General features: G+C 63.5%; 54 protein-coding genes (1 of these 54 cut by a window edge). 14 read left to right on the top strand and 40 right to left on the bottom strand.

Annotated features, from left to right (window positions below; all coding sequences use genetic code 11):
* Both VNT00_RS02120 and VNT00_RS02115 read right to left on the bottom strand, forming a co-directional pair.
* Positions 1–1378, bottom strand: the 5' portion of a protein-coding gene (locus tag VNT00_RS02120; protein WP_325584021.1) for an FAD-dependent monooxygenase. 347 nt of this gene lie to the left of the window's left edge; 1378 of the gene's 1725 nt are visible here — the first part of the coding sequence; the start codon lies at positions 1376–1378; the stop codon falls past the left edge of the window.
* A 57-nt stretch (positions 1379–1435) separates the two neighbouring features.
* Positions 1436–2584, bottom strand: coding sequence for an ABC transporter substrate-binding protein (locus tag VNT00_RS02115; RefSeq protein ID WP_325584019.1), 1149 nt, complete (start codon positions 2582–2584; stop codon positions 1436–1438).
* 173 nt (positions 2585–2757) lie between these two features.
* Here VNT00_RS02115 and VNT00_RS02110 point away from each other — a divergent pair, with 173 nt between their 5' ends.
* Positions 2758–3534 carry an IclR family transcriptional regulator gene (locus tag VNT00_RS02110; protein WP_325584017.1) on the top strand — a complete coding sequence of 259 codons (777 nt, stop codon included), beginning with the start codon at positions 2758–2760 and terminating at the stop codon, positions 3532–3534.
* Here the strand turns inward: VNT00_RS02110 and VNT00_RS02105 are convergent.
* Both VNT00_RS02105 and VNT00_RS02100 read right to left on the bottom strand, forming a co-directional pair.
* A complete protein-coding gene (locus tag VNT00_RS02105) occupies positions 3527–5026 on the bottom strand; it encodes an AMP nucleosidase (protein ID WP_325584015.1) in 1500 nt (499 codons plus the stop codon). The two genes, VNT00_RS02110 and VNT00_RS02105, sit on opposite strands and share 8 nt — an antisense overlap.
* A gap of 98 nt (positions 5027–5124) precedes the next feature.
* The gene (locus VNT00_RS02100) at positions 5125–5412 is read right to left on the bottom strand and encodes a 4a-hydroxytetrahydrobiopterin dehydratase (RefSeq protein WP_325584013.1); all 288 of its coding nucleotides are present in this window, start codon (positions 5410–5412) and stop codon (positions 5125–5127) included.
* 198 nt (positions 5413–5610) lie between these two features.
* Here VNT00_RS02100 and VNT00_RS02095 point away from each other — a divergent pair, with 198 nt between their 5' ends.
* Positions 5611–7773: a malate synthase G gene (locus VNT00_RS02095; RefSeq protein WP_325584011.1), complete on the top strand. Its 2163-nt coding sequence runs from the start codon at positions 5611–5613 to the stop codon at positions 7771–7773.
* A gap of 112 nt (positions 7774–7885) precedes the next feature.
* On the opposite strand, the gene VNT00_RS02090 is transcribed toward VNT00_RS02095, so the two are convergent.
* From VNT00_RS02090 to VNT00_RS02080, 3 genes are all read right to left on the bottom strand, one after another.
* A complete protein-coding gene (locus tag VNT00_RS02090; protein WP_325584009.1) occupies positions 7886–8509 on the bottom strand; it encodes a trimeric intracellular cation channel family protein in 624 nt (207 codons plus the stop codon).
* A gap of 7 nt (positions 8510–8516) precedes the next feature.
* Positions 8517–9776 (bottom strand): M20 family metallopeptidase, encoded by a 1260-nt coding sequence (locus tag VNT00_RS02085; protein ID WP_325584007.1) that lies wholly within the window; start codon positions 9774–9776, stop codon positions 8517–8519.
* A gap of 222 nt (positions 9777–9998) precedes the next feature.
* A complete protein-coding gene (locus tag VNT00_RS02080) occupies positions 9999–11156 on the bottom strand; it encodes a M20 aminoacylase family protein (RefSeq protein ID WP_325584005.1) in 1158 nt (385 codons plus the stop codon).
* A gap of 337 nt (positions 11157–11493) precedes the next feature.
* Here VNT00_RS02080 and VNT00_RS02075 point away from each other — a divergent pair, with 337 nt between their 5' ends.
* Positions 11494–12018 carry a MarR family winged helix-turn-helix transcriptional regulator gene (locus tag VNT00_RS02075; RefSeq protein WP_325584003.1) on the top strand — a complete coding sequence of 175 codons (525 nt, stop codon included), beginning with the start codon at positions 11494–11496 and terminating at the stop codon, positions 12016–12018.
* 87 nt (positions 12019–12105) lie between these two features.
* Here VNT00_RS02075 and VNT00_RS02070 read toward each other — a convergent pair whose 3' ends face one another.
* The 11 genes from VNT00_RS02070 to VNT00_RS02020 all read right to left on the bottom strand — a co-directional run bounded on the left by VNT00_RS02070 (position 12106) and on the right by VNT00_RS02020 (position 24912).
* A complete protein-coding gene (locus VNT00_RS02070; RefSeq protein ID WP_325584001.1) occupies positions 12106–13296 on the bottom strand; it encodes an acetylornithine transaminase in 1191 nt (396 codons plus the stop codon).
* 53 nt (positions 13297–13349) lie between these two features.
* Positions 13350–14231 (bottom strand): EamA family transporter, encoded by an 882-nt coding sequence (locus VNT00_RS02065; protein ID WP_325583999.1) that lies wholly within the window; start codon positions 14229–14231, stop codon positions 13350–13352.
* Between the two features lie 93 nt (positions 14232–14324).
* Entirely contained in the window at positions 14325–15989 is a 1665-nt protein-coding gene (locus tag VNT00_RS02060) for a TRAP transporter large permease (protein ID WP_325583997.1), read from the bottom strand.
* A 2-nt stretch (positions 15990–15991) separates the two neighbouring features.
* Entirely contained in the window at positions 15992–16603 is a 612-nt protein-coding gene (locus tag VNT00_RS02055; protein WP_325583995.1) for a TRAP transporter small permease subunit, read from the bottom strand.
* Between the two features lie 87 nt (positions 16604–16690).
* Complete coding sequence (locus tag VNT00_RS02050; protein ID WP_325583993.1) at positions 16691–17449, bottom strand: ABC transporter permease; 759 nt, start codon at positions 17447–17449, stop codon at positions 16691–16693.
* Between the two features lie 8 nt (positions 17450–17457).
* Positions 17458–18243 (bottom strand): ABC transporter ATP-binding protein, encoded by a 786-nt coding sequence (locus VNT00_RS02045; protein WP_325583991.1) that lies wholly within the window; start codon positions 18241–18243, stop codon positions 17458–17460.
* The gene (locus VNT00_RS02040) at positions 18240–19241 is read right to left on the bottom strand and encodes an ABC transporter substrate-binding protein (RefSeq protein ID WP_325584236.1); all 1002 of its coding nucleotides are present in this window, start codon (positions 19239–19241) and stop codon (positions 18240–18242) included. The genes VNT00_RS02045 and VNT00_RS02040 overlap by 4 nt, the downstream gene beginning before the upstream one ends.
* A gap of 76 nt (positions 19242–19317) precedes the next feature.
* Positions 19318–20526, bottom strand: coding sequence for a xanthine dehydrogenase family Fe-S subunit (locus tag VNT00_RS02035; RefSeq protein ID WP_414650866.1), 1209 nt, complete (start codon positions 20524–20526; stop codon positions 19318–19320).
* Between the two features lie 10 nt (positions 20527–20536).
* Positions 20537–21367, bottom strand: coding sequence for an FAD binding domain-containing protein (locus VNT00_RS02030; RefSeq protein ID WP_325583989.1), 831 nt, complete (start codon positions 21365–21367; stop codon positions 20537–20539).
* Complete coding sequence (locus tag VNT00_RS02025) at positions 21364–23760, bottom strand: xanthine dehydrogenase family protein molybdopterin-binding subunit (RefSeq protein WP_325583987.1); 2397 nt, start codon at positions 23758–23760, stop codon at positions 21364–21366. Before VNT00_RS02025 ends, VNT00_RS02030 begins: the two co-directional genes overlap by 4 nt.
* 57 nt (positions 23761–23817) lie before the next feature.
* Positions 23818–24912 (bottom strand): TRAP transporter substrate-binding protein, encoded by a 1095-nt coding sequence (locus VNT00_RS02020; RefSeq protein WP_325583985.1) that lies wholly within the window; start codon positions 24910–24912, stop codon positions 23818–23820.
* 449 nt (positions 24913–25361) lie between these two features.
* On the opposite strand from VNT00_RS02020, the gene VNT00_RS02015 reads away from it, so the two are divergent.
* From VNT00_RS02015 to VNT00_RS02000, 4 genes are read left to right on the top strand one after another with little or no spacing between them, the layout of a single operon-like run.
* Positions 25362–25670 (top strand): non-heme iron oxygenase ferredoxin subunit, encoded by a 309-nt coding sequence (locus VNT00_RS02015; protein WP_325583983.1) that lies wholly within the window; start codon positions 25362–25364, stop codon positions 25668–25670.
* A 22-nt stretch (positions 25671–25692) separates the two neighbouring features.
* On the top strand, positions 25693–26979 hold the full coding sequence (locus tag VNT00_RS02010) for an NAD(P)/FAD-dependent oxidoreductase (RefSeq protein WP_325583981.1): 1287 nt from the start codon (positions 25693–25695) through the stop codon (positions 26977–26979).
* 30 nt (positions 26980–27009) lie between these two features.
* A complete protein-coding gene (locus tag VNT00_RS02005; RefSeq protein WP_325583980.1) occupies positions 27010–28299 on the top strand; it encodes an aromatic ring-hydroxylating dioxygenase subunit alpha in 1290 nt (429 codons plus the stop codon).
* Between the two features lie 13 nt (positions 28300–28312).
* The gene (locus tag VNT00_RS02000) at positions 28313–28834 is read left to right on the top strand and encodes an aromatic-ring-hydroxylating dioxygenase subunit beta (RefSeq protein WP_325584232.1); all 522 of its coding nucleotides are present in this window, start codon (positions 28313–28315) and stop codon (positions 28832–28834) included.
* A 68-nt stretch (positions 28835–28902) separates the two neighbouring features.
* On the opposite strand, the gene VNT00_RS01995 is transcribed toward VNT00_RS02000, so the two are convergent.
* The 11 genes from VNT00_RS01995 to VNT00_RS01945 form a co-directional block, all read right to left on the bottom strand.
* Positions 28903–29532, bottom strand: a complete 630-nt coding sequence (locus VNT00_RS01995) for an N-carbamoylsarcosine amidohydrolase (RefSeq protein WP_325583978.1) — start codon at positions 29530–29532, stop codon at positions 28903–28905.
* On the bottom strand, positions 29529–30572 hold the full coding sequence (locus VNT00_RS01990; protein ID WP_325583976.1) for a 2,5-dihydroxypyridine 5,6-dioxygenase NicX family protein: 1044 nt from the start codon (positions 30570–30572) through the stop codon (positions 29529–29531). Before VNT00_RS01990 ends, VNT00_RS01995 begins: the two co-directional genes overlap by 4 nt.
* 48 nt (positions 30573–30620) lie before the next feature.
* Positions 30621–31442: an alpha/beta fold hydrolase gene (locus VNT00_RS01985; RefSeq protein WP_325583974.1), complete on the bottom strand. Its 822-nt coding sequence runs from the start codon at positions 31440–31442 to the stop codon at positions 30621–30623.
* Between the two features lie 15 nt (positions 31443–31457).
* A complete protein-coding gene (locus VNT00_RS01980; protein ID WP_325583972.1) occupies positions 31458–32420 on the bottom strand; it encodes an amidohydrolase family protein in 963 nt (320 codons plus the stop codon).
* Between the two features lie 290 nt (positions 32421–32710).
* Positions 32711–33286, bottom strand: coding sequence for a MarR family winged helix-turn-helix transcriptional regulator (locus VNT00_RS01975; RefSeq protein ID WP_325584230.1), 576 nt, complete (start codon positions 33284–33286; stop codon positions 32711–32713).
* A 149-nt stretch (positions 33287–33435) separates the two neighbouring features.
* Positions 33436–34623 (bottom strand): DNA polymerase IV, encoded by a 1188-nt coding sequence (gene dinB / locus VNT00_RS01970; protein WP_325583970.1) that lies wholly within the window; start codon positions 34621–34623, stop codon positions 33436–33438.
* Positions 34624–34754: 131 nt separating this feature from the next.
* Positions 34755–35714 (bottom strand): helix-turn-helix domain-containing protein, encoded by a 960-nt coding sequence (locus VNT00_RS01965; protein WP_325583969.1) that lies wholly within the window; start codon positions 35712–35714, stop codon positions 34755–34757.
* Between the two features lie 221 nt (positions 35715–35935).
* Complete coding sequence (locus VNT00_RS01960; protein ID WP_325583967.1) at positions 35936–37090, bottom strand: ABC transporter substrate-binding protein; 1155 nt, start codon at positions 37088–37090, stop codon at positions 35936–35938.
* A gap of 104 nt (positions 37091–37194) precedes the next feature.
* Positions 37195–38163: a PDR/VanB family oxidoreductase gene (locus VNT00_RS01955; protein WP_325583965.1), complete on the bottom strand. Its 969-nt coding sequence runs from the start codon at positions 38161–38163 to the stop codon at positions 37195–37197.
* 22 nt (positions 38164–38185) lie between these two features.
* On the bottom strand, positions 38186–39271 hold the full coding sequence (locus VNT00_RS01950; RefSeq protein WP_325583963.1) for an aromatic ring-hydroxylating dioxygenase subunit alpha: 1086 nt from the start codon (positions 39269–39271) through the stop codon (positions 38186–38188).
* 378 nt (positions 39272–39649) lie between these two features.
* On the bottom strand, positions 39650–40354 hold the full coding sequence (locus VNT00_RS01945; protein ID WP_325583961.1) for a GntR family transcriptional regulator: 705 nt from the start codon (positions 40352–40354) through the stop codon (positions 39650–39652).
* Between the two features lie 263 nt (positions 40355–40617).
* On the opposite strand from VNT00_RS01945, the gene VNT00_RS01940 reads away from it, so the two are divergent.
* From VNT00_RS01940 to fdhA, 7 genes are all read left to right on the top strand, one after another.
* Positions 40618–41601 (top strand): PDR/VanB family oxidoreductase, encoded by a 984-nt coding sequence (locus tag VNT00_RS01940; RefSeq protein ID WP_325583959.1) that lies wholly within the window; start codon positions 40618–40620, stop codon positions 41599–41601.
* Between the two features lie 24 nt (positions 41602–41625).
* Positions 41626–42711, top strand: coding sequence for an aromatic ring-hydroxylating dioxygenase subunit alpha (locus VNT00_RS01935; RefSeq protein WP_325583957.1), 1086 nt, complete (start codon positions 41626–41628; stop codon positions 42709–42711).
* A gap of 35 nt (positions 42712–42746) precedes the next feature.
* Entirely contained in the window at positions 42747–43634 is an 888-nt protein-coding gene (locus VNT00_RS01930; RefSeq protein WP_325583955.1) for a gallate dioxygenase, read from the top strand.
* Between the two features lie 11 nt (positions 43635–43645).
* The gene (locus VNT00_RS01925; protein WP_325583953.1) at positions 43646–44005 is read left to right on the top strand and encodes a protocatechuate 3,4-dioxygenase; all 360 of its coding nucleotides are present in this window, start codon (positions 43646–43648) and stop codon (positions 44003–44005) included.
* Positions 44006–44114: 109 nt separating this feature from the next.
* Positions 44115–45197, top strand: coding sequence for an aromatic ring-hydroxylating dioxygenase subunit alpha (locus VNT00_RS01920; protein ID WP_325583951.1), 1083 nt, complete (start codon positions 44115–44117; stop codon positions 45195–45197).
* Complete coding sequence (locus VNT00_RS01915) at positions 45194–46195, top strand: PDR/VanB family oxidoreductase (protein ID WP_325583949.1); 1002 nt, start codon at positions 45194–45196, stop codon at positions 46193–46195. Before VNT00_RS01920 ends, VNT00_RS01915 begins: the two co-directional genes overlap by 4 nt.
* Before the next feature lie 143 nt (positions 46196–46338).
* On the top strand, positions 46339–47550 hold the full coding sequence (gene fdhA / locus VNT00_RS01910; protein WP_325583947.1) for a formaldehyde dehydrogenase, glutathione-independent: 1212 nt from the start codon (positions 46339–46341) through the stop codon (positions 47548–47550).
* Positions 47551–47707: 157 nt separating this feature from the next.
* Here fdhA and VNT00_RS01905 read toward each other — a convergent pair whose 3' ends face one another.
* From VNT00_RS01905 to VNT00_RS01855, 11 genes are all read right to left on the bottom strand, one after another.
* Positions 47708–48241, bottom strand: coding sequence for a 2,4'-dihydroxyacetophenone dioxygenase family protein (locus VNT00_RS01905; RefSeq protein ID WP_325583945.1), 534 nt, complete (start codon positions 48239–48241; stop codon positions 47708–47710).
* Between the two features lie 173 nt (positions 48242–48414).
* A complete protein-coding gene (locus VNT00_RS01900) occupies positions 48415–49194 on the bottom strand; it encodes a glutathione S-transferase family protein (RefSeq protein ID WP_325583943.1) in 780 nt (259 codons plus the stop codon).
* Positions 49195–49323: 129 nt separating this feature from the next.
* Positions 49324–50241: an NAD(P)-dependent oxidoreductase gene (locus tag VNT00_RS01895; RefSeq protein WP_325583941.1), complete on the bottom strand. Its 918-nt coding sequence runs from the start codon at positions 50239–50241 to the stop codon at positions 49324–49326.
* A 1-nt stretch (position 50242) separates the two neighbouring features.
* The gene (locus VNT00_RS01890) at positions 50243–50692 is read right to left on the bottom strand and encodes a nuclear transport factor 2 family protein (RefSeq protein ID WP_325583939.1); all 450 of its coding nucleotides are present in this window, start codon (positions 50690–50692) and stop codon (positions 50243–50245) included.
* A gap of 56 nt (positions 50693–50748) precedes the next feature.
* A complete protein-coding gene (locus VNT00_RS01885) occupies positions 50749–51468 on the bottom strand; it encodes an alpha/beta fold hydrolase (RefSeq protein WP_325583937.1) in 720 nt (239 codons plus the stop codon).
* A gap of 17 nt (positions 51469–51485) precedes the next feature.
* The gene (locus tag VNT00_RS01880) at positions 51486–52574 is read right to left on the bottom strand and encodes a 4-oxalomesaconate tautomerase (protein ID WP_325583935.1); all 1089 of its coding nucleotides are present in this window, start codon (positions 52572–52574) and stop codon (positions 51486–51488) included.
* A 19-nt stretch (positions 52575–52593) separates the two neighbouring features.
* Positions 52594–53289, bottom strand: a complete 696-nt coding sequence (locus tag VNT00_RS01875) for a 4-carboxy-4-hydroxy-2-oxoadipate aldolase/oxaloacetate decarboxylase (RefSeq protein WP_325583933.1) — start codon at positions 53287–53289, stop codon at positions 52594–52596.
* A complete protein-coding gene (locus VNT00_RS01870) occupies positions 53286–54029 on the bottom strand; it encodes a PIG-L deacetylase family protein (RefSeq protein ID WP_325583932.1) in 744 nt (247 codons plus the stop codon). Before VNT00_RS01870 ends, VNT00_RS01875 begins: the two co-directional genes overlap by 4 nt.
* 132 nt (positions 54030–54161) lie before the next feature.
* The gene (locus VNT00_RS01865) at positions 54162–54872 is read right to left on the bottom strand and encodes an ABC transporter ATP-binding protein (RefSeq protein ID WP_325583931.1); all 711 of its coding nucleotides are present in this window, start codon (positions 54870–54872) and stop codon (positions 54162–54164) included.
* Positions 54865–55617, bottom strand: coding sequence for an ABC transporter ATP-binding protein (locus VNT00_RS01860; RefSeq protein WP_325583929.1), 753 nt, complete (start codon positions 55615–55617; stop codon positions 54865–54867). The genes VNT00_RS01865 and VNT00_RS01860 overlap by 8 nt, the downstream gene beginning before the upstream one ends.
* Positions 55614–56203: branched-chain amino acid ABC transporter permease (locus tag VNT00_RS01855; protein ID WP_325583927.1), on the bottom strand; the 590-nt coding region annotated here is incomplete at its 5' end. The genes VNT00_RS01855 and VNT00_RS01860, both read right to left, overlap by 4 nt.

Genomic DNA, 56203 nt, shown 5'->3' with positions numbered 1-56203 from the left:
CGGTCGACTCGCGCCCCTGGGCATCCACATGCCGCAATGGCGCGCTTTGCAAAACTGCGCCGCGGCGCGGCCCCGCGGTGAACCGGGCGTCGTGGTCGCCGGCGGCGACGGCCGGGGAATCCTCGTAGTGGATGGCGCTGGTCTGGCGCGGATTGATCAGGGACCGGACGCCCGGGGTGTCCAGGGCCAGGTCGAGCACCGCCTCGCGCATCATCTGGAATGCGAACGTGGGCGGAGCCATGAATTCGGTGCTTTTCATGCCTTGCCTGAGGTTTTCACGCGCCGCGAAAACACGCTCGACCGAGTACGAATCGAGCAGGGAAGGATCCGCCCGCCCCTTCATGACGGCCGCCAGCTTCCAGGCCATGTTGTCGACGTCGTCGATGGCCGAGTTGGCGCCGCGCACGCCGAAGATCGGCACCAGGTGCGCCGCATCGCCGGCGAACAGCACGCGGCCGTGCCGATAGCTGTCCAGCGTGAGCGCATTGGCCTTGTACAGCGAGATCCACAGCGGCGACCATTCGGCGGTCTCGCCTATCATTTCGAGGTGCGCCTGGACCCGCGGCAGGACGTTCTCGGCCTTGACGGCTTCTTGAGGGTCTTCGTCGTCCCGGATCTGGTAGTCGATGCGCCAGATGTCGTCGGGCTGCTTGTGCATGAGTATGGTCGACCCCGGATTCGACGGAGGGTCGAACCAGGCCAGCCTTTCGGTGGGCAAGGCGCTTTTCAGCGCGATGTCCGCAATGATGTAGATGCCTTCGTAGGCGGTGCCCTGCAGGTGCAGGCCCAGGGCCTCGCGCACCTTGCTGCGGCCACCGTCGCAGGCCATGACCCAGTCGGCCTGGATGCGGTATGGCTGGCCGTCTTCTTGTTCGACGTCGAGCATGACGCCGCCGTCCTGCGGCGCAACGCCCGTTACCCGATTGGCCCAGCGTATGTCGGCCAGCTCGGAATAGGATTCGAGCGCATGCACGAGGTATTCCTCGATGTAGTACTGCTCGATGTTGATCATGGGAGGAAGATGCTGGTTGGCATCGTGCGGCATCGAAAAATGCAGCACCTCCTGGTTGCGGTAATACGAGCGGCCGCCCGTCCAGGGCAGGCCTTTTTCAAGAATCTCGCCAACGGCGCCCAGCCTTTCGAAGATTTCCAGGCTGCGCCGTGAAATGCAGATGGCGCGGCTGCCGAAGCAGACGGAATCGTCTGCCTCGATGACCACAGACGGGATACCCTGCACCGCCAGGGCCAGGGCGGCGGTAAGACCCGCCACCCCGCCGCCGACAATGACAACACCGTGATGCTCGGTTTCCGAACCCTTGCGCGGCCTGGCTTGCCGCTTGATGAACTCGAAGGGGTATGGCTTTAATTCTGTGGTCATGCCGCGCCTGCCTGCTTACTTGCTTGTTGCGTACTGCGGGTTATGGATGGACAGCGACTAATCGATGTACTTCCACTTGCCGTGTTCGATCTTGACCATCACCTGGCTGCGGGCATCCGCGCCGTTGTGATCCTTGACCGACATGGTGTAGACACCCTGCGTCAGCACCAGGTCCTTGACGTTTTCAAGCGCATCGCGCAGGGCCACGCGGAATTCGGGCGTACCCGGCTTGGCTTTCTTCATGGCGACGGGAATGACATTCTTCAGGAACAGGGTTACGTCCCAGATCTCGGCGCCGAACAAGGAACGCGAACCCGGGCCATGGATTTTCTCGAATGCCTTGATGTAGGGCACCGCTACGGCTTTGCTCGCGTTGCTGTCGGGCAACTGCTCGGCAACCAGCATGGGCGCCACGGTCATGAGCGTGCCCTCGATGGCCTTGCCGCCAATACGCAGGTAGTCGTTGTTGGCCACAGCCTGGGTTTGATACTGGGTGCCCTTGTAGCCGCGGTTCGTGAGTTCGATCTGCGGCATGGCTGCCGGCGTGCCGGACGCTGCGATGAACACGGCGTCGGGCTTGGCCGCGATGATCTTCAGAGCCTGGGAAACGAAGCTGGTGTCGGTGCTGCCGAAACGTTCGACGCTGACCACCTTGATGCCCGCCGCGGGCGCGTATTTCTCGACGTCATTGATGAACACCTGCCCATAGGCATCGTTCGCCCCCACGACGGACAGCGTTTTTTCGCCCCGCTTCTTCATGGTGTTGAAGATGTTGTCGAGCTGGATTTTTTCGGAGGGCGGCATCTTGAAGACCCAGGTGCGCGCGCCTTCCTGGGGATAGATAATGGCGCCGCCGCCCGACAGGGACAGCATAGGCGTTTTGGTTTCGCCGGCAACCTGCATGGCGGCCAGCGCGGTGGGTGTCACCGACGGCCCCACCAGAATATCCACCTTGTTCTCGCTGGTGAGCTTGCGGGCCGCCAAGGCTGCCTTGGTGGGGTCGGAGGCGTCGTCCAGCACGGTGACGTCGATTTTTTGCCCGGCGATTTCCTTGGGCCACATTTCCAGGGTTTGCTTCTCGGGGATGCCCAGCGAAGCGGCCGGCCCCGTCAGCGACAGAATCACTCCCACCTTGACGTCGGCATGAGCCGAGCCAAAAGCCGCGCATACCGCCAAGCCTACCAATAATTTACGAACATTTCGCATTGTTGTCTCCGGTCTTGTGAAAAGTGTTATTTTGAACTTTTTTATTATCTAATGATAAACAAGTCTAGATTTAAGAAATTAAATTGTCAACGCATTTATTTTTGTGAGACGATTCCTCCTAAGAAACAGCGCCTGTCAAGCGCCACGATTTTCACTACGGAAGCCTGTTTGTCATGTCATCTTCTCCCTCGGTCATCAACCGCGTCCTGGCCATTCTGAATCTATTCGGAAAGCACAAGCCGCTGGTCGCGATCGAAGAAATATCCACCGCGCTTGAAATCAGCGCCGCATCGGCTTACCGCTACGCCAGCGACCTGACCGAGGCCGGCATGCTGTCCAGAACCTCGGGACGCTACCGGCTGGGGCCGAAAATCATCGAGCTGGAATACCTGATTCGCTCGTACGACCCCATTATCCAGGCCGGACACGACCTGATGCACGGCCTGGCCGAGATGACGGGCTGCACCATAATGCTGTGCAACATCTACGACAAAACCATAGTGAACGTATTTCAGGTGCAAGGCAAGCAGCCCGTCGCGCCCCTTACGTACACCAAGGGCCTGCGGATGCCGCTGTTTCTCGGCGCCCAGGCGCATATCGTGCTCGCGTACATGAACCGGCGCAAGCTCAAGCGCTTCTACGAGGCGGCGCTGGAAGACCCCGCTACGGCCCAGTCGGCGCGCGCGATCGGTGACGACTGGCAGACCTTCACCAAGGCGCTCAAGCAAATCCGCCATCAGGGGTATTACATCTCGCACGGCCAGCTCGACGCGGGCGTGACCGGCATCGCCGCCCCCGTGGTCAGCGGCAAGGAAATCCTGGGCAGCCTGGTGCTTACCCTGGACACCGACAAGCCCGCCGCACTGAGCGAGGAAACCCTGGTGGGCCTGGTCGTGCAGACCGCCAGCGAAATCTCCAGGCGCATGGAGCCGGTTCCGGGGCTTACTTGAACGCCGTCTCGATGAAGCTGCGCAGCTTGCGTGAATGCAGGCGCTCGGGCGGCATGTCGCGCAGGCCTTCCAGCGCCCGGATGCCGATGTGCAGGTGCTGGCCCACCTGGCGCCGGTAGAAGTCGCTGGCCATGCCGGGCAGCTTCAGCTCGCCGTGCAGCGGCTTGTCGGACACGCACAGCAGGGTGCCGTAAGGCACGCGAAAGCGAAAGCCGTTGGCCGCAATGGTGGCCGATTCCATGTCCAGGGCGATGGCGCGCGACTGCGACAGGCGCTGCACGGGCTCGTGGTGGTCGCGCAGCTCCCAGTTGCGGTTGTCGATGGTGGCGACCGTTCCCGTGCGCATGATGCGCTTGAGCTCCCAGCCCGACAGTCCCGAGGCCTCGGCCACCGCGTCTTCGAGGGCGACCTGGATCTCGGCCAGGGGCGGAACCGGCACCCATAGCGGCAAGTCGTCATCCAGAACGTGGTCCTGCCGCACATAGCCGTGCGCCAGCACGTAGTCGCCCAGCCGCTGGGTAGTGCGCAGCCCGGCGCAATGGCCCAGCATGAGCCAGGCGTTGGGGCGCAGCACCGCCACGTGGTCGGTGATCGTCTTGGCGTTGGAGGGCCCGATGCCGATATTGATCAGCGTGATGCCGCTGTGATTCTCGCGCACCAGATGGTAGGAAGGCATTTGCGGCATGCGCGTAGGGGCCGGGCCGCTGGGAACGGCGCCGGCTCCGCGTTCGGTCACCACATTGCCCGGCTCGACCAGGGCGGTATAGCCGCCTTCTTCCTTGGCCAGGGTCTCGCGCGCCCACTGGCAGAACTCGTCGATGTAGAACTGGTAGTTGGTGAACAGCACGAAATTCTGGAAATGCCGGGGCGCCGTGGCCGTATAGTGCTGCAGGCGATGCAGCGAGTAGTCGACCCGGGGCGCCGTGAAAGGCGCCAGCGGCTGCGGCTCGCCGCCCCGCCCGCGCCAGGTGCCGTTGACGATGGCGTCGTCGGTGACCACCAGGTCGGGCACATCGAAATGGTCGCGCAGCGAATCGCCCAGCGCATCCGAATACTGCCCTTCGACGTACTGGCCGTCGGTAAATGCAAAATGCAGCGGTATCGGCATGTCGGATTCGCCGATCTCCACCGGCACGCCGTGGTTCTTCAGCAGCAGCCCGATCTGCTCGCGCAGGTAATCGGCGAACAGGGAAGGCTGGGTGATGGTGGTCATGTAGTTGCCCGGCTCGACCACATGGCCGTACGACAGGCGGCTGTCCACTTCCTGGTAGGTGCTGACCTTGATGCGTATGGCCGGGTAATAGGCCCGGGCGCGCTGGCCCGGCGTGAACCGGCCGGCCGCATAGTCGGCGAAGGCCGCGCGGATGAAAGCGGTATTGCGGTCGTAGATTTCGATCAGGCGGTCAACGGCGGCCTGGGCGTCGAGATACCCGGTAAACGGAATGAACTGCGGCAGCACGGCCGGGCCGGCATAGCCGGAAGACTCTTGCATGAACGACTCCACGATGCGGCATGATCAAAAACAGTAAGCGAAGTATATAGCTAGAGAAGGCGGCAAGCCGCACTAGCGGCGCAGCGTGGGGGCACTCATCAGACCAACTGATCCATGAAGGAGGCGAGGGCGATGTCGCGTTCGGTGACGCCCTTGGCATCGTGGGTCGTCAGGGTGACGCTTACCCGGTTGTATACATTGCTCCATTCGGGGTGATGGTCGAGCTTCTCGGCCTGCAGGGCGGCCCGCATCATGAAGCCGAAGGCTTCGTTGAAGTTCTTGAAGATATAGGTCTTGTGTATGGCATCGCGCGACTCGACCGCCGACCAGCCTTCCAGAAGCAGCAGCGCCGACGGAGCGCCGATGAGTTTGAGCTGAGCTTTCATGATTCCGGCTCCTTGATTGCGGATGAATGATGGAAACGCACGGCTGCCGGCCAGCCACCGATAATGAACTTTAAGTAGCAAGTCCTTGAACTTCGCTGATATTGAGTCCTTCTACTCTACAGTCCATACTAATAGTAATTGACAACTGTTGCCATACTATTACCTTCTTTTTGGCTATTTTTACCCAAGGATCCCGATATGTCACAACGAACCCAGCAGCATGGGCTGCAGATTGCCACCGTACTGCACGACTTCATCCAGAATGAAGCCCTGGCGGGCACCGGGATCTCCGCCGACGCCTTCTGGGCCGGGTTCGCCAAAATCATCAACGACCTGGCGCCCAAGAACCGCGCCTTGCTGGCCGAACGCGACCGCCTGCAGGCCGAAATCGACGCCTGGCACCACCAGAACCCCAACGGCTACAAAGACCTGCAGGCCTACCAGGCCTTCCTGAAGAAAATCGGCTATCTGCAGGACGCGCCCGACTCCGTCGCCGTCGACACGCAGAACATCGACGTCGAATTCACCAGCCAGGCCGGCCCGCAGCTGGTCGTCCCCATTACCAACGCACGCTACGCCCTGAATGCCGCCAACGCGCGCTGGGGCAGCCTGTACGACGCCCTGTACGGCACCGACGCCATTCCCGAAGACGACGGGGCCGGACATGCCGGCGGCTACAACCCCGTGCGCGGCGCCAAGGTCATCGAATTCGCCCGGCGCTTCCTGGATCAAAGCATTCCGCTGGCCAGCGGCTCGCACGCCGACGCCGCCCGCTATTCGGTGGCCGACGGCAAGCTCGAAGTCGAAATGCACGACCGTTCCAGCACCTCGCTGGCCCGGCCCGGCCTGTTCCTGGGCTACCGCGGCCAGGCCTCCTCCCCCGAGGCCCTGGTGTTCCGGCACAACGGCCTGCACTTCGAAATCCAGATCGACAAGAACAGTCCCATCGGCCAGCAGGACGGCGCCGGCATCAAAGACATCCTGCTCGAGGCCGCGCTGACCACCATCATGGACTGCGAGGACTCCATCGCGGCCGTCGATGCCGACGACAAGGTGCTCGCCTACCGCAACTGGCTGGGCCTCATGAACGGCACCCTTACCGAAGAAGTCGCCAAGGGCAGCAAAACCTTCACCCGCAAGCTCAACCCCAATCGCAGCTATACCGACCTGCAGGGCAACACCCAGACCCTGGCCGCGCGTTCGCTCATGCTCATCCGCAACGTGGGCCACCTCATGACCAACCCGGCCATCCTCGACGCCGACGGCCAGGAAGTGCCCGAGGGCATCATGGACGCCGTCGTTTCCTCGCTCATCGCCATGAGCGACCTGAAGCTGCGCGGCAACTCGCGCGCCGGCTCCATCTACATCGTGAAGCCCAAAATGCACGGCCCGGCCGAGGTCGCCTTCACCAGCGAGCTCTTCTCCCGCGTCGAGTCCCTGCTCGGCATCGCGCCCAACACCATCAAAATGGGCATCATGGACGAAGAGCGGCGCACCAGCGTCAACCTCAAGGCCTGCATCGCCCAGGCCACCGCCCGCGTCGCCTTCATCAACACCGGCTTCCTCGACCGCACCGGCGACGAAATCCATACCTCCATGGAGGCCGGCCCCATGGTGCGCAAGGGCGACATGAAGCGCAGCGTCTGGATCGACGCCTACGAACGCAACAATGTGCAGGTGGGCCTGCAGTGCGGCTTGCGCGGCCGCGCCCAGATCGGCAAGGGCATGTGGGCCATGCCCGACCTCATGGCCGACATGCTGGTGCAAAAAATCGGCCACCTCAAGGCCGGCGGCAACACCGCCTGGGTGCCGTCGCCCACCGCCGCCACCCTGCACGCCCTGCACTATCATCAAATCGACGTCCAGGAAGTACAGCGCGGCATGGAAGGCCAGAACGAACCCCTGCTCGAGAAAATCCTCACCATTCCCGTGGCGGCCGAGCCCAACTGGTCGGCCCAGGAAATCCAGCAAGAGCTGGACAACAATTCGCAAGGCATCCTGGGCTACGTCGTGCGCTGGATCGACCAGGGCATAGGCTGCTCCAAAGTGCCCGACATCCACGACATCGGCCTCATGGAAGACCGCGCCACGCTGCGCATTTCCAGCCAGCACATGGCAAACTGGCTGCGCCACGGCATCACCACCAAAGAGCAGATCCTCGAAACCATGAAGCGCATGGCGGCGGTGGTCGACAAGCAAAACCAGGGCGATCCGGCCTATCGGCCCATGGCGCCCAACTTCGACGACTCCATTGCCTTCAAGGCAGCGTGCGATCTGGTCTTCAAGGGCCTGGAACAACCCAACGGCTACACCGAGCCCCTGCTGCACCACTGGCGCCAGGTCGCCAAGGCGCGCGGGTAAGGCCTTGCATTGCCCACAGCCCCGGAATCCTCCCGGGGCCGGTTCGCAACCGCCAAGCAAAACGCCGCCTTCATGGCGGCGTTTGCGCAAAGCACGCCTCTTCGGGCGGCCGCTACCCTGGGCCGTCCGAAAAGCGCGGCAGATTCCAGCGATAGCTTAGCGACAGATAGCGCAACGCGAAGCATATGACGATGCCCACCCAGGGCACCCATTGCTGCGGCCAGGCGAACGTGTCTCCGAGCACCTGGATGACGGCGGCCACCAGCGCCGCCGATGCGTAGATTTCCTTGCGCAATATCAGGGGCGTGCGATTCAGCAGGACGTCGCGCAGCACGCCGCCGCCGACGGCCGCGGTAACGCCCAGCATGACCGCCACCTCGATGTTGTGACCGTAGACCAGAGATTTATGGGCGCCGAATACCGCAAAAAACCCCAGACCCAAGGCGTCAAAAAGCTGCACGGGATTGGTCATGCGCTTTACCAGCGGATAACATGCAATGGTCAACAAGGACGCCAGCACGGCAACCGCCAGATAGCGCCAATCGGACAAACCCGCCGGGGGGATGGCGCCGATGGCGACGTCACGCATGATCCCACCACCGCAAGCCACGATATAGGCGATCGACAAGACACCGAACAAATCGAGCCGTTTCTGCCGGGCCGCCACCGCACCACTGATGGCGAACGCGAACGTGCCCAGCATGTCGAGCGCCGTAAAAAACATATGCTCGTTCATGCCTGCATCAACCCTTGCACAGCCACGCCGACGCAGCGGTCAGCATGGACTGCAGCCCCGTTTTCAACGTGGGGTCGAGCACCGGTGCGAACTTGGGCGAATGGTTGCTGGGAATGGCGTTGAGCTGGCCGCTTGCGACCGCGTCGTCGTAGGTTGCGGCATCGGTGCCGCCCACGAACCAGAACACATAGGGAACCCTCCAGGCGCGCCCGAAGATGCTGAAGTCCTCGCTGGCCGCAGCCGGCGGGGTTTCGTAGGCGCAGTCGCCGAACTGAGCCTTGAACGCGCCGGCCACCTTCGCGGTCGCCTCGACATCGTTGCGCGTCAGCGGATAGCTGCTCAGCGGCGTGAACTCGGGCTCCCGAGGCGAATTGGACGCCGCGCATTCGGCGCAACATATGCGCCGGATCGCCCCCAGCACGTGTTTGCGCACGTTTTCGTCGTAGGTGCGCACATTGAGCTTGAGCGTCGCCTCGTCGGGGATGATGTTTTCTTTCGTGCCCGCCTGCAGCGCGCCTATGGTCAGTACGGCGCTGTCGGCAGGCGCGATCTCGCGCGACACCACGGTTTGCAGCCGCATGACGGTGGAAGCGGCCATGACGACCGGGTCGATGGCGGTTTGCGGCTGGGAGCCATGGGATCCGCGCCCGAAAAGCCGAACCTTCAGGCTGTCGCCCGCCGACAGGATGGTTCCGTCGCGATACCCCACCGTGCCAGCCTTGCCCACCATGACATGCTGGCCAAGAATGATGTCCGGCTTGGGGAAGCGCTGCATCATGCCATCGTCGATCATGCTTTGCGCACCGCGGCCAACCTCTTCGCCCGGCTGGAACACCACCATCAGTGTCCCCGCCCACGCATCCGTATTCTGGGCAAGAAGCTGCGCCGCGCCAAGCAGCCAGGTTACGTGCAGGTCGTGGCCGCAACTGTGCGCCACGCCGGTATCGAAGCCGTCTTCATCCTTGGCCGTAACGGTGCTGGCATACGGCAGTCCGGTGGCTTCGGCCATGGGCAGCGCGTCCATGTCGGCGCGCAGCATGACGACGGGACCCTCGCCATTTTTCAGGACGCCGACAACCCCGGTCGCCCCGACTTCGCGCGTTACCGTGTAGCTGCCAAGGTTTTCCAGGAAATCGGCGACAATGCCGGCCGTACGCACCTCTTGCATGGAAAGTTCGGGGTTGCGGTGCAGGTCTTTGTAGATGGTTTCGAGCGCCGGCAGCATGGCTGCAGCGGATGCCTCAAGAGCCTGGGTCAGAGGATTCATGTTTTTTCCATTGCACGGTCGGCGCCAGCGGTCGATGCGCCAGGCGCCTTGAAAATGCGCATTCCAACAGCCGGATTGAGGCGGAACCCGCCGCAGCGCAAGCGGATGCGTCAACGCTGGAAATCAATGCTCGACAATTCGTATCATATACCTTCGAGTCCCGCGCCGGACACCGCCCTCCGGCCGCGGCGATAAGTACCTTCAGCGGCGGCCCCCGTCCCGTCAACCAAGCCGCTGGCGAATGATTTCAACGAATACGCCGGCCCCGATCGGCGAGGTGTCATCGTCGAAGTCGAACTGCGGATGGTGGCAGGTCAATCCATTGTGGCCCAGGTAGAAATACGACCCGGGCCGTTCTTCCAGCATGAACGCAAAATCCTCGGAAGCCATGAGCGGATCGGCGTCCTCGGCCACGTTTTCCTCGCCCACCACGCTTGCGGCCGCCCGCCGCACGACCTCGGTCTGCTCTTTGGTATTGATGGTGGGAGGCGAGGACTGCAGATGCTCGAACGTGACCGCGCAGCCGTGAGTCTGCGCCGCGCCGTCGCAAACCGCCCGCATGCGTTGCAGGATCAGCGCCTGCGCCTCTTTGGAAAGCGTGCGCACCGTGCCTTCCAACTGCGCGGTTTCGGGGATGACGTTGATGGCCGTTCCGGCGTGGAACTGGCACACGCTGAGCACGGCTGAATGAAACGGGTCGACGTTGCGGCTGACGATACTCTGCAGCGACTGCACGATCGACGCGCCGACCACGATAGGGTCTATCGATTTATGCGGGAATGCCGCGTGGCTGCCCACGCCCTTGATATGGATGCGGAACAAATCGCAGGCCGACAATATGGCCCCGACCCGCACGCCGATCTTGCCGGCCGGGATGCCGTTGTTGTTGTGCAGGGCATAGATTTCGTCGCAGGGAAACTGCGTGAACAGTCCCTGGCGCACCAGTTCAGAGCCGCCGCGCAATGTTTCTTCGGCCGGCTGGAAGATGAAGTGCACGGTGCCCTTGAAGTCGTCATGGGAAGACAGGTACTTGGCGACACCCAGCAATATGGACGTATGGCCGTCGTGGCCGCAGCCATGGAACACATTGTCGTGCACCGACTTGTGCGCGACATTGCCGGTTTCCTGCATCGGCAGGGCGTCCATGTCGGCGCGCAAGCCTATGGTCATGCCCGGCCCGCGGCGGCCGCGCAAGGTGCCGATGACGCCGGTCGTGCCGCCAAAGCCGGCAACCACCTCGATGCCCCAGCCCTGCAGCAGCGCCGCGACCTTTTCGGCGGTTCTGTGCTCTTTGAAACCCAGCTCCGGGTATCGGTGTATGTCGCGCCGCCAGTTCCTCATATCGGCGCCCAGCGCCTGTACTTCAGGATTCAAGCCCATTGTTCCAGCTCCTCGGATATTCAGGATTTGCGGCAAGGCGGGCCAGGGCGCCCTGGTCGGGCATACGGGTCCGCCAGGCGCGCGCCAGCTTCGGATTCCCGCCAGCATAGAATGAAGAATATCGTAAAAGTTGAAATTTTCAACTAATTTTATTATGCTGGATTTCCCTAGGAGCGTAGTCGGTAGAAACAGTCCGGGCTCCTGGAACCTGTTGACGCTCTGCCAGAAGATAGCGCCACGGCCGGATGCATCCGAGCCGATAGGCCCGGCCGCCCTTCGGCGCCGTTGAACCCTAAGCTAAAATGCTGGCTTGCATACCAAAAGAGGCTTAACGAGCGTGGCAAAAAAACCTGTGCAGGCCAAGCCCAGCAGCACCGGCTTCACCGACTACCTGAGCTTCAAGCTCGACCTGGTCAAGTGCGAGATGCTGCGCGAGGCCAATCTGGTTTACCGGCGCGAGTTCGGGCTGGACGTCCGTTCGTTGCGGGTGCTGCGCGCCATTTGCGACAACCCCGGCGTCACCGCCACCGGCCTGCGGGATCTCACCCTGGTCGAGAAAACCATACTCTCCAAGGAACTGGCGCAGCTCATCGGGCTCAAGCTGATCCGGCGCTCCATCCACCCGGTCGACGCCCGCAATCACCAGTTATGGGCGACAGCGCGCGGAAAAAGCCTGCGCGCCGCCAGCGACGACCTGGGGCACACCATGGAAGACGCCATGCTCGCCACCCTGCTTTCCTCCGACGAGCGCAGCACCCTGAACCACCTGCTCGACAAACTGGCCTATGGTTTTCTGGAAGGGGGCGAAGCCGGAAGCGTCATGGACGACGCCCACCAGAACTGGCAGGCGAGCAAAAGCTGATACCCAGCCTGGCCGAGGCCGGCCAACACCTAGAGGCCCGGGTTCACACTCCTGAAAGCAGGACGCCAGCCGGTGTGGCGCCTGACCCTAACCGCGCAGCTTGGCAATGACCTCGTCCAGCCGCGCCAGCATCAGGTCGATTTCATCCGCGCTCACGTTCAAGGCCGGCATGAAGCGCAGCAAGTCGGGACGCGGCGAATTAAGCAGCAGACCTTCGGGATTCCAGTCGCGCGCCGTCTCGACGATGCGCGCGCCATCGGTGCGATCCATCTTGAGGGCGCGCAGCAGTCCCACGCCGCGCTCGCCCTTCATGCCCCACTTCCGGGACAGGGCCAGCAGGCCCTGGGACAATTGATCGCCGCGCGCATTGACGGAGTCCAGGAAGCCGGGAGCCGTCACGGCGTCGAACACAGCTATGCCCACTGCCGTGGTCAGGGGATTGCCGTTGTACGTGCCGCCCTGGTCGCCAGGCTCGAAGCAGCAGACTTCCTCGCGCGCGCACAAGGCCGCCAGCGGCACGCCGCCGCCTATGCCCTTGGCCAGGGTCATGATGTCGGGCACGATGCCGGAGTGTTCGTAAGCGAACAGCTTGCCGGTGCGGCCCATGCCGGTCTGCACTTCATCGACGATCAGCAGCAGGCCGAGATCGCTGGTCAGCTTGCGCAAGGCCTGCATGAACTCGGGGCTGGCCGGAATGACGCCGCCCTCGCCCTGGACAGGCTCGAGCATGACGGCCACGGTCTTGTCGTCGACCAGCGCGCGCACGGAGTCCAGGTCGTTCAGGTCGGCCTTGGGAAAGCCGTCGACCTGGGGTGCGTAAATGGTGTCCCAGCCCGGCTTGCCCGACGCCGACATCGTGGCCAGCGTGCGTCCGTGGAAGCTATGGTCGAAAGTAATGATCTTGTAGGCGCCATTGCGGTGCAGACGGCCCCATTTGCGCGCCAGCTTGATGGCGCCTTCGTTGGCCTCGGCGCCGCTGTTGGCGAAGAACACCCGGTCGAAGCACGAAGCGCCCGTGATGCGCTTTGCCAAGTCCATGGACGGCTGGTTATAGAACGCCGGCGAAGGATTGATCAATTGGGCGGCCTGGCGGTTGATCGCCTCGACCACTTGCGGCGGGCAGTGCCCCAGGCTGTTCACCGCCCAGCCCTGCATGAAATCCAGGTAGCGCTTGCCGTTATGGTCTTCCAGCCACGCCCCCTGGCCTCGAACGAACACCAGATCCGGGCGCGAGGTGATTTCCATTAATGCATTAACGCCCGACTGATCGAATTCCATGTTTGCTTCCTGTAAAAAGACGGAGCGGCAGCCCATCGTGCCATGGGCGGATTTTAGCGCAACGCCGTCCCCCGGCGCAGAAGCCGCAGGCCGAACACATTGATGGCCAGGCCCAGCATCACGGCGACGCCTCCCAGCCACTGCAGCGCCCCCAGCCGCTCGTCCACCAGCAGCATGGCCGAGACCAGGCCCACCACCGGAACCAGCAGGCTCAGGGGCGCGACCTTGCTGACCGGGTAGCGTGTCAGCAGCTTGGCCCACAGCACGTAGCCCAGAGTCGTGGCGATCAGCGCCAGGTAGATCAGCGCCGAAACTCCGACCACGCTAAGGTTGGCGAGGCTGTGGTAAATGGCCGCCTTGCCCTCGAAGGCCCAGGAAAGCAGAAGGAAGGGAATGGGCGGCACCACCGCGCCCCAGACGACCAAGCCAAGCACGTCGACCTTGTGAACGAATTTCACCACGATATTGCCGCAGGCCCAGCAAAATGCCGCGGCCAGCGTCAGGACGAAGCCCAGGACGGTGACATTGCCCGAATGCGCGCCGCTTTCGATCAGCACCAGGCCCGCCGCCGCAACCGCCATGCCCAGCACATTCTGCAGGCGCACCCGCTCGCCCAGCAGGATGGCGGCGATCAGCACCGTAAAGAAGGCCTGCGACTGCAGCACCAGCGAAGCCAGGCCGGCCGACATGCCCACGGTCATGGCGGTGAACAAAAAAGCGAACTGCCCGACGCTGAGCGTCATGCCGAACAAGATCAGCAGGCGCCACGGCACCGCCGGGCGCGGCACGAAAAATGCCGCCAGGGCCACCAGCGCAAAACGCAGGCAGCCCAGAAGAAAAGGCGGGATTTCCTGCAGCCCGACCTTGATCACCACAAAGTTTACGCCCCAGGCCACGATGACTATCAGTGCGGCAAGACTGTCCTTCAAAGGCATTATCGTCCTTCCAGTGCAGCGTTCCGGAGAACCTCCCGGAACGCTATGAGCAAGGCATCGATTATCGGACAATAATTGAGTGTCCGCTACAAATCATTTGAATGCCGGCATCCCGCCATCGCCGCCGTACATTCCTCCGGATCCGTAATCGCTGTGCATGTCGATCTTGACCGTGCTGGGATCCACTGTGGATTCCCCGCTCTTGTAGTGCGTGACCGTGGACGGGAACATCAGCACGATCAGCACCATCAGCAGCTGGATGCAGATGAAAGGCACGGAACCCCAGTAGATCTGCCCCGTGGTGACCTTCTTGATGATCCGGCCGGTCAGCTTGTCCTTGTAGTCGTCTTTCGGGGCCACCGAACGCAGGTAGAACAGCGCGAAGCCGAAAGGCGGATGCATGAACGACGTCTGCATGTTCACGGCCAGCAGCACGCCGAACCAGATCAGGTCTATGCCCATCTTGTCGGCGACCGGTCCGAGCAGGGGCACGATGATGAACGCCAGTTCGAAGAAATCCAGGAAAAAGGCCAGGACGAAAGTAAAGAGGCTGACGATGAGCAGGAACCCGATCTGGCCGCCGGGCAGGCTCACCAGCAGGTGCTCGACCCACAGGTCGCCGTCGACGCCGCGAAAGGTCAGCGTGAAAATGGTCGAGCCGATCAGGATGAAAATGACGAACGACGTCAGCTTGGTGGTCGTGACCATGGCCTGCTTGAGCAGGGTCATCGGCAGGCGGTTGCGCAGCACCGCCATGGCGATCGCGCCCACGGCTCCCATGGCCCCGCCTTCGGTGGGAGTGGCGATGCCCAGGAAGATCGTGCCCAGCACCAGGAAGATCAGGAACAGCGGCGGGATCATGACGAAGGTGACCCGCTCGGCGATGCGCGACAGCAGCCTCAGGCGCAGCATCTTGTTCAGCACCGCCAGCACAAAGGCGGCCAGTCCCCACACCAGGACGCTGATGACGATGCGTTCGTCGATGGCCGTGCCGGGAGGCAACCAGAGCTCGCCCACCCAGGCGGCGGCCGCGACACTGATGGCCATCAGCACCAGCAGGGATCGTGTGCCATGGCTGCCGCTGGGCTCGATGAAGGTGCGGGCCTCCGCGGGAATGGCGGGCGCCGCCTTGGGCCGCAGCAACGACAGGATCACCACGTACAGAATGTACAGCCCCACCATGATGCCGCCGGGAATGATGGCGCCGCGATACATGTCGCCAATGGAGCGGCCCAGCTGGTCGGCCAGGACGATGAGCACCAGAGACGGCGGGATGATTTGCGACAAGGTGCCCGACGCCGCGATCACCCCGCTGGCCAGGCGCCGGTCATAGCCGTAGCGCAGCATGATGGGCAGCGAGATAAGCCCCATGGAAATCACCGAGGCCGACACCACCCCCGTCGTGGCGCCCAGCATGGCGCCCACCAGCACGACGGCAATGGCCAGGCCCCCGCGCAAGGGCCCGAACAATTGGCCTATGGTTTCGAGCAGGTCTTCCGCCATCCCCGACCTTTCCAGGATGAGCCCCATGAAAGTGAAGAACGGAATCGCCAGCAGGGAGTCGTTGGCGATGATGCCGAAGATGCGCTGAGGCAGGGCCTGGAACAGGTCGGGCGTGAAGAACCCCAGCTTTATGCCCAGAAGCCCGAACAGCAGGCCGTGGGCCGCCAGCGTGAACGCCACCGGAAAGCCCAGCAGCAGGAAAATAACCAGGGTGGCGAACATGACGGGCGCCATATTCAGCATAAGAAAATCCATGATCAGCGCCCTTTCTCTTGTTCTTGGTGGGTCAGTTCCGCAACGCCGGCGATTTCCTCGGCCAGCAGTTCCTCGGCCGATTTCGCGTCGTGCTTGCGGGTTGGATTGGGGCAAGCCCCCGCCAGGAAGCCCACGCATTTGATCAGATGCGAAATGCCCGCAAGTATCAGCAGTACGAAACCGCAGGGAATCAGCAGCTTGACCGGCCAGCGTATCAGCCCGCCCGCGTTGGAGGACATTTCATGGCTCAGGTACGAGTCGGCGACCATGGGCACGGAAAGCCACAGCACCAGCGAACACACCGGCAGCATGAACACCACGATGCCAAAGACCTCGACCCAGATATGCGCCCTTTCGGGCAGGCGCGACGACAGAATATCGACCCGCACGTGCTCGTTGTTGAGCAGGGTATAGCCGGCGCCCAGCAGGAACACGGCGCCGAACAAATACCACTGCAGTTCCAGCCAGGCATTCGAACTAAGATCGAAGGCCTTGCGGAACACCGCGTTCGTGGAACTGACGACGACCACCACCAATATGACCCAGGCAACGGTTTTCCCGACCCAGTTGTTCAGAGCATCTATACAACGCGATAGTGCAAGCAAGCCGCGCATGGCTCCTCCTTTTTTTAAAATGCCTCGTCCCTGCAGGGCCCGGTCTGCGCGGGCTCCGCATTCTCTTATTTTTAATGTCCTGCGTTCCTAGTCGCTGTGGATTCGCCTCCAGGGCGTTGCGCGGCGCTCTATCCACGCCAGAATTCCGTACAGCGCCAGTCCCATCACAGCCAGGAGGAAAAGCGCGGCAAACACGCGCACGGTGTCGAAAGTGCCCTGGGCGCTCATGATCACGTAGCCCAGGCCGCGCTGCGACGACACGAACTCGCCCACGATGGCGCCCACCAGGGCCAGCGACATGGCCACCTTCATGCCGGCAACCATGGACGGCAGCGCGCATGGCAGCTTGACCTTGAAGAAGAAGTCCCAGGCCGAGCCCTTGAGTACCTTGCCGAGATCCGTCACGTCCTGGGATACCGACCGCAGGCCATGCACGGTGTCGACGATGATGGCAAAGACGGCGATCAGGCAGGCGATGGCGATCTTGGGCTCGGCGCCGGTGCCCAGCCAGACCACGAACAACGGCGCCAGGGCTACCTTGGGCACGCTGTTGAAGCCGATGATCAAGGGATAGAAAAAGCGTTCGAACATGCGCGACCCGACCAGCGCGATGGCGATCAGCACCCCGCCGATCACCGACAGGGCAAAACCGGCCAGCGTCGTCATCAGGGTATACAGGCTATGCTGCATGTACCATGGAAATTCGGCGGCCAGCTCGGCGAATATCTGCGACGGCAGCGGCAGCATGATCGGGCGCACATGCAACAGCCGGCACACCACTTCCCAGACCACGAGCACGACGATCAGCGCAAACAGGCCCGCGGCGCCCGTTCCAAGGCGATTCATCTGGTTCTTCATACCGCCCCCTTTTCATTGAGCAAGCCCATTTCCTCGAACAGGCCGCGAATGTGGGCGACGTAGCGGCCGAACTCGGGCGTTTCGCGCACCGACAGCGGACGCGGGCGCGGCAGATCGATGGTTATCGTCTCGACGAGGCGGCCGGGCCGCGGCGAAAAGACCATGACGACATCGCCCAGGAACACCGCCTCGCCAATGCCGTGCGTGACGAACAGCACGGTATTGCGGGTTTCGAGCCAGATGCGCTGCAGCTCGACATTCATCTGGTCGCGCGTGAACGCATCGAGCGCGCCGAAAGGCTCGTCCATGAGCAGAAGCTTGGGGTCGTCGACCAGGGCCCGGCAAATCGCCGCCCGCTGCCGCATCCCGCCCGATAGTTCGCGCGGATAGCTGTTGGCGAAGTCGCGCAGGCCGGTCAGGTTGAGCAAATGCTCGACCTTGCCGCTGTAGGACGACGCCTGCTTCTTGGCGAACTCGATGGGCAGGAGAATGTTCTTGCGGATCGAGCGCCATTCAAGCAAAGCATCCCTTTGGAACACCATGCCGATGTCGTCGGGAGGACCTTGCACCGGGCGGCCATTGACGACCAGGTCGCCCTCGGTGATGTCCTCGAGCCCCGCCACGCAGCGCAAGAATGTGCTCTTGCCGCAGCCGCTTGGTCCGAGAATGCTGACAAAGCGCCCAGCCTCGATCTCGGTGCTGACGCCGGCCAGCGCCTGCACGCCGCGGGACCCCGGATAGACCTTGCGCAGATTGCTTGCAGAAACAGCGGCAATACTCATTTTCCGGACACCATGGCGTCGTATTGCGCGGGATGGACCATGCCCGTGACATAGTAGTCGTCGGCCTTGCGCTTGTTGCCGATGAGGCCCACCGACGACAGCGTCTTGACCGCCTTGACCCAGTTTTCGGGAACAGGGGCTCCCATGGGCGTGCCTGCGGGCGGCGTTCCGAAGTAAGGCTTGAGCGCGTCGATCTGGCCGCGCAGCACCTTGCGATCCAGGCGCGCCTGGGGCCGCTGGGCAATGATGGCGTCGACCGCCTCGTCCTCATGCCCGTCGTAGATGTATTGCCATGCGCGGGCCGTAACGCTTGCGAACTTCGAGATGGCCTTGCCGCGCGACTTGAGCTTGTCCTCGCTGGCGAAAATGCCGAAGCTGGGCATGTTCAGGCCGTAGTCGGCGAAGCTGATCGCATGCGAAGGACGCGACTGGGAAACCACCGGCAAGAAGAACGGAATCGTCGAGACCGCCGCATCGGCGCGGCCCACGGCATAAGTCGTGGCCTTGCTGGCGGCATCCACGTTCAGCAGCTCCAGGTCGCTGCGCGTGATGTTCCCCGCCTTCAGGAAGGAATCGATGAACGGCGCTTCGAGCGAGCCGGCGGTATAGACCACCTTCTTGCCCTTCAGGTCGGCCGGCCCCTTGATGTTGGAATCGTCGGGCACCAGCAGGCCAATGTCGCTGCGGCGGGCGAAAACCGCCACGGCCTTGACCGGCAGGCCTTTGTCGCGCGCAATCATCATCGACGCCAGCGACGCATGGCCGACGTCGAAGCTGTCGCCCGAACCCACGATCTGCACCGTCGTCACTGACCCGTTGCCGTCCTCGAACCGCACATCCAGGCCGGCCTTCTTGTACCAGCCCTTTTGCTGGGCCAGATGGAATGCCGCATGCACGCCCCACGGCGTCCAGTCCAGGCGCACATTCAGGGGCTCCAGGCTCTGCGCCGAAGCCGCCACGGCCATCAGACACCCGGCCGCCGCCGTCGCAATGCGCATCCATGCTGCGGAGACTATATTTTTCATGATCAACCACCTCGCCTGTTTTATAAGGATTTACTGTTGTACGTTGGCATTAGCCGCCGGCCTTGCCGCTGAAAAAACGCTTGACCCGCTCCCAGAGCACGCCGAGGAACATCTTGAAAGGATTGAACTGCGCCTGCTGAAATGGCTGGCCCTCGTCCGCCGGATGTTGAAGCCGCAGCACCACGTTGCGGCCGAAATCGGCGATCATGCGGCGCACGAAATCCTGCACCAGCCCCGATCGCGAAAACTGCGCCAAAGGCCCCTGCAGCGAATACAGCAGATCCACTTCGACCCTGGCGGCGTTTTCGCCAACCGCCATGACCCGGTAGCCGACGTCGCCCTTGGCGCGCGACTGGCTCAGCGAGTCCTGGCCAGCACCGCGCAGCACCGCCGACATCTGTTCGTCGTTGCGCTCGAGCTGCGCCGCGCCGTTGAACGCCGCCGCCATGGGGCCGAACTTGACGGCGATCTTGCCTTTGACGCGGTCTCCATCCTGCTCTTCGATGACTGCGCCCGGAAGACAGCTGGCCACAGCGGGAAGATCCGCCATGAAAGCCCATACCTGGGCGGCGGCGAACGGCACGTCGAATCCGCCCTGGATGCTGGACCCCTTGCCGGGCGCCGCGGCGCCCGTGGGCTCGGCTGTTGCAGGAGCTGCGGGAGCGGCCGGGGCGGACGGCTGCGCGGCGGCAAAGCGGGTAAAGGTCGCAGCCTCTTGCCCGGCCGCCTCGGGCGCCGTGAACCTGCCTTCGGCCGCCGCGCCGCGCAACGCCTCGACCGCGGCATCGGGCCGCTCGTTCAGGCTGGTCAGCACCGACATGACTGCGGCGGTAATGCCCTGGTAGCCGGTGCAGCGGCAAATATTGCCGGACAGTTCGATGCGCACCCTGGCCTCGTCGGCCTGGGGTAGACGCAACACGATGTCGCGGGCCGTGGTCAGCATGCCCGGCGTGCAATAGCCGCACTGCAAGGCATGCTTCTGGTGGAATGCCTCGCGCAGCCGGGCCATGATGGGGTCGTCGTCGTAGCCTTCGATGGTGGTGATGCGCTTGCCCTCGCATGCCACGGCGAACGTGATGCAGGAACGCACCGGCTGGCCATCGACCAGCACGGTGCAAGCGCCGCATACGCCGTGCTCGCAGCTCAGGTTGGTGCCGGTCAGACGGATCTCTTCGCGCAGGAAGTCGCCCAGATGCGTGCGCGGGGCCACACTGCCGGATACCTGGCGACCATTGATTTCCATGGATACTTCAGTCATAGGGATTCCTTTATTCGCCCAGCGCCTGGTGCAGGCAGCGCTCGATGACCGTGGCGCGCAAGGCGCGGTCGGCGGCATCCTTGCCCGGCGCGACGGCGTCGAGCGCCGCCAGGATCGACTCGCGGTCGGCCGCCTGCGGCCCTTGCTCGGCGACGCACCCGGCCAGCTCCGTCAGGTAACAGGGCGCGCCGTCCAGCGCCCCCACCGCGATGCGGGCGACCCGCGCCTCGGCATCGAAATAGGCGGAGCAGCTGGCCTCGGCGAACTCCCCCGTTTTGCGGCAGAACTTGTAATACCCCCAGCGCACGCCGGCATGCTGCCTGGGAACGTGAATGGCTGCGATCAGCTCGTCGGCAGCCAGGCCGGTGGTGTATGCGCCTTGCATGAATGCCGGCATCGCCACGCGCCGCGTTCCCGAGCGCGAAACGATTTCAATGTCGGCGCCCAGCGCCGTGGCGGCCAGCACCCAGTCCGCTGCCGGATCGGCATGGGCCAGGCTGCCGCCCAGGGTGCCGCGGTTGCGCACGGCGCGATACGCGATACGCCCCGCGATGTCCTGCAGCATGTGGCCGCGCAGCGGCGCGAACACCCCGTCCTCGATTTCGGCGTGGGTGACGGCGGCGCCCACCCGCAAGGACTTGTCGGACTCGACGACAGTGCGCAGCGCCTCGATCCCGGAAACGTCCACGATGGACTCGGGCCGGGCCAGCCGCAGGTTCAGCATGGGGCCCAGAGACTGGCTGCCCGCCATGACCTTGCAGGCCGCCCCCGGCGCGCTCAGTGCGTCCAGCGCCTGCTCGACCGTGGTGGCGCGCAGGTACTCGAATTTTGCGGCTTTCATTGGGCGCCTCCCGCTTGCGCAGCGGCCCCGCCCCGCGTATGCCGCCCTTCGAGCGCCGCCATGAGGCGGTGCGGCGTGAGCGGGGTTTGCGAGACTTCGACGCCGAACTGGCGCAGCGCATCGTTGACCGCGCCGAAAATGACGGCGGGCGGCGCTATGGCGCCTCCTTCGCCCACCCCCTTGGCGCCGAACTCGGTATGCGGCGACGGGGTTTCGAAATGGTCGAAGCGGATGTTGGGCACCTCGGTGGCGCCCGGCATGACATAGTCGGCCAGCGTGGAAGCCAGGGGCTGGCCGTACTCGTCGTAAGGCATTTCCTCGTACAGCGCGGTGCCTATGCCTTGGGCGATGCCGCCTATCGCCTGGCCTTCGACGACCATGGGGTTGATCATGACGCCGCAGTCCTCGACCACGACGTAATCCAGTATTTCGATAGACCCGGTGCCCGGGTCGACGGCAACCACCGCGGCCTGGCTGGCGTACGAGAAACTGCCCGTATCGGTCTTGGGCTTGTAACCTACGCTGACCTCCAGCCCCGCCGGATCGACATTGGCCGGCAGCAAGTGGGGATTCAAATACCAGGCGTTGGCCACTTGGGCCAACGGTATGCTTTTGTCGCCCGCGATGGCCAGCCCGTTTTCGAAGCGGATCAGGCCCGGTTCAGTCGCCATGAGGTGGCCGGCAATCTTTTGCAGACGGGGCAGCAACTGCTTGCAGGCCGTGGACACCGCGCCCCCCGACATGACCATGGAACGCGATGCGTACGTGCCCGTGGAATACGGTGTGCGGCCGGTATCGCCATGCACCATGCGAACCCGGTCCACGTCCACGCCCAGGATCTCGTTGACGATCTGGGCGAAGGTGGTTTCCATGCCCTGGCCGTGCGAGTGCACGCCTACGCGCAACTCCACGCCCGCATCGGGCGTCATCCGCACGACGGCCTGGTCGAAGCCCGGAATGACCGGCGTGCCCCAGGCCGCGAACACGGAAGTGCCGTGCGCCGATTGCTCGGTGTAGGTCGCCACGCCCAGGCCGATGACACGGCCGTCCGGCTCGCCGCGCTTCTGGCGCTGGCGCACCGCCTCGACATCGACCATTTCCAGGGCCCGGCGCAGGCTGGCCGGATAATTGCCGCTGTCGAAGTGCTTGTTGGTAACGTTGACGTAGGGCATTTGCTCGGGCTGCACCAGGTTTTCCAGGCGCACTTCCCAGGTTTCGCGGCCCACTTCGCGCGCCAGCGCATCCATGGTGAGCTCCATGGCGAAGCACACGCCGGTGCGCGCCACGCCGCGATAAGGCAAAAAGCCCGGCTTGTTGGTGGCCACGCAGCGGGTGGTGCAGCGATAGCCCTTGAACGCGTAAGGCCCGGGCAGATTGCCCAGCGCCTGTCCGGCTTCCAGGCCGGTTGTGAACGGCCATACCGAGTACGCGCCGCCGTTGATGTCCACCTTGGCGTCCAGCGCCAGCAGCCGCCCGTTCTTGTCGGCATAGGCAGTCATTTCGTAATGATGCTCGCGAGTATTGGCGCCGGCGATCAGGTGCTCGCGCCGGTCTTCCAGGTAGCGGAAGGGCTTGCGGTAGGTCTTGGCCAGCCATGCCACGCACAGCTCTTCGCGCTGCAGTATGCATTTGTAGCCGAACCCGCCCCCGACGTCGGGCGATATGACCCGGATCTGCTCCTGATCCATGCCAAGAAACTGCGCCAGGCCGGTGCGGATGAGATGCGGCACCTGGGTCGAGGTATACACCACCAGTTGATCGGCCTGGTGATCCCAATACGCCATGACCGCCATGCCTTCCATGGGCAGCATGCACTGGCGCGACAGGCTGATCTTGCGGGTCACCACCACTTCGGCCTGCGCCGCCAGTTCGTCGAATTCCTTGTTGGCCGACAAGGTGACGAAGACGTTGTCCTTCCATTCGTCGTGGATGAGATTGGACGTGGCGGCCAGGGCGCTGCCCACGTCCACATAGACAGGCAGGTCGTCGTAGTCGACCTCGATGAGTTCGGTCAGGTCCTCGGCCTCGGCGCGGGTGGGCGCAAAGGCCATGGCCACCGGCTCGCCCACGTAACGCACCTTGCCATGCGCCAGGGGCGGCTGCGCCGACACCTGGTACGAAGGCAAGGTGGAATCGGCAATGATGTCCTGCGCGTCGGACATCGATTCGCGCAGGAACACATTGGGCCCGGCCTGCTGGGCGATGCGCACGCCGCTGATGCGGGCATGCGCAAGCGGGCTGCGCAAGAAGGCCACTTCGTTGATGCCCGGCATGCTCATATTGCCGATGAAGTTGCCCTTGCCCTGCAAATGCCGGGCATCTTCCTTGCGCAACAGCCGGGCGCCCACGCCTTGCGTCTTGGCGGACGCAGCCGGTAAATCGGTGAGTTTCATAACCTGACCTGCCTGTTGACTATCACCACTTGCTTCCTCGATGAGTTTCCTTGAAGACTAGCGCTTCGCCAGCGCGTTGAACGTGAAGTTGTCCAGCGCGCTTTCGGCGACGCGGAACCAGCTCGCCTCTTCTTCCTGGTATTTCTTCCAGCCCGGGTAGATTTTGGCGAAGTCGGGATTCTTGGAGGAAAGCTCGCCCCACAGCACCTGCGACTCTTTATAGGCCGCTTGCATGACGTCCTTGGGAAAGTACGCCAACTTGGCTCCGCCCGCCACCAGCTTGCGCAGCGCCGCCGGATTGTGGGCATCGTAATTGGCCAGCATGCGCAGCGCCTGCTCGTTGCACGCGCATTCGAATGCCGCTTTGTACATGGGGGGCAGGGCCTCCCAGGCCTTGTCGTTGACCATGGTGGTGATGGAGGCGCTGCCTTCCCACCAGCCGGGTGAATAATAATAGGGAGCGACCTTGTTCAGGCCCAGTTTTTCGTCGTCGTACGGGCCTATCCATTCGGCCGCGTCGATGGTGCCTTTTTCCAGCGAAGGGTAGATGTCGCCGGGGGGAATCTGTTGCGGAATGGCGCCCAGCTTGGTCAGCACCATGCCGCCGATGCCGCCGATGCGCATCTTGAGCCCATGCAGGTCGGCCAGGGACTTGATTTCCTTGCGGAACCACCCGCCCATTTGCACGCCCACATTGCCCGACACGAAGTTGACGATGTTGTATTGCTTGTACATGGCGCGCAACTGCTCCAGGCCGCCGCCGTATTGGATCCAGGAATTATGCTGGCGCGCGTTCATGCCGAACGACAGGCCGGTATCGAACGCAACGGCAGTGTTCGTGCCGATATGCGCCGTTGCCAGAACGTGGTTGCATTCTACGGTCCCGTTGCTGACGGCTTCCATGTTCTGGGCATAGGGAACGATCTCGCCCCCGGGGAAAGCGCGTATCTCGAATTTGCCGTCGGTCAGTTGGCCGACCCGCTTGCAGAGCTCGGCAGCCGAGCCGTAGATGGCGTCCAGGCTTTTGGGCCAGCCGGTCGACATGCGCCAGCGCACGGCAGGGGCGTTTTGCGCAATGGCCGGCACTCCGACCGTGGCCAGTCCGGCGCCGGTTGCGGCGGCGACTTGTGTTAAAAAGCGGCGTCGTTGCATATGCGTATCCTTTTTATAGATTGAATTGATGGCTGGGCCTGTGCGGGCAACCATTGCGCAACGGTCGAAAGCCTCCTCGCCTTCGGCGGTCACGTCCGTCTTTGAAACACCCAGCGCAGGGCTTTGAATACCACGCCTTGATCCCCGCTGGAATTGTCAGCACGCTGAGTTATTTGTTAGTATGCTGATCAATAAAATAGGTGTCAACGAGGGTAAATACGGAGATTTCGCGTATCGCGCCACCCCGCAACGCAACAAGAATCCTGCATGAAACTTTGGCCATAACCTAGAACGGGCGCTGCATTTCCGGCAAACCAGCTGTGTCCGCCCAGGCATCCTTCCCGCGCGTGGCATCCATCTTCCCCATTTAGTGAAAACCCCAATATTTGGACCGATAAATATACAGCATACTGATTATATTAGTCAGCACACTTGAAAATAAACCCATCATGAACTGGATAAGAATCGCAAGCGTCGGCCAACTGGAAGACGACGAATCCCTGGCCATCGAGGTCGAAGGCAAACAGCTGGCGCTGCATAAGACCGACGGCGAATTGTTCGTTTCAGACAATATCTGCACGCACCAGTACGCCCTGCTGTCCGACGGCTTCCTCGAGGATGGCTGTATCGAATGCCCCTTGCACCAGGCCAAGTTCGACCTGCGCACGGGCCGGGCCATGTGCGCGCCCGCCACGGTGGACGTGCAGGTCTACTCCGTCAAGACGGAAGGCCAGGACATCTTCGTCGGCCTGCCGTAACTCCACTATCCCGGATACCAGCATGACCACTGTTTCATCCATTCTCGTCGCAGGGGCCGGCCAGGCGGCCGCCGTGGCCGTCGCCGCCCTGCGCGACCAGGGTTATGGCGGGCGCATCGCCGTCGTCGGCGACGAGGCGCACGCCCCCTACGAAAGACCCCCTTTGTCCAAGTCCGTGCTGGCGGCCGTCGGCGCGCCCGAGCCCGCCATTTCCGTCAAGGATCCCGATTTCTTCGCCAGCCAGCAGGTCGACCTGCGTCTAGGCACGCAAATTACCGCCATCGATCCCGCCGCCCGGCAGGCCACGCTGTCCGACGGCGCCAGGCTGGACTACGACTATTGCCTGCTGGCTACCGGCGGGGCCGCCCGTACGCTGCCCGCCTTTCCGCCCTCCTCGCCGGCCGTATGCTATTTGCGCACCCTGGACGACGCCCGCGCCTTGCGCGGCCGCCTGCAGCCGGGCACGCACATCGTCGTCATCGGCGGAGGATTCCTTGGGCTGGAGATCGCCTCGACGGCGCTCTCCCTGGGGGTGGAGGTCTCCATCGTCGAAACCGCGCCGCGCGTGCTGGCCCGCGTCGTGCCCGAAGCCTTCTCGAACTGGCTGCAAAGGCGCGTGGAACTGTCGGGCGCCAAACTGCATATCGGGCAGGCCATAGCCGATGTCTGGTTGTCCGGCTCCGCCCAGGCGGCCAGCACCATCGCGCTGTCGAACGGCGTGCAACTCGAGGCCCGGCTGGCCGCCGTGGCCGTGGGGCTGTCGCCCAATACGCAATTGGCGCGCGACGCGGGCCTGCGGATCGACACCGCCACCGGCGGCATCCTGGTCGACGAACATTGCCGCAGCAGCGACCCGCATATCTACGCGGCCGGGGACTGCACCAGCCAGATCCGCGCGGGCTGGACTGCGCCGCTGCGCCTGGAATCGTGGCAAAACGCCAACGAACAGGCGCGCATCGCCGCCTGCGCCATGGCAGGGCGCAACACCACGGCGGCGGCCTACCCCTGGTTCTGGACCGACCAGTTCGACTGCAATATACAAATGCTGGGCCTGCCCCAGGATGGTCTGGAATACATCGTCCGGGGCAGCATGGATCCCGCCCAGGCCGCTCCCCGCTTCATCATGCTGGGGCTGCTTCAGGGCAGGCCACGCCACGCACTCGCCGTCAACGCCGGCGCCGACCTGCGGGCGCTGCGTCCCTTGCTCGAAAACGCGCTCCCCATCGATCCAACCCGGTTCTGCGACGAGGCCGTCACCGTACGCGCCTTCGCCAAGGCGGCGCAGGCTTCGGCCGCCGCGCCGAACTAGCGGATCACCCCGATTCCACAGGAGGCCTTCATGTATCAATCTCAATCCGTCATCGGACAAACCGTCGGAGCCAAGGACGCGGCGCTTGCCGACTGCGTCTGGCCGGCCGACGGACTCAACGCCATTCCCGACTGGGTCTATACCAGCCAGGAAGTCTACGACCGCGAAATGGAACGCATTTTCCACGGCGACACCTGGAATTTCGTGGCTCTGGAAGCCGAGATCCCCAAACCGGGCGACTACAAGCGTTCATACGTGGGCGCCACCCCGGTCGTCGTGACCCGCGCCGAGGACGGCTCCATCCACGTCTTCGAAAATCGCTGCGCCCACCGCGGCGCCGAGTTCTGCCGCAGCAGCCAGGGCAACGCCAACGAATTCGTCTGCCCATACCACCAGTGGTCTTACGACCTCAAGGGCAATCTGCAGGGCATTCCGTTCAAGCGCGGCGTCAACAAGGCGGGCGGCATGCCGCGCGACTTCCGCAACGAGGACCACGGCCTGCGCAAGCTGCACGTCACCGCCTACCATGGCGTGGTGTTCGCCTCGTATTCCGACAAGGTCGAGCCCATCGAGCAATACCTGACACCCGAGATCCTCGAAGATTTCAACGTCGCCTTCCCGGGCAAGCCACTGAAGATCCTGGGCTACTACCGCAACGAGGTGCCCTGCAACTGGAAGATGTACCACGAGAACCTCAAGGACCCCTACCACGCAACGCTGCTGCACTCCTTCCTGGTGGTGTTCGGCCTATTGGTGGCCGGCAACAAGTCCATGATGCTGGCCGACTCCACGCATGGACGCCACGGCATCATGGGCTCGGCCAAAACCGACGACCTGTACGCCGACGTCAACCCCGAAACCAAGAAGGAAATGCGCTCGTTCAAGGACGGCATGCGACTGCGCGACGAGCGCTTCCTGAACTTCGTCAAGGAATTCGACTCGCCCTGGTCGGTCACCATGCAGACCGTCTGGCCGAACCTCGTCGTCCAGCGCGAAATGAACACCCTGGGCGTGCGCCAGATCGTCCCCAACGGCCCGAACAGCCTGATCATGAACTGGATCATGTTCGGCTACGAGGACGACACCGAGGAAATGACCCGCCACCGCCTGCGCCAGGGCAACCTGATGGGGCCTTCGGGCTTTCTGGGGCTGGAAGACAACGAGGCCATGAAGTTCGTTCAGGAAGGCGTGCGCCGCTCGAGCAGCGACATCAACATCCTCAAGCTGGACTCCGGCAAGGTAGGCACTTCCGAGTCGCTGATCTCGGAAGCGGCAATCCGGGCCATGTACCAATACTACCGAGGCGTAATGGAATTCTGACATGCTCAACACTATGAAAACCGATTATTCCTACACCCCGTCGCGCATCGACCCCGCGCAGTCCCAGCTGCTGCGCGCGCAAATCAACGAATTCCACGCCGAATACTGCGCCGTGCTCGACACCGGCGACGTCGAGCTCTGGCCGGAGTTCTTTACCGACGACGCGCTGTACCGCATCACTTCGCGCGAGAACGCCGAACTCAACCTGCCGGTGGGGCTGGTCTACGCCGAAGGGCGCGACATGATGCATGACCGCGCGGTCGCCATCGCCCGCACGCAAATGTTCGCGCCGCGCCATACGCTGCACCTGGTCACCAACGTGCGCATCATCGACGAAACCGACAGCGGCGAAATCGAGGCCCAAGCCAACTTCCTGCTGGTGCAGACCCTGATCGAAGGGCCGTCCACCGTGCATCTGGCGGGCCGCTACTACGACCGCTTCGTGCGCGCGCAAAACCATCGCCTGCTGCTCAAGGAGCGCCAGGTCATTCACGACACGGCCATCCTGGCCAACGACCTGGTCTATCCGGTCTAAAACAAACCCGGGCGGCCAAAGCCGCCCGGTTTCCCTGGGGAACAGCGCCGGCAAGGCGCAAGGCGGGCCTACAGCTTCGCCAGTTCGCCCAACGCCTCGTCGCGGTTCATCACCGCGGCATACTTTTGCTCCATGTCGAACAAATTGGCCTTGTGCGGGTCGAGCGCGCGGTCGCCCACGCAATCGGCCAGCACCAGCGGGCGGAAGCCGAACTGCATGGCGTCGACCACGCTGGCCCGCACGCAGCCGCTGGTAACCGCGCCCGCCACGACCAGGGTCTGCACGCCGCGCTGGGCCAGCCAGGCGGCCAGCGAGGTGCCGAAGAAGGCCGAAGGCACCGTCTTGCGCACCACCAGCTCGCCCGGGGCGGGCGTGAGCTCGGGCACGATGGCGCTGTTGTGCTCGTGCTCTTTCAAGGTAAGCATGCCGGGCACTTTCAGGCTGAAGATATTGTTGTCGGCGCCATCGTCGGCAAAGACGATGCGCGTGTGCGCCACCGCCCAGCCCTGCTGGCGGGCCTGGGCCAGCAGCGGCACGGTATTGGCGATGGCTTGCGCAATATTGCCGCCGCCGAACACCGCCGGGTCGGCAAACCCGTTCACGAAATCGATAATGAGCAGGCCTATGGGCTTTTTCAGCTCGAACCGCACGCCGAAACCCTGGCGCGCATACGTTTGAATATCGCCGGCCTGGGTCATTTCACACCGCCGTCGAGCACCTTGCCGTTGCGCACCATGTCTTCGCCATCCAGCCGCACCGTGCAGTTGCGCAGCGGAATGTCGATATGGCAGGCGGTGGTCCGGCTGCCGCCGGCCTCGTTGTTGGGCCCCAGGGAAAACAGGAAGTTGCCCTCGAAGGCCCGGGCGTCCATGCCTATGGTCTGCTCGCGGTCGTACAGCGACAACGCGGACCAATGGCAGCGCGGCTGCAGGCCCCAGCCTATGTGGGAAATCGCATAGCCTTCGGGGTCGTTGAACGACGCCATGTAGTCGCGCAGCAGCGCGGCGTCCACGCCGCCTTCGATCCGGGTGGCATAGCCGTTTTCCACCGTCAGCGCGATGCGGCTGGTGGTGTAGGACTTCTGCGGCAGCAAGATATCGCCCACGTCGATCACGATGCGCCCGTTCGCTCCGCCCTCGTCGGGGAAGGTCAAGGCAAAACCGCTGGGCCAGTGGTCCCAGCGGCCGGGCTCGTCGACGAAGCCGTATTCGCTGATCACCGGGAACTGCCCCAAGGGGCAGCGCAGATCGGTGCCGGCCTCGGAAACGACGCTCATTTCCTTGGCCGCGCCGATGCGCGCCGCCGCCGCTTTCACGCGGGCGCGGTCCGCCTCGGTCGGCACGGTGCGCACCAGGATCTCGGGCGGCTCGACCGCCAGCAGGATCTTGGTGCCGGACTTCAGGATCTCGTGCTGCTCCGGCGAGAACAGCAGCGTCATGAGATCCAGCACCAGGTCGCTTTCTTTAAGGGCCGCGATGGCGGGACGATTGCCGGTAAGCGGCGTGGTCCCCAGATAGGCCAGCGGATCGCGGCTCAATGCCTTTTCGGCGTTGACCGGCGGCAGGTCCAGGCGGTTGACCACCGCTCCCAGGGACTGCGTGGCGATCATGGCCGCCGACAGGGTTTGCGGATGCGTGGCCGAACTGGTCAGTATCGTGACGCTTTGGCCGGCTTCCAGATTGGAAAGCTTCAAGACCTGCTTCCAGGCCTCGACAAGTTGGTAATCGCTGACAGGCATGATGTTCTCCCCCTATTTGCGGGCGGCCTCCGGCCGCCGGAATCAGAATCAGAGCGCGGCGCCCAGGAAATTGCCGAACGCCTGGTAGAAGCCCTCTTCGTTGTCCCACGGAATCATGTGCCCCGCGGCCGGCACGCGAATGGTCTCCACGCCAGGCAGCAGGCGGCGTATTTCGGCGACATCGTCTTCCAGGATGACGTCGCCGCGCTCGGCCGCCATGAGCAGCGCAGGTACCTTGATATGCGGCAGGTCGGCGTGGATGTCGTCGGTGTGGAAGCCTTCGAAGCTCGTCAAAATGGCGCGTTCATCGCATGTGTGCAGCCACTCGGCCCGCAAGGCCAGTTGCTCGTCGGTCCAGCTTGGACAGAACGCCCGCATGGCCTCGAGGTCGCAGCCTTTGCGCGCCAGCGCCATGGAATCCACGTACCACGGCAGTTTGGAGGGGTAGGCGCGCCGCCCCGGCCCGGATACCGGGGGATCGACCAGCCCCAGCCGGGTCAGCCCCGCCGGCGCCGAACGGGCCGCCCGGATGGCGATGCGGGCGCCCATGGAATGGCCGACGATGCTGTATCGGGACAGGCCCAGCGCCTTGGCAAAGCCGACGACGTCGGCTGCCTGCGCGTCCAGGCTGTAGTCCAGCGTGTCCGACGCCTCGGACAGGCCGCGTCCGCGTATGTCCAGCACATAGGTGTCGAACTGCTGCCCGAAGCGCTCACCGACGAACCCCCAGGTTATCGCCGGGCTGGTGATACCCGGCACGATGATGACGGCGTCGCGCCGGGCGCGTGCGCCTTCCGCTCCGCCGTAGCGCAGGTAATGCTGCCGGATGCCGTTGGCGTGAACGTTCGCGCCGTATAGATATGTACTCATGCTTGGTTTCCCCGATTAAAGCTTGAACAGACGTTCCGCATTGCCATGGCAGACCAGGTGCCGCGTGGCGTCGTCCATGGGCGCCTGCTCGATGAAATCCGCCGCTATCGAACTGGACTCATAGGGGTAGTCCACCGAGAACATCACCGCCTCGGGCCCCATTTCGGCAATCGCGCCCATCAAGGCCCCGGGGGAACACACGCCCGAGGTGGTGATGACGATGTTCGTGCCGATGTACTCGGACGGCGCGCGTTCCAGCGTAACGCCATTCGGATAGACGGCAAAGCGGCTATCGAAGCGCCAGCGCTGGAAAGGCAGGCCTTCGCCCATGTGCCCAAGTATTATCTTCAGGCGCGGGTAGCGGTCGAACACGCCGCCGAACAGCAGGCGCAGCGCGTGGGTTGCGGTTTCCACCCCCCAGCCCCAGGTGGCGCCCGCTATTTCCGGGTGTCCCGAATAGGCATAGGTGGCGCCATAGGCGTCGAAGGGATGCAGGTAAAGCGGCACGTCCAGCGCCTGCATGCGCTCCCAGAACGGATCATAGGCCGCCCCGTCGTAATAGACGCCGTTGGTATGGCCGTTGACCAGCGCCCCCTTGAAGCCCAGCTCCTTGACGGTGCGCTCCAGCTCGTCGGCCGCCGCCTTGGGATCCTGCATGGGCAGGCTGGCGAAACCGCCGAACCGGCTTGGATTGCCCGCCACCTTGGCCGCCAGAAAATCGTTGTTTTCGCGGGCCCGGGCAATGGCCACGGCCGTGTCGGGCTCGACCTGCACACCCGGTCCGGTCTGGGAAAGAATGACATAGTCGATGCCCGCCTGATCCATGTCCTGCAGGCGCATTGCGTCGAAGTCGGCCAGGCGCGCATTGAGCTGGGCGGCGGCCGCCGGATCGATCTGCCCGACGAAGGCCTTGGAGTACGCCTCGAACCCCACTGCCGAAAAATGTTCCTCAAACGCAATCTTTCGTATTCGACTCACTACAAATCTCCTCGTATCACTGACAGCCGCATCGCTTTGCAGCCATTACGGAATGGCAAATTTTTCTCAGTACACTAACAATAATGGCGGCGATTTTCCCTCGCCGGAAAAATGAGAAATACCTGCCTTGGCCGCGGTACACATGAATTCCGGCATGCAGACCCAGGACTTCCCGTGCCGCGGCATTAGCGGATGTGGATGCGGATTAAGTCAGTATACTGACAATTTATTTGAATTTCCATGGTTTGCCATATCGGGCAAACCCTTAAAAGGAAACCGAAAACAGGCGTCTAGATGGACTTGAGCACGGCCCGGCCGTATTGATTATTGGCGTCGACCAGTTCGACCAGCAGCGACATGAAGATTTTGCGGTCGCGCAGCGACAAGGGGTCGAGCAGGCGCTGCTGGGCGCGGGCCATGCCCTGCTTGAGCAGCTCCATGACGCGCTGCCCCTCCGGCGTTATCGCCGCCTGGCGCGAACGACGGTCCAGCGGATTGATCCGCCGCTCCAGCAGGCCTTTTTCCTCGAGGCGCTTGATGACGTCGGCGGACGTGGTGCGATCCAGGCCCACCTCGTAGCCAATGGCCGTCTGATCCAGCCAAGGGTTGGCGGACAGCACGGTCAGGATGCCGTATTGCACGGGCGTCACGTTCTCTTCCTTGCACTCTTCGAAGAACATGGCGTAGTGGATTTGATTCAGGCGGCGTACCAGGAAGCCCGGGCGCGCCCACAGGCCTTGACTGAAGGGCTCGAGCGCCGTATCGTTTTTGGCGGAATCGTGGCTATTGGAAAAACCATGCCTGGCGGTGGATCTGGGTGCCGCGCTCTCGGCCGCTGCAGCATCGTCGGCCTGCGCTGCCTGCATCAACCGCTTGTGTGCCTCTGTCATATTACCGTCGCCCTCGCAGGTTCCAATCGTTCGAAATACTCAGTATACAGAGCATTTTACCTTTATGCAGCAACAACCATGGCGCCTGGATGGCCGCTCGCTGAACTTCCTTCATCACTATCGCATCATTCCGCAAACAATTCTCCTTGCGAGAAACTCCGGCCGCCGCCGTTGCCTTGCCGCTGCGTATCGGCCCTGGAAAGACTGCCTACCCGCACCCCCAGCAATCGTATGCGGTGATCCAGCACGACACGCTTCAGGCATTGGCCCGCCGCGCGATGAATCTCCTTGCCGTCGGCCGTTTGCACAGGCAGGGTCAGGTCGCGCGTCACCGTGCGGAAATCGTCGAAACGCAGCTTGATGCCAATGGTGCGTCCCATATAGCCCTTGCGATCGAGGTCGCCGGCCACCTGGGTGCACAGGCGCAGAAAGACCTCCGACAGCATGGCCCTGTCGTGCACCACGTGCAGGTCGCGCTCGAACGTGGTTTCGCGGCTCAGCGACTTGGGCTCGGAATGCGTCACCACAGAACGATCGTCCTGGCCGTGAGCTACCTGCAGCAGCCAGCGCGCATAGGTCAGGCCAAAATGCTCCTGCAGCAGGTCGGGCTCGGCCCCGGCAAGCTGGGCTATGGTCTCGATGCCCAACGCCTGCAGCTTGACGCCCGCCTTGGGGCCTATGCCGTTGATCCTGCGCACCGGGAGCGGCCAGATGCGAGAGGGCAGGTCGTCCATGGTCAGCAGCGTCAGCCCGTCCGGCTTGTCCAGTTCGGAGCCTATCTTGGACAGCAGCTTGTTGGGCGAAATGGCAATGGAGCAGATCAGGCCGCCCGTCGCCTGCTTCACCGCCGCCTTGAGGCGCTGCGCGATTTCCAGGCTGGGCTCGGGGTGATCCGTCAGGTCGATGTAGATTTCGTCGATGCCGCGGTCTTCGATGCGCGGCGCCAGCTCGGCCACGGCCGCCTTGAACAGGCGTGAATAGTGCCGGTAGGCGGTAAAGTCCGCGGGCAGCAGGATGGCGTCGGGGGCCAACTGCGCCGCCTTCATCATTCCCATGGCCGAAAACACGCCCAGGGCGCGCGCTTCGTAGGTAGAGGTGGTTACGACGCCCCGTCCCACGTAGTCGCGCAGGCGCGCATACGTTCGGACGCCGTCTTCGCCAGCGCCAGGCTGATGCACCGAACGCCCCCCGATCACCACCGGCTGCCCGCGCAATTCCGGATAGCGCAGCAGCTCCACCGACGCATAAAACGCATCCATATCCAGATGCGCAATGCGGCGTTCGGCACGAGGGGAAGTATTGGTTGGATTCATGGTGCAAGGACGGCAGGCGCCATACGCAGCGCCACGGCCTTCAGTGTATCGCCAGCGGCCGCGTGCCGCACGCCTTGTGGCCGGGCGGAGCCGCAAGGCGGGATTCCCGCCATCGCGGCGGCGCATCCGAATCAGTCGGCCGGCGCGGCAGGGACGCCGTGCCGTACGCGATAATCGGTGGGACTCATGCCGTAGCGCGCCCGGAACGCCCGGCTGAAGTGCGCAATGCTGTTGAAGCCCCAGCCATAGGCGATCTGGCTGACCCGCCGGCGCGTGGTATTGTCGACCAGGTCGTCGCGGCATTTTTCCAGGCGGCGCTGCAATACGTAATTGCCCACCGACATGCCTTCGTCCGCGAACAAGTCGTTGACGTAGCGCGCAGAGCAGCCCAGCAGTTCGGCGACGTCGGCCGACGCGACCGTTCCGCGCAAACGCGACTCGATGAACAGCTTGGCCCGGTACAGCAGCGCCGCGCGATGCGAAGACCTGCTGGCATCCACGGGCCCGCGCTGCGAGCTGAAGGCCATGGCCAGCAGATCGACCGTCTGGTCGACCAGCCTCTCGCCGATAAGCGGATCGACCCGCTTGTCGAGCCTGGAAAGGCCCAGCAGGAAGCTCGAAGTCAGCTTGCCCACCTGCTCGTCCGACGACAGCTTGACAGCGGTGTATCTTTCGAACGAACCCAGGCGCTGCCGCAGCAGGCTGCGGGGAATCTGGTAGATGACTTGCGAGAATTCGGTGTCGAAGTACAGCGAATAAGGGCGGGTGGAATCGTGGAAGGCGAAATCCCCCTTGCGCAGGACGACTTCGCGGCCATCCTGCACCACGCGCTCGACGCCGGATGTCACCAGCGTAAGCAGGACGACGTCTTTGTGGTGGGAACCGATATCGGCGGCCGAGCGGCTGGCCCGATGCCTGGTGGCGGCGACGTGATGGCAGGATATGGCGCCGACTTCGCTGACCGACACGGCCCCCCGGAAGTTCGAGGGCAGCGTGGTGACGCAGGGCACGAAGGTGCGGGAGATCGTGTCCTGCCAGTAGGACGACGGATCCTTGTTGCGTAAACGGGAGGTTGAATAGAGTGACGGCATGTCATCCTCGATCGAGAGTCCGGGCCGCTGCCCGGTCTGCGGCAAACGCCACCTGAAAAGCCAACATCGGGAGCCGTGCCGCAGCTCCCGATGCTCTCGATGTATACCATGATTGCCCGGCGCCGGAAATCGGGATAATCAGCGATCGGGGGGCCGCTCGATGTCGGCGCGAGCGCCCCCCCCTGAAACATCATGGATTACCCGAACCGCGCAACCAGGGCCTAATCGGTCGGCACCAGCTTCCACTTGCCGCCTTCGATGCGGATCATGGCGACCGCCCGGGCGTCGAAGCCCGCATGATCCTGCGGAGTCATGTTGAGCACGCCATTGGCGACGGCCAGGTCCTTGGTCTGCTCCAGCGCGTCGCGCAGGGCCGAGCGGAACTCCTTGGTGCCGGGCTTGCCCTGCTTCAAAGCCAGGGGAATGGCGCGTTGAAGCAGGCGTCCGGCGTCCCAGACGTGCGCGCCGAACGGCGACACCGATCCCGCGCCGTATTTAGCCTCGTAATGCTTGATGTAGTCCAGGGCCACGGCCTTGGCCGGATGGCTGTCGGGCAGCTGAGCGGCAACCATGGCCGGCCCCACGGCGATGAAGGTGCCTTCGCAGCTCTTGCCGCAAACCCGCAGGAAGTCCTGGTTGGCAACGCCCTGCGTCTGGTAGATCTTGCCCTTGTAGCCGCGCTCCACCAGCGCCATCTGCGGCAGCGCCCCGGGCGTTCCCGAAGCGCCGATGAAGACGGCGTCGGGCTTGGTGGCCATGGCCTTGAGCACGATGCCGGTGACCGAGGAATCCGTACGGCCATAGCGCTCGTTCGCCACCACCTTGATGTGATGTTTCCCGGCCATCTGGGTCAGTTCCTGAAGCCAGCTGTCGCCATAGCCGTCGGAAAAGCCAATATACGCCACGGTCTTCACGCCATGGGCCGCCATGTGCCTGACGGCCGACTCAGTCAGCAACGAATCGTTCTGCACCGTCTTGTAAACCCAATGGCGGTTCGCATCCATGGGCGAAACAATATGCTTGGAAGCCGCCACGCTGATCATGGGCACGCCGGCCGGACCCACAGTGTCGATCATGGCCAGCGAATTGGTGGTGATGGTCGAGCCGATGATGGCGTCGACCTTGTCTTCGTTGATCAGCTTGTGCGTGTTCTTCACCGCCACCGTGGTGTCCGACGCATCGTTGAGAATGATGTAGTCGATCTTCTGCCCGCCGATCTCCCTGGGAAGCAGGGCCGCGGTATTTTGTTCGGGTATTCCCAGCGACGCGGCCGGCCCCGTGGTGGACAGCGTCAGGCCTACGCGCACTTGGGCGTACAACGCGGTCGAGACGAACACACCGGCAAGGACGGCGCTCAAGCGTAGTAAGTTTCTCAAATCAGTCTCCTTTTGATTTATAAAAATACGATGCAATATTCAGGCGCTTCGGCGCAATCGCCATCGAATCGCCATCACAACAGAATCCATTACCATGCAAGGCCTTACAGATCCAGGCACAACACCGGATCGCTGGTTCTGGAAACGCACACCATCATCGACTTGCCCGCCGCCCGTTCCTCGGCGGACAGAACGTAGTCGAAATGTTCGGGAGTGCCCGAACAAACACCGGTTTCGCAAGTACGGCAAGTTCCCTCGCGGCACGAAAAGGGAATGCTGAAACCGTTTTCCTCCAGGACTTCCAGAATGCTTTTGTCGGGCGGCACCATGAACGAGACGCCGCTGCGCCGCAACTGGATTTCGAACGCGCCGGACTCGGCCGGCCGCGCCTCGGTGTCGGGCGCGGAAAACCACTCGAAATGCGCGATGCCGTCGTGATGGCCGGCGCAAGCCGCCTGCACCGCCTGCATCAAGGGCTGCGGCCCGCAACAGTAGATCTGTTCGCCCCGGCCCAGGTCGCGCACGAAATCCCCGGCCTGCAGGTGGCCGCCGCGCTCGTCGTCGAAATGCCAATGCACGTTGGCGCCGCCCAGAAGCCGGATGTCCTCGTACAAGGCCGCGCGCTGCCGGCTGCGCGCGGCATACACCAGCCGCCACGCGCGCCCGTTGGCGCAGCACCACCGGATCATGGACATGATGGGGGTAATGCCTATGCCTCCGGCAATGAACAAATAGGATTCGGCCTGCGGATCCAGGGGGAAGTTGTTGCGCGGCGCGCCGATCTGGAACTGCGCCCCCTGAGCCAGCCTCTGGTGCACATAGTCCGAGCCTCCGCGCCCATCGGCGGCCCTGCCCACCGCCACGACGTAGCGATCGGTTTCGCGGCTGTCGTTCAACAGCGAATAATGCCGGATCAGGCCGTTGGGCAGGTGCATCTCGATATGCGCCCCCGGCTCGAAACGCGGCAAGACGCCATCATGAACGTCCCGCAGCTCTAGCAGCACGACATCCTTGGCCTCCGCCACATAGCCGGCGACCTTCACCGTGAGCTTTTCCGTTGGCGCAAGACTCATCAGCAATTTCTCCTCGCCGGCATCAGGCCACCGCCGCCGAGGGCTTGCGGTGCACCTGCTGGGCCTGCAGCGCCGGCTGTTGCTGCTGCTCCTGCGCAATCAGCTTGTCCAGCGTCCAGCGGAAGTGCGACAGCGGGCCGTCGGCGGCGATGGCCAGCAGTTTGAACTGCGGGTCTTCGTCCAGCACCCGCTGCTGGCGCTCGATGATGTGCTTGTCCTCCATGAAGCCTTCGATCAGGCTGTCGTGCAGGGAAAGCGTGACGTTGTAGTTGTCGACCTCGAAGTTGTGCAGGTAGCTGAAAAAGAAATGCGTCGTGCTTTCGGTTTCCGGGGTGATGAACTGGCAGTTGCGGTATTCCTTCGCGCCTTCCCGGTTGCCCCTTTCCGCGCCCGAACCGGCCGGCGCAAACCCGCTCTCCAGGAAAAATATTCCCGGGATCTGCATGTGGCCCACGTTCCACCTATCCACATTGTCGTCGTTGTCGATGACCTTGCGGTGGAAGGGCGGCGGCGCGCTGTTCATGTGCCAGCGCGTCACCCGGAAGCCGCGCTCCAGGCGCTCGACGGACGCGGGCTTGGTCTTGTAGGCGTATTCCTCCGAGCCGCCCAGCGTGTGGGTGTGCACCCAGGCCAGGTGGGCGAAGTCGCTCAGGTTGTCCACGATGAGCAGGTAGTTCGAATCGTAGTGGATGTAATCGGGCTGCCCGCGCCAGGCCGGATCGCTCAAATAGGGGAAGTCGATGATCTGGGACTCGTCGGCCAGCGCCGGATCGCCCATCCATATCCAGACAAGGTGGTCGCGCTCGACGATGGGGTAGGAACGCACCCCCAGCTTGGGCGGTATCATTTCCTGGCCGGGAATCTCTATGCACTTGCCCGAGGCGTCGAACTTCAGCCCGTGGTACATGCAGCGCACGCTGTCGCCTTCGCGCCGGCCCAGGGAAAGCGGCGCGCCCCGATGACAGCAGCGGTCTTCCAGCGCGACGACTTTTCCGCTTGCCCCGCGAAAGAACAAAATGGGCTCGTTCAGCAACTTGCGGGACAGGAACTTGTTGTCGATCAGTTCGTAGTCCCAGCCTGCCATGTACCAGCAGTTTTTTAAAAACATGTTCATCTCCTGAAAAGATCCAACCCGGGGAGCAGCCAGCCGCATCAGCGGCGCAGCGTGGGCGCTTGCGGTGCCCCAAAGGCCAGGCGCAGCGTGAATATGGAGACGAGTATAGGAGTGAAGCAGGGCCGAAAGAGCGGCCCGGAAAGGCACTTGGCAAGTTTGAAAACAGGGGTGTCGGGCTGCCCGAAACGCCTCATTCAAGCGCCGGCAAATCCCGAAATATTATTTATTTTCAATATCTTGCCAGAAACCCTGGAGCTTGAGGGGTCTTCGCGGCATGAAGGAACGCACAGCGCGCCCGACCATGGCGGTCAAGCTTTTGTTCCATCCTGGACAACAGAATTTCAGGGCCCGGCGGCAGGAGCTCGGGCGGCTTCAGGCGGCTTCGTTGCGCAAGGCCATGATAGGCCCCATGGCGGGGTTCGCCGTCTGGCTTTTTTCCTGGGTATAGGCATGCTCGCGGAACAGGAATTCGGCCCGGTCGCCCTGCCCGGCCTCGATGGCCTCGACGATATTGTGGTGCTGGCCATGGGCATAGAACAGGAAGTCGAACATCCGGTCTTTGCTGGTGCTGGAAAACGCAATGCTCTTGGGCGCGGTGAAGGGCACCAGGTTGCAGCGCTCGGTCAGGCTTTCAAGCAGCGGCATCTGGGCGGCTTCCATGATAAGCAGATGGAAGCGGGCGTTCATTTCCGCATAGCGCAGCTCGTCGTCCTCTTGCAGCACCCGGCCGGCGAAGATGACATCGCCTTCGTACAGGCAGGCCTTCAGGGCGGCAAGCAATGCGGGCGACGCCCCGCGGTCGGCCACGGTGCGCGCGGCAAACCCCTCCAGCACCGAACGGATGCGCAAGGCGTCCAGACTGTGCTGGGTGGTAAAGGCCCGCACCGAATAGCCGCGCTTGCCGGCAGGCACCAGCAGGCCTTCCTGGGCCAGGGCCGGCAAGGCCTGCCGCACAGGGGTGCGCGAGACGCCAAGGCGCGCGGCCAGTTCCGCCTCGGGCATGCGCTCGCCGGGCACGAGCTCGCCCCGCAAGATCATTTCACGCAGACGCACGATGACGGATGATGGCTGAGTCATGGAATCGAGGGGCTCGGGCCCCCAAAATAAGCCTTGCTCGGCCTTATTGCACAAGAGCAAGGCTTCGCATTGGCCGGAAGATCAGGAAAACGACTTTCTTTTGATGATCATAACAAAAAAAGAATCCCAAAATGGATCCAAATATAGTATATTCTGACAAACAAACCCGATAAAACCTATTATTTGGGATCCCAAATAATAAAACCAAAGGACAAACAGGCCCTTTTCCCCCGAAAACGGCCCAAGGCATCGGAGCTCCTATCTTGGCCAAGAACAATCTGAACGTGGTGGTCGCCGGCATCCGGCAGCTTACCCCGCGAATCCGCGAATACCTCCTGCGCTCGCAGGACGGCGGCGCGCTGCCCCCCTTCGAACCCGGCGCCCACGTCGAACTGCACACCGAATCGCCTGTCAGCGGCCCCATCGTGCGCCACTACTCGCTGATAGGCGGCGCCGGCAACTGGGACGACACGCCCGACATCTACCGCATCGCCGTGCAGCGCGAAGACCGCCAGCGCGGCTCGGCGCACATCCACGACACCTTCGCCATCGGCACCACGCTGCAGGTTTCCCACCCCAAGAATCATTTCCCGCTGGACAGGCGCGACTCCAAAAGCCTGCTCATCGCCGGCGGCATCGGCATCACCCCCATTCTGTCCATGCTGCGCAGCCTGGTCCGGCGCGGCCGGAATTTCGAAATGGTTTATTCGGGGCGCGTCGCCGCCGACATGGCCTATCGCCAGGACGTCCTGCGCCTGGGCGCCGGCAATGCGCGCATCCACGTCAGCGGCGCCGACAGCAAGAACCTGCTCGACCTGCGCGCCCTGCTGGCCAGCCAGCCCGAAGGCGCCAATGTCTACGTCTGTGGGCCGGCGCCCATGGTCAAGGCCGCGGAACAAGCCGCCCAGGAACTGGGCTGGGACCCGTCCCGCATCCGCAACGAACTCTTTTCATCGGGGCCGGGCGTCGACGACGTCGCCTTCGACGTGGAGCTCAAGGCATCGGGCCGGCGTATCCACGTCGGGCGCGACACCAGCATCCTCGACGCACTGACTGCCGCCGGCGTGCACGTGCTGTCGGACTGCCGCCGCGGCGAATGCGGGCTCTGTCCCCTGGATGTCCTGGACAACGACGGCCAACTCGTCCACCGCGACCGCTATCTCGACGAAGAGGAGCGCGCTTCCGGCAAAACCCTTTGCATCTGCGTTTCACGGACCACCGGATCACGGCTGGTCCTGGACGCCTGACACCCCATAACCTGGAGAAAGACCATGAGCTATACCGATGTTGACTTCACCTTCGAACCCGGCGGATACGCCGACAATGCCACGCCGCTCGTCAAGAACTGCTGGTACGTGGCCGGCTTCAGCTCGGAAATCTCGCGCGACGTCATCAGCCGCCGCTTCCTGGGCACCGACGTGGCGCTGTACCGTACCATGGCCGGCGAGCCGGTGGCCGTGCGCAACCGCTGCCCGCACCGCTCTTTCCCCCTGGCCAAAGGCCGCCTGGAAGGCGATGTGCTGATCTGTGGCTACCACGGCATGCAATTCGACCCCTCGGGCCGCTGCGTCAACATGCCCTCCATGCCCATCGTGCCGGCCAACGCCAACGTGCGCTCGTTTCCCATTGCCGAACGCGGCCCCATCGTCTGGATCTGGATGGGCAACCCCGACCTGGCCGACGAAAGCAAAATCCCCGACACCAGCTGGCTGGCCGACCCCGCCTGGAAAAGCGTCTGCGGCACGTTCCCGCTCAATTCCGACTACGTGGCCATGCACGAGAACCTGCTCGATCAAACCCACTTCCCCTTCCTGCATCCGGGCACCGTGGGCACGCTGGAATACGCGCGCTCCAAGCTCAAGGTGCGCCAGGAGGGCGACGTCGTCATCATCGACCGCTCGCTGAAGAACTCGCCGCCTCCGGGCATCTACGGCATTCCCACCAACCTCATGCACAAGAACGTCGACCGCCTGTCGGAAGCCCGCTTCGCCTCGCCGGCCGTCCATACCGCGTTCGCGCAGATCATCGACCACGAGCCCGCCGCAGGCAGGCCCTCGATCTACCGCTTCAACATCACGCACCTGATCACGCCCGAATCCAACGGACGCATCCACTACTGGTGGTTCAACTCGCGCAACTTCGACCTGGACAACGCCGAAACCGACAAATTCCTTTACGAAGCCTCCAACAAGGCTTACCTTGAAGACGTCGACGCGCTCGAAGCCATCCTCAATGTAGTGCAAACCGATGTCGAGCCCCAGTTCGACCTGAACTTCGCCCCGGACAAACCCGGCCTGATGATGCGCAAGGTGCTGCATCAACTGGCATCGGCCGAGGCCAATTACCAATACGCCTGAGCGCCAAGGCGCATCAACTCATTACGGAATCCATCATGGCTAAAATCATCGGCTGCATCGGGACCTCGCACGTTCCAACCATCGGCGTCGCCTACGACAAGGGCCGTCAGAACGACCCGGCCTGGGCGCCTTTGTTCGAAGGCTACAAGCCGGTGGCCGCCTGGCTGGCCGAGAAAAAACCCGATGCGCTGGTCTTCATCTACAACGACCACGCCACCACCTTTTTCTTCGACATGTACCCCACGTTCGCGCTTGGCGTCGGCGAACGCTTTCCCGTGGCCGACGAAGGCGCGGGACTGCGCAACCTGCCCGCCATCAAGGGCAATGTCGACCTGCAATGCCATATCGCCGAATCGCTGGTCAACGACGAATTCGACCTCACCATCTTCCAGGAAAAGCCCATCGACCACGGCTGCGCCTCGCCCCTGCCGCTGCTCTGGCCGCACGAGCCGGACTGGCCCGGCGCCATCGTGCCCATCGCCGTCAACGTGCTGCAATACCCGCTGCCCACGGCCCGCCGCTGCTACAAGCTGGGCCAGGCCATACGCCGCGCGGTCGAGTCCTATCCCGAAGACCTCAAGGTCGTCATCGTCGGCACGGGCGGCCTGTCGCACCAGATCCACGGCGAACGCACCGGCTTCAACAACGAGGAATGGGATCTCGAGTTCCTGCGGCAGCTGCAGTTCGAGCCCGAAAAGCTCACCCAGCTGACCCATGCCGATTTCGTGCGCCTTGGCGGGGCGGAAAGCGTGGAACAGATCATGTGGCTGGCCATGCGCGGCGCCATGCCCGAGAAAATCCGCAAGCTGCATCAGAACTACTACCTGGCCACCACCACGGCCATGACCGTCGTCCTCTTCGAAGAAGGCGAAGAGCCTGCGCAGCAGGCGGCCCGGTCCAGCACGGCCAGCGTGCCCGCATAAGGAAGCAAGCCATGAATCCGCAACTGAAAGGCATCGAACAACTGAGCGGCACCTATGCCTTCGACATCCGCATCAGCAATAAAACGCTCAAGCTCAACCGCTTCCTCTGGAAAATGATCGGCAAGGAATGGCGCGAACGCTACCTGGCCGACCCCGAGGCCGTCATGCAGGAGGCCGGGCTGAACGACACCGAAAAAGAGCTCCTGCGCAAGCAGGACTGGCTGGGCCTGGTGCAGTACGGCGCCAATTTCTTCGTGCTGGAAAAATTCGCCCGCGTGGCGCGCAAGACCAATCTCGAGGTCTACGCCATCATGCGCGGCGAAAGCTTCGAAGAATTCATGCAGACGCGCCGCGTGCCCGAATCGCGCTAGGGCCTGTTGACAGACCCTAAACCCTGGGGCTGGCCCGCATAGCGGATCAGCCCCGATGGCCGGGCGGCACCCGGCCGCCAGAATCCGATAACAATCCATGGAGACAAGCATGACGTCGACGCCGCGTCCCACCTTTCCCTTGAACGCCTGGTACGTAGCCGCCTGGGATGCCGAAGTCGGCCGCACGCTGCTGGCCCGCAGCATCTGCGGCCAGCAAATGGTGCTTTACCGCAAGCAGGACGGCCAAGCCGTGGCGCTGGCCGACGCCTGCTGGCATCGCCTGGTGCCGCTGTCGCTCGGCACACTGGTGGGCGACGGCGTGCGCTGCGGCTACCACGGCATGCATTTCAACGCCGACGGCCGCTGCACCCACATGCCCAGCCAGGAAACCATCAACCCCTCGGCCTGTGTGCGCTCATTTCCTGTCGTGGAGCGCCACCGCTTCGTGTGGGTCTGGCCGGGCGACCCGGCCCTGGCCGATCCCGCCAAGGTTCCCAGCCTGCCCTGGATGGATGACGCCGACTGGGCGGGCGACGGCAGCATGGTCGAGGTCAAGGCCGACTACCGGCTCATCCTCGACAACCTCATGGATCTTACTCATGAAACCTATGTGCACGGCTCCAGCATCGGCAACGAGGCGCTGGCCGAAGCGCCCTTCGATGCCGTGCACGGCGAAACCACGGCCACGGTGCGCCGCTGGGTGCTGGGCGAAGAAGCCCCCGCCTTCTGGGGCGCCCAGCTCGGCAAGCCCGGCCCGGTCGACCGCTGGCAGATCATCCATTTCAAGGCTCCGGCAACCATACTGCTCGACGTCGGCGTCGCCCCGGCCGGCAGCGGCGCGCCCCAGGGCGACCGCAGCCAGGGCGTGGGAATGTGGGTCATCCACATTCCCACCCCTTCCACCGAAAAAACCAGCTACTACTTCTGGTGCCACCTGCGCAACTACCGGGTGCGCGAACAGCGCATTACGCGCGAAGTCCTGCAGGCGGCGCGCGGCATTCTGCTCGAGGACGAAACCATCATCGAAGCCCAGCAGCGCGCCATGGACGCCAATCCGGGCCGCGAGTTCTACAACCTGAACATCGATGCCGGCTCTCTATGGGCCAGGCGCCTCATCGACGGCATGGTGGACAAAGAGCTGTCCGGCGCGCAGCAGCCAGCCGTCGTTCCCCGGGAGGCTGTCGGCGCATGAATACCCACGACACTTGGCTCGACGCCACCGTCCTGGCCGTCCGCGACCTCACGCCCACAGTGCGGGAATTCCAGCTGCAATACCCGCAAGCCGTGCACGCCGACCCGGGCGCGCACATCGACGTCCAGGTCATGGCCAACGGCCAGCCCGACTCGCGCTCGTATTCCGTCGTGCGCTGCGAAGGCGCCAATGCAACCATCGCCGTCAAGCATGTGCCGAGCAGCCGCGGCGGTTCGCGCTATATGTGGTCGCTGGCGCAAGGCGCGCGCCTCAAGGCCACCGCGCCGGCGTCCGACCTGGCGCCCGTCTACGGCTCCGCCCGCTATCTGCTGATCGCGGGCGGCATAGGCATCACGCCCCTGCTCAGCGTGGCCCGCGCGCTGGCCGGCAGCGGAGCCGACGTGCGCATGGCCTACGCCGTGCGCACCGAGGCCGAACTTGCCTATCTGGCCGAGCTGCAGGAGCTGCTGGGCAACCGACTGCGCGTTTTTGTCTCCGCCCGGAACCAGCGCATCGACATTCCCGGCGAAATCGCCGCGCTGGCCGACACCGACCAGCTCTATCTTTGCGGCCCCATGGGCCTCATGGAAGCCGTGCGCACGCACTGGTTCGCGGCCGGACGCGCAAGCTCGCGGCTGCGCTACGAAACCTTCGGCTCCAGCGGCCGCTATCCCGCGGCGGACTTCACCGTCCGCCTGCCGCGGCTTGGCCTGGAGATCCAGGTGCCGGCGGAACAATCCATGCTCGACGCCCTGACCGAGGCAGGCGTCGCCATGGTGTCCAACTGCCGCCGCGGCGAATGCGGGCTGTGCGCCGTCGATGTGCTGGCCACCGACGGCACGGCCGACCACCGCGATGTCTTCTTCACCCGCGAGCAGCATGCCCAGGGCGGCAAAATATGCACCTGCGTATCGCGCATGGCGCAAGGCAGCATCACCATCGAACCACCCTGGCGCGGCGACCCCGACCTGGCGCAAACGGATGTCCTTGCGTCATGAGCCGATACTGCCGTACAAAGAATAGCCACAAAGCGTAAACAACTATTGATTTTTTCCCGCCAACCAGTAACATTCAGTGGACTGTACAAGACAGTCCGAACGGCATCCAAGCCTGTAGTTACGAAACCCAAAGGAGCATGCAAATGGCGTCAAACCGAGGCGTGGCTTACGTTGGACCCGGCAAGGTCGAGGTCCAATCCATTCCCTTCCCCGAACTGGTCACCCCCGCCGGCAAGACCGCCGGCCATGGTGTGATCCTCAAGGTTCTATCCACCAACATCTGCGGCTCGGATCAGCACATGGTGCGCGGACGCACGACCGCTCCCACCGGCCTCATCCTGGGCCACGAAATCACCGGCGAAGTCCTTGAAGTCGGCCGCGATGTCGAGAACATGAAAAAAGGCGACCTGGTCTCGGTGCCTTTCAACGTGGCCTGCGGCCGCTGCCGCACCTGCAAAGAGCAGGACACCGGCGTCTGCCTCAGCGTCAACCCTTCGCGCGCCGGCGGCGCCTACGGCTACGTCGACATGGGCGGCTGGATCGGCGGCCAGGCCGAATACGTCATGGTGCCCTACGCCGATTTCAACCTGCTCAAGTTTCCCGATAAAGACCAGGCCATCGCGAAAATTCGCGACCTCACCTGCCTGTCCGACATCCTGCCCACCGGCTTCCACGGCGCCGTCACGGCCGGCGTAGGCCCCGGCAGCACGGTTTACGTGGCTGGCGCGGGCCCCGTGGGACTGGCGGCCGCGGCTTCCGCCCGCCTGCTCGGCGCGGCCGTCGTCATCGTTGGCGACCTCAACGCCGACCGCCTGGCGCACGCCAAGAAAGTCGGCTTCGAAGTCGTCGACGTCTCGCTCGACACCCCGCTGGGCGACCAGATCGCCGCCATCCTGGGCACCCCCGAAGTCGACTGCGCCATCGACGCCGTCGGTTTCGAAGCGCGCGGCCACGGCCACAGCGGCTCGCAAACCGAGGCACCCGCCACCGTGCTGAACTCGCTCATGAACATCACCCGCGCCGCCGGCAAGATCGGCATTCCGGGCCTGTATGTCACCGAGGACCCCGGCGCCCACGACAAGGCCGCGCAAACCGGCTCGCTCAGCGTGCGCTTCGGCCTGGGCTGGGCCAAGTCGCACAGCTTCTTCACCGGCCAGACTCCGGTCATGAAGTACAACCGCGCGCTCATGCAGGCTATTTTGTGGGACCGCATCAACATCGCCGAAGTCGTCGGCGTGCAGGTCATTACGCTGGACGACGCCCCGCGCGGCTACCACGAGTTCGATCTTGGCGCACCCAAGAAATTCGTCATCGATCCGCACAACCAGCTGGGGCATCTGCGCAAGGCGGCGTAAGGGGTAAATAAGCCCCTGCACTGTGCCGCAATGCGGCATGCCGTTAACAAGCAAGGCCCGCACAAGCCTTGCCTGCCCAGGCTGCCGACAAACCCTCGGGTAAAACCGGGGGTTTTTTCATATTCACTACGGATTGGCCTGAGCTTTCGCGGCGGTTTTATCGGAACAGCGTATCGATGTAATCGGCGCCGATGCCGACTTTCTCGTAATGGTCGCGGCACATCTTGATGTAGTCGTGTACGTCGAAATAGCCGTTGGCGTCGCCATTGTCGTCCAGCCAGATCAGCGGGCCCTTGACGATGAAGAAGGTCTTCATGGGGTCTTTGTGTTCGTAGGCAACCAGCGTATGGCCTTCACCCGGGGTTTCATAAACGAAATCGCCGGCGGTGGCGGTCCAGTCATGTTCCAGGTAGCCCCATTTGCCCGAGATGGTAAAGGCGAAAACTTCGTGCGGGTGGTAGTGGCGATTGACCAGTCCGGCGGACTTGGCCATGAGGATGTCGGCCCATTTGTTCTGGGTGGGCGAGATCCACAGGGGGCGGGACGATACCGTGTCGGAAAAAGGCACGTAATACCGTTCATCGTCGGTCGGGGCGTTGGCGATATAGGCTTCGGGCAGGGCGTCCGGCTTGAACACGTCGGAAATGGCGGGGATGTCTTTCCAAAATTCGGTAGTGGGTGCGTCGGCCATAGTGGTCTCCTGGTCATGAAAACAGTGCGCGATGCGATAACCGCGTATGAACGGTTTATTCCGCTTGGAAACCAGATAAGCTTAACGCAAACACAAGCCTTGGGCCGTTTTTTTCATCGCCAAACCTCGCTTGACCTCGGCCCGGGGTCCGAGGCTTGCGCTTTGGCGTGCGGTCAAAGATTAGGCAGTTCGGCCGCCCTGGGATCATCCTTGAATTGAAATGCCTTCTGGAAGGCGGGCCGCTCGCGCATGTGCTCGTACCACTCTTTCAAGCGCGGATAGGTGCCGTCCGGCATGAAGTCCGGCCGCAAGTTCATGATGCGGTCGATGAACGGCACCATTGCGATGTCCGCCAGGGAGTATGTGCTTCCACCGAGCCATTTGCGTTCGGCCAGGTTCGACTCGACCTGGTTCAAACAGCCTTGCATCTTGTCGACCGCGTCGCGCAGCTCATCCTCGGTGAAGCCGCCCTGGGCCATCTTCTCCCAGCGGTCACGGCGCTCTTTCGTGGGTATCCGCGAAAGCGTTTCCCGCAGCTTCTCCGAATCGAGGCCCGCCGATGCACGGCCTCGGAGCTTTTGCCATGTCGGAGCGTAAACCGCCTTGTAGGCGACCTCGTCCGAATATTTGATCCACAGGCGCATCTGGTAGCGCTCGTAGGGGTCCTGCGGCTTCAGCGGGTTTTGCGGAAAACAGTCGTCGAGGTATTCGATGATGATGGAAGATTCGACAACGGGCCGCCCCTCGTGCAATAGCGCGGGCACCACGCCGTTCGGATTGATGGCAAGGTACTCGGGCCGGTGCTGTTCGAACTTCTGCAGATCCAGCATGTGGCTTTCGAAGGGAATGCCCTTTTCATACAAGCACAGACGTACTTTTTTTGAACATGTGGAGGCTAGGCCATGAAACAAGTGGATGCCATGGCCAGAGGTTGAAAAATTCGGTTCGCTCATCAGGTGTCCTGTGAAACCCCGGTGCTCGAGACCGAGGGAAGAAATTGCCGCCGGCGGACCGTGCACTAGCCCGCCTGACTCTGAGTCAAATGCTGATCCGGACAATAATATTGAGCGAAGCCCGCCACGTCAACCGGTCTTTTTCTTCCCTTGCAAGGCATCGACAAACTGGGGCCAGACGAATTTTTCGCCGACAGGGTAAGCCACGCCCAGCTCCTGCATGCGATCCACGAAAGCGTCCTGCAGCTGCGCTGTGGCGCTGGACATCAGCGGGGCGATATCGACATCCTGCAGAGTCTCGACCACTTCACGCATCTCGGCGGCGCGGCGGCGGCCGTGTTCGGCGACGCGGCTGATGAGGTAATCGGGCAGTTCTTCCGTCCAGCCCATGCTGGGGAAGGTTTCGGCCAGCGAAGCCAGCACTTCCTTCTCGGCGCCGTAGCGGCGCGCCGCGGTCATGCATTCCACCGTCAGGGCCTCGATGCCCTTGATCATGACGCTGCGGCACATCTTGATGGCCGAGGCCACGCCCACCCTGGTGGCCACGGCCCGCGTGCGCAAACCCAGCTTGTTCAGGCTTTCCGACAGCACGGCCGCTTGCGCGCCGCCCAGCAGCATGGGCACCTTCAGCCCATAGGGCGGCACCGGCGCCATGACGGCGGACTCCACATAGAAGGCGCCCGAACGCTCGATGGCGTCGCGGTCGATGCCCTTGGTGGCCGGCGACACCGAATTGATGTCCATGAAATACTGGCCCGGCTTCAGGAACTCGGCGGCGGACTCCGCCGCCGCGCGGGCGGAACTGGCCGTTACCGCGGAAATGACGAGATCCGCGCCACGCACCGCGCTTTCAAGACTGTCGTGCAGCACGACGCCCAAGGTCTCGGCGCGCTCGGCCAGGGCCGGACGCAGGGCAGCGTCGCCGACCTTGATGTCGTAAGTGGAAACCTTGGCGCCGGCCTTGACGCAGCCCTCGGCCAGCAGGGTTCCAGCTTCGCCGAAGCCCACCAGGGCAATGCTGTTCAATGTGGGAAGCGTTGCACTCATTTCATTGATCCTTGTACATGATGAATTCGGCTTCGCGCTGGGCGATCCGCCAGCCTTGTTCCGTCTTGACGAAGCTGTCGTGGAACTCGCCCAGCACCTGGCGCGCGTTGGCCTTGCGGCCGAAGGCCTCGACGGCTTCGCCGGCGCTGGTGCTCCATAGCACCAGATAGCTCACCGCCTTGGCCGAGCCAGCCTGGGTATCGATGAACACGGTATTGCCGACCACGTGCCGGGTAATCCGGTCGGCGGGCCGGCCCTGGTAAGAGGCCAGGATTTCAGCACGCCCGCTCAGCCAGGCGCCGCCCGGACGCGCCAGGCGGCCGTCCTCGGCAAACAGCTCGGCAAAGGCCTGGTAGTCTTGCTGGTCGACGCAATAGGCCGAGCGCGCCACCAGTTCGCGGCATGCCGCCTGAACCACGGCGAGTCCTTCGGGGGATTCGATATTGCTCATGAGTTCATCCTTGTTCTTGATATTCCATGCCCCGGCGCTGCGCGCCAGCGCGAACCCTATGCGGCCAGCCACCGCGCCAGAATATCCGACACGGCCTGCGGTTTTTCCATGGTGGACATATGGCCGCAGTCTTCGATGGCATGCAGGGAGCCAAGCCCTGGCGGCACCAATGCCAGCATGGCTTCGTGGCGCGGCAAGGGGCTCCATGAGTCCTGACGCCCGCAAATGAACACGGTGGGGCAAGCCAGCGCCCGCAATACCGGCGTGGCATCGGGGCGGACCAGCAGCGCCTTGATTTGCGCTTCGAATTGCCCTGGCGTGCGGCGCTCGATCATGTCCAGAACGGCTTCATACAAGGGGGTGCCGACCTGATCGGGATGAACCATGCCCGGCGCCCATAAGCCGCCCATGGCGCGCATGCCCTGCTCTTTCGCCACGGCCAGAAGCTTCATGCGCTTGTCGCGCTCGGCCTCGGCGGCCTCCCCCTTGGCAATCGCTTCGTAGCCGGTGTCCAGCAAGGCCAGGCGCTTCACACGCTGCGGAGCCTGGCGAACGACCTCCAGGGCGACCCGGCCGCCCATGGAGTGGCCGGCCAGCGAGAACTCGGGGTAAGGCGCCGTTTCAAGCACCTTTTTCGCCATGCCGGCGATGGAATCCAGGTCGTTGTAATCGGGAACGAACGTATCAGCGCGTAACGCCAGCGCCTCGCGCTGATCGGCCCATACGGCTTCGTCGCACAACAGGCCCGGAAGCAAAACCAGTTTTTCTTTCGACATATCTCTACTTTGCTATGTTATTTGCCCGGCCAGACGCGCTGCGGCACGTGCACATGGCCGTCGAACAGCCAGCGCGCGGTGCGTATCAGGGCGGCGCTGCTTACTTGCACCGAACCGCCGCTGCGATCCAGGTTGAGCTGCACGCTGAGTTCGCCGGTGGGGTGCTCGATGCCCAGTGTGGGCGCATCGCCTGCGGGCATGACCGCCACGCCTTCGCACACCGAACCGGGCACGGCCACGGCCGTGGCGACGCTGACCGCGCCAAGCACGCCGATGGAAGCATGGCAGCGATGCGGAATGAAGCTGCGCGTGTTGATGGCGCCGCCTTGCGTGGGCGGCGAAACCAGGCACATCTTGGGCACGGTGCGCGCGGCCACGTCGCCCAGGTTCATCATGGGCCCGGCCTTGAGCCGAATGGCCTCGATCCGCTTCTTGAGTTCGTCGTCGGCGTCCAGCTCGGCGCGGGTTTCGTAGCCGCTGCGCCCCAGATCCTGGGCCCGCATCAGCACCAGCGGCATGCCATTGTCGATGCAGGTTACCGCAATGCCGTCGATGACATCCTGGGCATTGCCGGTGGGCAGCAAGGCGCCGCAGCTGGAACCGGCCGTATCGCGGAACTCCAGGGGAATGGCCGCGGCCGTGCCGGGCACACCATCGATGCGCTGGTCGCCGTCGTACTCCACATGGCCGCCGGGCGTGGCCACCGAGGCCACGGCGATCTGCCCGGTGTTGACCATATGGATGGCCACGCGCGTCGTGTCGCCCGTGGCGGCGATCATGCCGGTCTCGATGGCGTAGGGCCCGACGCCCGCCAGCATATTGCCGCAATTCTGGCCGTAGTCGACGCGCGCTTCGTTCACCACCACCTGGGCGAACAGGTAATCAACGTCGGCATCGGGCCGGCTCGAGGCCGAAACAATGGCCACCTTGCTGGTCAGCGGATCGGCGCCGCCTATGCCGTCGATCTGGCGGATGTCGGGCGAACCCATCACGGCCAGCAGCACGCGGTCGCGCACCGCTGGATCGGCGGGCAGATCCGAAGCCAGGAAATACGCGCCTTTGGAGGTGCCGCCGCGCATCTGCACACATGGAATCCGGACTTGCATGGCTGCTTCCTTTGCCGCGTTAAATATCTTCCAGGGAATCGACGTAGCGCAGGCCCTTGGCCTCGAGCTTTTCGCGCATCTTGTAGTAGTCGAGCCCAAGGGTTCCACCGGCCAGGACCTTGCGGGTCACGGCTTCCTTGTCGAGCCGGGCCTGCGACGCAACCGCCACCTTGGCCACATTGGCAACCGGAACCACCACGACGCCGTCGTCGTCGGCGACGATGACGTCGCCCGCGTGGACGATTTGCTGGGCGCATACCACCGGCACGTTCACCGAGCCCAGTGTTTCCTTGACCGTGCCCTGGGCCGAAACCGCCTTGGACCACACGGGGAAGCCCATTTCCTTCAAGGCCTTGATGTCGCGGCAGCCCGCGTCGATGATCAGGCCGCGCACGCCGCGCGCCGCCAGGGAGGTTGCCAGCAGCTCGCCGAAATAGCCGTCCAGGCATTCGGAGGTGGGCGCAACCACCAGGACGTCGCCTTCGCGGCATTGCTCGACGGCCACATGCAGCATCCAGTTGTCGGAGGGCGCCGTCAGCACGGTGATGGCCGAGCCCGCGATCGCGGCGCCATCCCAGATGGGACGCATATACGGGGCCAGCAGGCCCAGGCGGCTTTGCGCTTCATGCACGGTGGCCGAGCCGGCCTTCTGCAGGATTTCGATATCGGCCGCGCTGGCGCGCGGCACATTGCGTACGACGACTCCACGTATCATGACAGGTCTCCGACGACCGAAGGCGTAAGGCGCATATAGCCTTCGGCATATTCAATATTGCGGGCGGCGGTGATGCCGATGTTGCGCTTTGCCTGCACGCCGCGCTGCAGCGCAACGCGCGTGTAGTATTCCCACAGATGTTCCTGCCCCGCCATGCATTCGATGGCCTGGCGCTTCAGGTCCCAGACATCGGTGATGTCAAGGAAGGTATTGGGAACCCACTCGCACTGTTCCGTTTGATGCGGCTCGAAGGCGTATACAGGCGGGGCGCCCACCACTTTCTGGCCCGGATTGTGGCCTTCGGCCTGGGCGATGACGCGCGCTTCCTGCGCCACGTGCATGGCCAGCGGGTGGTCGAAGTTGTAGGGGTCCTTGACCGAGTGGCTCAGCACGAATGCCGGCAGCACGTCGCGGTACACGTCGACCAGGCGCATCAGCGCCTCGTCGTTGACGCGCATGGGGTAGTCGCCCAGGTCGAAGAATTCGATTTCGGCGCCCAGGATGTCGGCGGCCTTCTGCGCCTCTTCGCGGCGCGCCTCCTTGACCTTGGCTTCCGTCATGTTGCCCTTGCGCCAGAGCTTGGCCGACTCGCCGCGCTCGCCGAACGACAGGCAGACGACCTTCATGCGGTATCCCTGGCGAACGTGGGTGGCAATGGCTCCGCCCGACCGCCATACGAAGTCGGCCGAATGGGCGCTGATCACAAGACCCGCCTTGGGTGTTTTTATGGTTTCAGTCATGTTGTATCCGTATAAGCTTGAACAATGAGGTGGCGGAGCCCAGTATGCCAAACAGGGGCGGGGCCCCGCCAGTGACTTTGCCTTTCATGTCGTGCGATTCGCTTATAGCAAGCCGCCGCGCGCCGCGGAGCCTCAGGGCTCCGCGGCCAGCCCGATGAGGCGGGCCAGTTGTTCGGGGTCGTCCAGCAAGACGCTGCTCTGGCCCTGCCAGCTGATTTGCCCGCGATCCAGGACGATGGTTCTTTCGGTAAGCTCCAGGGCCAGCTCGGCGTGCTGCTCGACCAGCACGATGCCCATCCGCCCGGCCTGGCTCAGCTTGCGGAAGGCATCGACCAGGCCGTCCACGATGACCGGGGCCAGGCCCTCGAAGGGCTCGTCCAGCAGCAGAACCTGGGGGTTGCCGATGAGGGCGCGGCCGATGGCCAGCATCTGCTGCTCGCCGCCCGACAGTTGATTGCCCATGTTCCGCCGGCGTTCGGCCAGGCGCGGAAACAAGGTGTAAATGCCCGTCATGTCCCAGTCGCCGGAGCGCGCCGCCACACGCAGGTTTTCTTCCACGGTAAGGGAAGGAAATATGTCGCGTTCCTGCGTTACCAGGCCAAGCCCGGCGCGGGTGCGCTCGTGGCTGGCCACGCGGCCGATGTCCCGGCCCTTGTAGCGGATGGCGCCCGAATGCTGCGTGGTCAGGCCCAGCATGGTGTTCAGCAGCGTGGTCTTGCCCACGCCGTTGCGGCCCAGGACGCTGAGGGTTTCGCCGGCATCCAGCGACATCGACAGGCCCTCGAGCACCACGGTTTCGCCATATCCGGCAACGATGTTTTCAATTTCCAGCAAATCAGGCATGTGTGCGCTCTCCCAGGTAAACCGCGCGCACCCTTGGGTCGCTGCGCACTTCTTCCACGCTTCCTTCCACCAGCACGGCGCCCTCGACCAGCACGGTGATGCGCCGCGCGAAACGGAACACCAGATCCATGTCGTGCTCGATTACCAGCGTGGCGACATCTTCGGGCAGGCGCTCCAGCAGGTCGAACAGGCGATGGCCCTCGGTGGAAGGCACGCCCGCTACGGGCTCGTCCAACAACAGGACACTGGGTTTCAGCGCCAATGCCAGTGCAATTTCGATCAGGCGGCGCTGCCCGTAGGCCAGCGAAACGACGCTGCGGCCGGCCAGATCCAACAAGCCCAGCGAACGCAGCAGGTCGGCCGCTTCGTCCATGAGCGCCGAAGACTGTGTAACACCCGAGAACAGGCGGCTGTCGATGCCTTCGCGGGCGGACAGGGCCAGGCCGATGTTCTCGCCCACCGTCAACTGGTTGAACAAGGAATTGATTTGAAAGGTGCGCGCCAGGCCCAGCTTGACGCGCCGCTCGGAGGCCATGCCGGTGACATCGCGCCCCGACAGCAGGACCTGCCCCCTGGAGGGCTTGAGCAAGCCGGTGATCAAGTGCACCAGGGTGCTTTTGCCCGCGCCGTTTGGCCCGATGAGGGCATGCCGGGCGCCGGGCGCGAGCTGCAGGTTGACGTCGCGCGTTACCTTCAGCTCGCCGAATTGCTTGCTTAAACCGCGCAGTTCCAGTGCGATGGTCATTTTGCGCCCTCCTTGCCGCTTATCCGGGCCACCCATCCGGCCACGCCGTCGGGGGCATAGCGCACAATCAGTATCAGAACCACGCCCAGCACGGCCAACCAGTTGGTGGGATCGAGCGCCGCGGCCCGGTCGGACAGCACCACGAAGATAATGGCGCCGAAAAAGGCGCCGTACAAACGGCCCGTGCCGCCCAGGGCCAGCATGACCACCACGTTGGCCGACAAGGTGAACGACAGCGAGTCCAGGCCCACGATGCGATTGATCTGGGCCGACAGGCCGCCGGCCACGCCCGCGATCGCCGCCGATATCGTGTAAAGCACCCACAGGCGCCGCTCTACCGTAACCCCCAGCATGCGCATGCGCACCGGATTCTCGCGTATGCCCTGAGCGGTGAGGCCGATAGAGGAGTTGACCAGCTTCTTGAGCAGGGCGTAGATGAGCGCCAGGACCACACAGGCATAGACAAAGGCGGTGTGGCCGTAGATGTCGAACTTGAACAGCCCGAATATCGGCGAAATATCGTAGCCCGCCAGGCCATCGTCGCCGTTGGTGACCGACTTGGCCACGTTGGCCAGCTCCAGCAGCA

Origin of the sequence: Eoetvoesiella sp. (assembly GCF_035555955.1) — a bacterium.
Lineage (GTDB): Bacteria > Pseudomonadota > Gammaproteobacteria > Burkholderiales > Burkholderiaceae_B > Eoetvoesia.
This window is presented reverse-complemented; position numbering and strand designations above follow the sequence as displayed.

What these genes read in the sequence shown, in the direction of transcription:
- VNT00_RS01995 (WP_325583978.1), bottom strand. Translation starts at nt 29,532, where the DNA reads ATGACCCAGGCCGGCGATATTCAAACGTATGCGCGCCAGGGTTTCGGC.
- VNT00_RS01885 (WP_325583937.1), bottom strand. Translation starts at nt 51,468, where the DNA reads ATGTCGAAAGAAAAACTGGTTTTGCTTCCGGGCCTGTTGTGCGACGAA.
- VNT00_RS01865 (WP_325583931.1), bottom strand. Translation starts at nt 54,872, where the DNA reads ATGCCTGATTTGCTGGAAATTGAAAACATCGTTGCCGGATATGGCGAA.
- VNT00_RS02055 (WP_325583995.1), bottom strand. Translation starts at nt 16,603, where the DNA reads ATGCGCGGCTTGCTTGCACTATCGCGTTGTATAGATGCTCTGAACAAC.
- VNT00_RS02085 (WP_325584007.1), bottom strand. Translation starts at nt 9,776, where the DNA reads ATGAATCCTCTGACCCAGGCTCTTGAGGCATCCGCTGCAGCCATGCTG.
- VNT00_RS01900 (WP_325583943.1), bottom strand. Translation starts at nt 49,194, where the DNA reads ATGAGCGAACCGAATTTTTCAACCTCTGGCCATGGCATCCACTTGTTT.
- VNT00_RS01975 (WP_325584230.1), bottom strand. Translation starts at nt 33,286, where the DNA reads ATGCAGGCAGCGCAGGCCGACGATGCTGCAGCGGCCGAGAGCGCGGCA.
- VNT00_RS02060 (WP_325583997.1), bottom strand. Translation starts at nt 15,989, where the DNA reads ATGGATTTTCTTATGCTGAATATGGCGCCCGTCATGTTCGCCACCCTG.
- VNT00_RS02015 (WP_325583983.1), top strand. Translation starts at nt 25,362, where the DNA reads ATGAACTGGATAAGAATCGCAAGCGTCGGCCAACTGGAAGACGACGAA.
- VNT00_RS02030 (WP_325583989.1), bottom strand. Translation starts at nt 21,367, where the DNA reads ATGAAAGCCGCAAAATTCGAGTACCTGCGCGCCACCACGGTCGAGCAG.
- VNT00_RS02005 (WP_325583980.1), top strand. Translation starts at nt 27,010, where the DNA reads ATGTATCAATCTCAATCCGTCATCGGACAAACCGTCGGAGCCAAGGAC.
- VNT00_RS01905 (WP_325583945.1), bottom strand. Translation starts at nt 48,241, where the DNA reads ATGGCCGACGCACCCACTACCGAATTTTGGAAAGACATCCCCGCCATT.
- VNT00_RS02045 (WP_325583991.1), bottom strand. Translation starts at nt 18,243, where the DNA reads ATGAGTATTGCCGCTGTTTCTGCAAGCAATCTGCGCAAGGTCTATCCG.
- VNT00_RS02110 (WP_325584017.1), top strand. Translation starts at nt 2,758, where the DNA reads ATGTCATCTTCTCCCTCGGTCATCAACCGCGTCCTGGCCATTCTGAAT.
- VNT00_RS01930 (WP_325583955.1), top strand. Translation starts at nt 42,747, where the DNA reads ATGGCTAAAATCATCGGCTGCATCGGGACCTCGCACGTTCCAACCATC.
- VNT00_RS02070 (WP_325584001.1), bottom strand. Translation starts at nt 13,296, where the DNA reads ATGGAATTCGATCAGTCGGGCGTTAATGCATTAATGGAAATCACCTCG.
- VNT00_RS01915 (WP_325583949.1), top strand. Translation starts at nt 45,194, where the DNA reads ATGAATACCCACGACACTTGGCTCGACGCCACCGTCCTGGCCGTCCGC.
- VNT00_RS01965 (WP_325583969.1), bottom strand. Translation starts at nt 35,714, where the DNA reads ATGCCGTCACTCTATTCAACCTCCCGTTTACGCAACAAGGATCCGTCG.
- VNT00_RS02105 (WP_325584015.1), bottom strand. Translation starts at nt 5,026, where the DNA reads ATGCAAGAGTCTTCCGGCTATGCCGGCCCGGCCGTGCTGCCGCAGTTC.
- VNT00_RS01890 (WP_325583939.1), bottom strand. Translation starts at nt 50,692, where the DNA reads ATGAGCAATATCGAATCCCCCGAAGGACTCGCCGTGGTTCAGGCGGCA.
- VNT00_RS02100 (WP_325584013.1), bottom strand. Translation starts at nt 5,412, where the DNA reads ATGAAAGCTCAGCTCAAACTCATCGGCGCTCCGTCGGCGCTGCTGCTT.
- VNT00_RS02035 (WP_414650866.1), bottom strand. Translation starts at nt 20,526, where the DNA reads ATGACTGAAGTATCCATGGAAATCAATGGTCGCCAGGTATCCGGCAGT.
- VNT00_RS01990 (WP_325583976.1), bottom strand. Translation starts at nt 30,572, where the DNA reads ATGCCTGTCAGCGATTACCAACTTGTCGAGGCCTGGAAGCAGGTCTTG.
- VNT00_RS02020 (WP_325583985.1), bottom strand. Translation starts at nt 24,912, where the DNA reads ATGCAACGACGCCGCTTTTTAACACAAGTCGCCGCCGCAACCGGCGCC.
- fdhA (WP_325583947.1), top strand. Translation starts at nt 46,339, where the DNA reads ATGGCGTCAAACCGAGGCGTGGCTTACGTTGGACCCGGCAAGGTCGAG.
- VNT00_RS01895 (WP_325583941.1), bottom strand. Translation starts at nt 50,241, where the DNA reads ATGAGTGCAACGCTTCCCACATTGAACAGCATTGCCCTGGTGGGCTTC.
- VNT00_RS01875 (WP_325583933.1), bottom strand. Translation starts at nt 53,289, where the DNA reads ATGATACGTGGAGTCGTCGTACGCAATGTGCCGCGCGCCAGCGCGGCC.
- VNT00_RS01935 (WP_325583957.1), top strand. Translation starts at nt 41,626, where the DNA reads ATGAGCTATACCGATGTTGACTTCACCTTCGAACCCGGCGGATACGCC.
- VNT00_RS02010 (WP_325583981.1), top strand. Translation starts at nt 25,693, where the DNA reads ATGACCACTGTTTCATCCATTCTCGTCGCAGGGGCCGGCCAGGCGGCC.
- VNT00_RS02000 (WP_325584232.1), top strand. Translation starts at nt 28,313, where the DNA reads ATGAAAACCGATTATTCCTACACCCCGTCGCGCATCGACCCCGCGCAG.
- VNT00_RS01860 (WP_325583929.1), bottom strand. Translation starts at nt 55,617, where the DNA reads ATGACCATCGCACTGGAACTGCGCGGTTTAAGCAAGCAATTCGGCGAG.
- VNT00_RS02040 (WP_325584236.1), bottom strand. Translation starts at nt 19,241, where the DNA reads ATGCGCATTGCGACGGCGGCGGCCGGGTGTCTGATGGCCGTGGCGGCT.
- VNT00_RS01920 (WP_325583951.1), top strand. Translation starts at nt 44,115, where the DNA reads ATGACGTCGACGCCGCGTCCCACCTTTCCCTTGAACGCCTGGTACGTA.
- VNT00_RS02025 (WP_325583987.1), bottom strand. Translation starts at nt 23,760, where the DNA reads ATGAAACTCACCGATTTACCGGCTGCGTCCGCCAAGACGCAAGGCGTG.
- VNT00_RS01925 (WP_325583953.1), top strand. Translation starts at nt 43,646, where the DNA reads ATGAATCCGCAACTGAAAGGCATCGAACAACTGAGCGGCACCTATGCC.
- VNT00_RS02115 (WP_325584019.1), bottom strand. Translation starts at nt 2,584, where the DNA reads ATGCGAAATGTTCGTAAATTATTGGTAGGCTTGGCGGTATGCGCGGCT.
- VNT00_RS02065 (WP_325583999.1), bottom strand. Translation starts at nt 14,231, where the DNA reads ATGCCTTTGAAGGACAGTCTTGCCGCACTGATAGTCATCGTGGCCTGG.
- VNT00_RS01950 (WP_325583963.1), bottom strand. Translation starts at nt 39,271, where the DNA reads ATGTTTTTAAAAAACTGCTGGTACATGGCAGGCTGGGACTACGAACTG.
- VNT00_RS02090 (WP_325584009.1), bottom strand. Translation starts at nt 8,509, where the DNA reads ATGAACGAGCATATGTTTTTTACGGCGCTCGACATGCTGGGCACGTTC.
- VNT00_RS01945 (WP_325583961.1), bottom strand. Translation starts at nt 40,354, where the DNA reads ATGACTCAGCCATCATCCGTCATCGTGCGTCTGCGTGAAATGATCTTG.
- VNT00_RS01880 (WP_325583935.1), bottom strand. Translation starts at nt 52,574, where the DNA reads ATGCAAGTCCGGATTCCATGTGTGCAGATGCGCGGCGGCACCTCCAAA.
- VNT00_RS02050 (WP_325583993.1), bottom strand. Translation starts at nt 17,449, where the DNA reads ATGAATCGCCTTGGAACGGGCGCCGCGGGCCTGTTTGCGCTGATCGTC.
- VNT00_RS01955 (WP_325583965.1), bottom strand. Translation starts at nt 38,163, where the DNA reads ATGAGTCTTGCGCCAACGGAAAAGCTCACGGTGAAGGTCGCCGGCTAT.
- VNT00_RS02095 (WP_325584011.1), top strand. Translation starts at nt 5,611, where the DNA reads ATGTCACAACGAACCCAGCAGCATGGGCTGCAGATTGCCACCGTACTG.
- VNT00_RS01985 (WP_325583974.1), bottom strand. Translation starts at nt 31,442, where the DNA reads ATGAGTACATATCTATACGGCGCGAACGTTCACGCCAACGGCATCCGG.
- dinB (WP_325583970.1), bottom strand. Translation starts at nt 34,623, where the DNA reads ATGAATCCAACCAATACTTCCCCTCGTGCCGAACGCCGCATTGCGCAT.
- VNT00_RS02080 (WP_325584005.1), bottom strand. Translation starts at nt 11,156, where the DNA reads ATGGGCTTGAATCCTGAAGTACAGGCGCTGGGCGCCGATATGAGGAAC.
- VNT00_RS01870 (WP_325583932.1), bottom strand. Translation starts at nt 54,029, where the DNA reads ATGACTGAAACCATAAAAACACCCAAGGCGGGTCTTGTGATCAGCGCC.